Consider the following 52849-nt stretch of genomic DNA (forward strand, 5'->3'; position numbering starts at 1 on the left):
GAGATCAGCATCGATGATCTGCGCACTCAGAAGATCATCGCCTTCAACCGGCAGAACCTGTCGTTCACGGAAAGATACTTCAATGAGAAGTTCGCGGAATACCACCTCACCGCCAACATTGCCTTCAGCTGCGATGACACCTATGCGCTGGTGTCGCTGGTCTCTGCCGGGCTTGGCATCGGCTTTGCCCCGGAGTGGACGCTTGATCTTCCCAATCGCGGCTTCGAGCTGAAGAAGGTAAGCGGGATCGACTTTAGGATCGGGCTTGGCATTGCCTGGAGTAAAGAGGACCCAACCGCTGGCCGCGATGACATCGTCGACATTGCACGGTCGCTGGCAAGGGCAAGGCGGTAGAGTGGGTCGTGGGACATCCCGCCTCGGTGTCCAGTGATCAGCAAGGATGGCGTCCGCGTCGTTGAGGTCCAGCGTTTGAGCCCAGTAACGTGCCTCAGATGGTTCAGGATGAAAATATAGTCAGCGCCCGCATCTGCCGACGTTCATGAGATAGGGCGGGATGTCGCATGACCGTCACCACAAAGGTGATAGGCACAGCGGCTCATCACGTCCCGCAACTATTGCGCTAGCGGTACAATTAGGGAAGTACGTTGCCGTTAGTGCCTAAGCGAGCAGCACGACAGGCAGGTGGAACAGACCGTCGGTCAGCTCCATCAGTCCCATCATCTGGGTTCACTTTTCGCAGAGTCGCCGTTCGCCAGAATAGGGCTGATATGTACAGTCGGACGGGCGGAAAGAACGATAGCTACGGGAGCAGGCCCTGACGTTGCAGGACTGTGGCGTGGCCTGTGTACCGACAAGTGGGTTCGCCCCGGGCTCCGCCAGCGCTTCGCGCATGAAATCCCGCCATATATGCGCCGGAAGATCGCCGCCCGTGACGCCCTTCATCGGCGTATCATCATCATTGCCAACCCATACGCCGGCAACGAGTGGGCCTGTGAAACCCACGAACCAAGCATCGCGATTATTTTGACTCGTGCCGGTCTTGCCGGCTGCGAAAGAGCCAGGGTCGGCATCGTGCCCCGTGCCCCGCTCGACGACCAACTGGAGTAGGCGAAGCAGATCAGGCTGATATTGCGCTAGATCAGTGGCTGGTGTGGCCGGAGGACCAACCCGAAACGACTTTTCCTGTCCCGACGCCTGAAAATCAACGATGCCCCAAGGTTCAACGGGTGCTTTGCCGAGCTGGACGGATGCATAGGCACTGGTGAGGTCAAGAAGGCTGATTTCCGATGTGCCGAGAGCCAGTGATGGCGTGTTGGCGAGCGGCGCGCTAATTCCGAGTTCTCGTGCTGCTGCAATCACCTTGTCGAGCCCAACCTCCTGAGCGAGCGCCACCGCGGGCGCGTTGAGCGACCGCGCGAATGCCTCGGCGAGTGTGACCCAGCCGCGGTAGCGGCCACTGGAATTCTCCGGCGTCCATCCATTGACCTCGATCGGGGCATCCAGGATTTGGTCGGTTAGGCCCAAGCCGGCCTTGAGGGCTGCATAATAGACGAACAGTTTGAAAGTCGAGCCCGGTTGCCGCATCGCCGTGACCGCCCGGTTGAACTGGCTTTGTTTGTAGTCGCGACCCCCGACCATCGCGACGACGGCTCCGTCTGGGATCATCACAACCAATGCCGCTTGCGACGCCCCCCTCGTTTTTCCTTCAGTGTCCAGAGCTCTTTTGACGACCCTTTCAGCGATCTGCTGCAAGTGTGGAACGAGCGTGGTGCGGACAGTGGTCGATCCCGGCGATGTTCCGGCGATTTCGCTCGCCTGGGGCGAGATCCAGTCGGCAAACCAGCTTCCGGCGCGCGGCGGAGGTGCCGTCGGATGCAACTGAGCAAAGCGCGCTCTAACGCTCTCTGCTACCGACGCTGTAATCTTTTTGTTGGCAACCATCGTGTCGAGAACGACCGAGGTCCGTTGCCGGGCGCCTTCGAAATTGTCGATCGGATTCCACTGGCTCGGTGCTCGCAGCAATCCCGCAAGCATTGCCGATTCGGCCAAGTCGAGCGCACCAATGTCCTTGTTGAAATATATCCGCGCGGCCGCAGGCATCCCCGTTGCGCCGGCCCCAAGATAGGCGGTGTTCAGATAACGCGTGAGGATCTCTTTCTTGCCCAGTTTCCACTCCAGCCAAATGGCGATCACGAACTCCTGGATCTTTCGCTTCATCGTTCGGTCGCTGTCGAGGTATTGCAGCTTGATTAGTTGCTGCGTGATCGTGCTGCCACCTTCTACGACCGTACCAGCCGCGAAATTTCGTACCAGCGCCCTTCCGATACCTCGGACATCGATACCGAAATGATCCATGAACCGCCGATCCTCGATCGACAGGACGGCATCGACCAGATGCGGTGGAAACGCTTCGTATTGCGCGTAGGGGCCTTGGTAGGGCCCCTGTCTGACCAACGGCTCGCCATTTGAAGTTTCCAAAACCACGATGGGCTTCAGGGTTCCGGCGCGGATCTCGCTCCAGGGAACATCCTTCAGCGCCCAGACCAACAGGCTGCTTCCAAACAGCACGAAGGCAACAAAAATGGATGCGACCGTGATCTTCAGTCCGCTGGTGTGAAGCCATTCCTGCCGGCTGCGTCTGATCAGCTCCATGAAAAGACTGCGAACACGCGTGAAGGTTTTCGGAAGTGCAATCGCCAACCAGAGACGAATAGCAACCGGTCTGACAGACACTCGCTTCGAAGCCTTAAGTTTCGTCCACAGTTGGGAAGCTCCGGCCTTTGCGGTCACCTTGGTCGAGGTGAAGAATGTATGCAGATCGTGGCGGAGCGCACGGCAAAGATTGAATACTGCCTGCCTGCTCTCGCTAAAAGTTCTGGGAGAGGGGGCCTGATCGGTTTGAGAGAACGACCCGGATTCTTCTCGCTCGTGAGAATTGGGATCGTGTGCGAGGCTTGCCTCAGCTTTCGGTTCTTTGTCGGCGCCACTGGCACGCGCAATAGAGGATTTTGAATGGCGTGGCATAGGTTACCGCTCAACGATTGGTTCATAAGATAGCGCGCCTTGGTCGAGTTGCAACGCGCGGGGCGGCCACTCTCACCTTCCTCTACATGAACGTGATGTTATTGGTTGCGATGACGGCCTCAGTGTCGTTTTCGGAAAGCAAGCCTGACCAAGTGGGCGTGCAACGCTGATCGGGGCGACTTCCGCATCGGGCTCGGGGTTGCGTGGAACCGGGAGGATCCAACTGCCTCACGCGACGACATCGTCGATATCGCACGGTCGCTGGCCAGGCCCCGGAGAGAGGCTCTCAACCGGGCGGTTGACCATGTAACTTGCTCGCGAGCGCCCGCCCGCGACAAGCCGATTGAACGCTAGACTGAATGCCGAACGGCACGGACGGTCAGGATATTGGCTGCATCCGGCTATCGGCCCCAAAGCTCTCATCCGTGGGGACATTCGACCGAACGATTGTTCGATCTAAGTTCGCTGAAAAGCTGGCTGGAGATCCACATTGCGAGCGCAAACCCGCTGAAAGCTGCTCCCAAGGTAGTAATCCCCGACCAGCCATACCGCGCGTAGGTTGCCGTTGCGGCGATCGCGCCCAGAGCGCTGCCAATCGAGTAAAAGATCATGTAGCCTCCAATTAGGCGGCCACTCTTGTGCGGATGCACGCTCACCACGACGCTGAGGTTGGTCACGTGGACGGCTTGGACTGCCAAGTCGAGCGCGAACACGCCAACTAACAACACTGAAATGGAGAGTGGAAGGAAAGCGATCAGACCCCAGGATGCGAGCAGGAGCGCAAGGGAAATTCCGGTCGTCCATCGACCGTAGCCTTTATCTGCAAGTCTTCCAGCGGATGTTGCTCCAATCGCACCTGCCAGTCCAACCAATCCGAACAGCCCAATCAAGGTATGGGAATAGGAAAATGGCGGAGCGCTGAGTGGAAGCACCAGCGAGGTCCAGAACGTGCTGAAGGATGCAAAGATCAGAAGCGCGAGAATGCCTCGAAAGAGAAGAATCGGCTCGCGCAGGAACGTGGATGGAACGGAGACGAGAGCGTCGAGATATGTTTCGGGATGGCGCTCTGCCGCCCGCCGTGGCAGCACCCGCACAAGGATACCGACCATCGCGACCGTGAGCAGCGCAGATGTCAGATAAACCGTCCGCCATCCGCCGAAATCGGCAATCGTGCCGGCAACGGATCGAGCTGCGAGGATGCCGGTTACGACGCCGCTGGTGACCGTGCCTACCACGCCGCCGCGTTGAGCCGGCGTCGCCAGGGCCGCGGCCTGGGCAACGAGTATCTGAACGAGAACAGCTAGCAATCCGACCGCGCTCATGCCAGCGAACAGTATCGTCTTGGCCCCGGCCGTCGCCACCACGATAAGAGCGATCGCCGAAAGCAGCCCTTGGATGATGGTAAGCTTTCGGCGGTCGGTGAGATCGCCGATCGGCACGATGAAGATCAAGCCTAGCCCGTATCCGACTTGCGTCAGCGTGACGACAAGACCGATGCTGGAGGACGAGATGCCGAGGTCATGCGCCATGAGATCGAGCAGGGGCTGAGCGTAGTAGATATTGGCCACACTCATGCCTGCTGCCACCGCGATGATCAGCGTCTGTACTCTCGACAACCCATGTGCTGGAACCCTATTGGCGGCATCTGCTGTGTTCTCGCTCATCGTGGCTGCTCCTCGTGGTTTCAACTCGTTTGACGTTGAAACCACTTGGCTCACCTCAAAGCTAGTTCTAAGATAGAACCAGTTTGGATTGGAGATCGATAGCGATGGTGAAACGGGTTAGTCTTTGGAATGCCGGGTGCCCGGTCGCGCGTTCTCTTGATGCAATCGGCGACTGGTGGTCGCTTTTGATCATTCGCGACGCTTTCGACGGCAAGCGTCGTTTTGGCGAGTTCCAGAACGGGCTGGGCATAAGCAAAGGGGTGTTGTCGACCCGATTGCGCGACCTTGCGAAGCGAGGGATTTTCGAAACCGTGCCAGCCTCGGATGGAACCGCATACCGCGAATACGTCCTCACGGAAAAGGGACGCGGTCTGTTCCCCGTTATTGTTGCACTCCGACAATGGGGTGAAGATTACCTGTTCACTGACGGGGAGGCTCGTTCCTCGCTTGTGGACCGAGAAAAACGCGCGCCAGTCGCTCGCCTTGAGGTCCGATCCGCCGATGGTCGCTCTCTTGTCTGGAGCGACACTCAGGTAACAGGCTGATGTAGCTTAGGAACGAGCGTACGCATGACCGCTGCTTGCTGCCGCAGCGCTTTCTCCGGCCATACCGTGTCGAGAATTCCCGAAATCCCGGCCTAACTAGGGCCTTGAAAAAATGGACATGGGCGGACAGGCCACGCGAGAGTGGATATGCGTACGGGGTTTCGATCACGATGCGGATGAGAGCCCAGTGCCCGAGGTTCAGTCTGGCAGCTGACCTTCCTTATACAGCTTGAATCCAAATGTGATTTGCTCCTTCGACAGGGGTGTGGGATCTCCGATTTCGTGGCCGAACATTCCGAGGGCTAGACTGAGCAACTCCTCGTCAGATCCGATCCTTACCGTTGTGGATCTCGTATAGTTTCTGCCCGAGTGTCTTTTCCACCCGGCTATGTAGCCTCTGACCGCACTTGAATCCTCGTCCTCAACACCAGCATAACGCCTTGCCAATTCACCGAGCCGGATTTGTCCGTCAAAGCCATAGTTGTACCGAATAACAAGAAGATGCAGCCACGCTCCTACACCATGTTCGGGCGTTCGATAGATGGTGGTTCTATTGCCGGCACCATCAGCTTGCGTAATCCCGACATAGCCACGAAACTCTCTCTGCCAAGGTGTTATATTCAAAGCGCCCGGGTTGTTCGTGCGAATTGAACGGCGCACACCCAAATCGTCGGGATCGGCGGAGTAGAACCCTCCTCGATAAAGACTGTTGAAGGTCACCCTGTATTTTTCATTGTACGTCCCGCCATCTTCGTGGGCGGCCGGTGGCCGTGGTTCCGAACCGTCGCTCCCTGAGCTTCCCGGCGCTGTCGGCCATGAGATACCGAGCTTGGAAGCCGTCATCGTTCCTGCGATTAGGTCGACGCCTTGAGCGCCAAAGGTCCGCCTCTGGAAATCCCGCAATGCGGCAAGCGTTGCGAACCCGAAGTCGCCATCCACGCCTGCTGGGCCGAGATCGTACCCTGCACGGACCAATCCCTTCTGAAGCGTGGACACCAGGTCGCCTTTCGAACCATATCGCACAGTCGGCGATCGGTTCGCAGCGCCTATCGACACCGTTCTCTGCGCTTCCCCAAATTCGAATAACGCGTACGAGTAGCGAGCCTGGTCGATCCCGTAACATTTCTCAATGAACTTCTTCCATGGTCCTTGCTCACCATGTGAGCCGCTGCTGATCGAGCCCCCCGGAACGCCGGCGACAACCTGGCACCCGTTCGACGAATATCCCGGAAGCGCAGGATTTGGCTGGCGGGCGCAGTGCATGTTGTCAAATACGGCTGTAAACTGCAGGTCGTCGTCACCATCGTAGTCAGTGTCATCACCAGTACGCCAAACTGGGAGCCTGTTGTCGTTTCGAAAGGCCCTGTGCGGTCCGAAGGGCGAACTTAGGCCGTGGTCGCCTTTGTAGTAGCGCCGGTCCACAGAGTCGGTCTTGGTCAAGAAACATGTTGCGAGTTGATTCACACCACGCCCACCATTGGCCGCCGCATGCTGAACGGCGTTTTTGTTAGGAACAGTGCTTGCCGGGAAAACAGCGAATTCCCCATTCGCAGTGTCCCACTGCATGAGGGTGCAACGCATATGCATATAGTCCGTGCCGAGATCGTTCATATCGTGGCGTGCGGTAAAATCGGTCCCAGCCGTGTCGACTGGCGAGGTGCCGCGCAGACCGACGAACACAATCTGGTTGCTCGGAGCGGCGAAGTTTGCAAGCCGGAACATGTCTTGAAGATTTTCAACGCTCAAAGTGTATGCCATCGGAACCTCCTTGCCCTGATGAGGAGTTCAGCGGCTCGTTGTTAGGCAGATAAACAGGCCGCTTAGATATCCAAATTCTGGAATGCTGGATGTCATGATGCGAAATGCGGAATGCCTGCACTTGTCATTTCCAATGGAGTTATTTGTCGACCGAGAATTCCACCGGGCCACCGTTTGAAACACCGTCGAACAGCACGAGGACACGATACGCCACGTCGGTCTCGCCAAGTAAAAGGAGCGTCTCCGCGCTATCACCAGGAGCTATGCCGGGGAGTATTCCGAGGGGCTTCGCATCGTCGGCATCCTTTCCGCTCCAGAACCAAATCGAAGGTACGGGTTTGGGGGGCGTCCTCTGCTCGCCGCAGGTGAACTGCTGGTCCCCCCGATTGTCGTCGCTTCTCCCGGCCAGTATAAGGATGCCGTTGTTGACTTTTGCCAGATCGCGAACACCGACGTTATCACCGAGACCAAGAGACTTGGTGGTCCCCGTCGGTATGGAGTTACTGAAGAGCTCTTTTGTTGGAACTCTCATTATTAAGGCATGTGCCGACTCACACGGGCTGCGCAGGCCGAAGAGCGTGTCATCACCGGTAAAAGCAATCCCCTCAATTGTAACGCCGTTGCGGTCTAGCCTCTGTTCGGCGTGAGCGGCAAGGTTAGCAATATTTTTGATCGTCGCACGCAAATCTGCGCTTCGCTCGATGTCGGGAGTTGGGTTATCGTCATTGAACGAAAAGGTGGGGCGCCCTGTACTCGCGTCGACAGGAAACCGTATCAGCGAGAAACGAGACAGCTGAAGCTCACCGTTCCTGGAAAGGCCATGTGAACCTATAACGTAAAAATATGATGGCTTGCCGGTCTGTGTCGCTGGAACGTAAGCCGCGCCCTCCGCGTCGATCTCGTCCATTTCGATGCCGCCAACCGTGGCAGACAGTAACCCGATAACCTCTTTCGGCTCGATCGTCCTTCCAACAATGTCAAAGAACTGAGCGTACCTCTTTTCATCGTTGACCGCCAAACAATGACCGGTTTTGTGGGCGCAGGCCGCTCCGCTCAGCGCTTCGCGAGCGTCGGCATTTTTTTCAAAATTGGGAGTTACGGTCCACGGGGCGGGTGACGGCACGATATCGGCCCATACGTCGGCGGTCCATGCAAAGGTCAACAGTATAAGAAAGCCCAGACGCATGGCTTACCTTTCTGCCCGTACCGTGGTTGCAGAACATCAATGCCGTTTGCAATACGTCAGCCTACTAGGTGCTCGCCTTGCCGGTCGAACCACAACCGGTTCAACGGCGCGCGTTCTCAAGCTTAAGCGACGCAATTCCGTGTAGATAGTGGCGGCTAAAGGTGATGCCCTCAGGCTTATAATATGCAATTTAGGTTGCGCTAATGCAAGTAGAAAGTGCGTTGCTTAAGAATTTGGATGTTGGTTGATCGTATCCGGCAACCTTGACAACGCCGCGACGGCGAATGCAATCTGGTCGCACCCTGGTGGGTGGGGAGGCTGGAATGGCCGAACGAGACACGGCTACGGGTACGCTCGCTGCGACGGCCGCCTCCGAAAAGCCGTTCGTGGTCGTTCCACCGTCCGTCGCGTTGCCCAAGGGCGGCGGCGCCATCCGCGGTATCGGTGAGAAGTTCGCGACTAACCCGGTGACGGGCACGGGCACCCTGAGCGTGCCGCTGGCCCTGAGCCCTGGTCGCTCGGGTTTCGGACCTTCGCTGGCCCTGGCGTATGACTCGGGCGCCGGCAATTCCCCGTACGGTTTCGGCTGGGAGCTCAATCTTCCCGCCATCAGGCGCAAGACGGACAAGGGGCTGCCACGCTACGAGGACGCAACCGACAGCGACACCTTCACCCTGTCGGACGTCGAGGATCTTGTTCCCGAGTTTCGGAAAAAACCCGGCGGCGAGCTGGCGCTCGAGGACGGCCACCCCATCGTCCATGAGGATGTGGTTGACGGCTTTGTAGTGCGGCGCTATCGCCCGCGGGTCGGCGCGCAGATCGCGCGGATCGAGCGGTGGACCAGGAACGACACTCCTCGCGATGTGCACTGGCGCTCGATCACCGCCGACAACGTGCTTACGCTCTACGGGCAGACGGACGAGAGCAGGATCGCCGACCCCGAGCCAACCGGGCGCATCTTCGCTTGGCTGGTGGACGAGACCCGAGACGATCGCGGCAACGCCATTCTCTATCGCTACAAGGCCGAGGACAGTGCGGGCGCCGACAAAGGTGCCGCATCAGAGGCAAACCGCTCGGCAAAGTCGCGCACCGCCAACCGCTACCTGAAGCGCATCCATTATGGCAACCGCAAGCCGCTGCTCGACCCCCAGGGCCAGCGTCCGCGCCGACTGGACACCGAGGCCATCGCGGCGAGCATCGCCGCCGGTGAGTGGCTGTTCGAGGTCGTGTTCGACTATGGCGACCACGACGACGAGGCGCCGGTGCCAGCTGAAACCAGGCAGTGGGCGCCGCGCCCCGATCCCTTCTCCACCCGACGACCGGGCTTTGAAGTGCGGACGAGCCGGCTCTGTCGTCGCGTGCTGATGTTTCATCACTTCGACAAGCCGGGCGTAGGCCGCAACACACTGGTTCGGTCAATGACCCTCGAGCATTCAGGCGGCGACGCGGCCGATGGGCCGAGCTACAGTTACCTTCGTGCGATCACGCAGTCCGGCCATCGGCGCAAGGGCGGCGGCTACCTGAAACGGGACCTCCCCAGGCTCGAGTTCGGATACAGCGCAGCAAAGGTCAGCGACACGGTCGGGACGATCGATCCAGAAAGCCTCGAGAACCTGCCGGCTGGCATCGACGGCGGCGTCTATCAATGGGTCGACCTCGACGGCGACGGCGTCGCCGGCATCCTCACCGAACAGGCCGGCCAGTGGTACTACAAGCGCAACCTGAGCCCGTTGTACGACGGCGAAGGGCGATTGGGTCCAGTCGAGCAGGTTGCGGATCGGCCAGGGGCGGGGCTGAGCGAGGGGGTGCTCGTCGATCTTTCCGGTGACGGCCAGCTCGATTTGCTGGTCATGGAGGGGCCGGCGCCCGGAATATATGAACGCGAAAGTGACGGCTGGGGGCCGTACCGGCCATTCGCCGACCGCCTCAATCGCGACCTGACTGACCCAGAGTTGCGCTTCATCGACCTCGATGGCGACGGGCGCTTCGACCTGATGCTAGCCGGCGACGATCGGCTGACATGGCATGCGGCCCTGGGGGGAGGCGAAGCCGGGTTCGGCGAGGGCCGGTCGGTCGGCCTGCCGCTTGACGAAGAAAACGGACCGCGGCTCCTGCGGGCCAGCAACGACGCGGCGATCCATCTCGCCGACATGACCGGCGATGGGCTGGCCGACTTGGTGAAGGTGACGGCGCGCGAGGTCTGCTACTGGCCCAATCTCGGCTACGGCCGCTTTGGACCCAAGGTAACGATGGACCGCGCCCCGGACCTCGGCCGCGAGGGCTCGTTTGATCCTCGCCGGATCGTGCTCGCCGATATCGACGGATCCGGGACCAGCGATATCATCCACCTTTGTCTCGAAGGCCCACGCCTCTACTTCAACCTCTCGGGCAACGGCTGGAGCAAGGAGGGCACGGATGTCCCGGGCCTGCGGGTCGACGACGCCGTGTCGGTCGCGCCGATCGACCTGTTCGGCAACGGCACGGTGTGCCTCGTCTGGTCGTCGCCGCTCCTCGACGAGGCCAGTGGGCCGCTGCGCTACGTCGACCTCATGGGCGGAACCAAGCCGCACCTGCTCACCCGCATCACCAACAACCTCGGCGCCGAGACGACGATCCGGTACGCCTCCTCATCGCGCTTCCATCTCAAGGACCTGGCGGCCGGACGGCCCTGGATCACCAGCCTTCCTTTCCCGGTGAATGTCGTCGATCGGGTCGAGACGCGCGATAAGGTGAGCGATAGCCTGTTCGTTTCCACCTACGCTTACCGGGACGGCTTCTTCGATGGCACCGAGCGCGAGTTTCGCGGTTTTGGAATGGTGGAGCAGTGGGACACCGAGCAATTCGCCACGCTTACTGCAAACGGGGTGCTTCACGCCGCCAACGAGGAAGCGGCATCGCATGTGCCGCCGGTTCACACCAAGACATGGTTCCACACCGGAGCGTGGCTCGAGACCCAGGGCGCACCAGAGCTGTTCACGAGCCTGCTGTCCGCCGTCGACAAGGGGGCGTGGTATGCGGAGCCGGGGCTAGGTCCTGAGGAAACCGCAGACCTGCTGCCGCCGGAACCGGAGTTGCCCGAGGGCCTGGACCTCGCCGAGCGCGCGGAGGCGGCGCGTGCGCTCAAGGGCATGATGCTGCGGCGGGAGGTCTATGCCGACGACGGATCCCAGCGCGAGGGCGTGCCGTACGAGGTGACCACCACCACGTTTGCCGTCCGATGCGTGCAGCCGCGTGGCGCCAATCGCTACGCAGTCTTCATGGTGCATGCCGAGGAGTCTCTGAACCTCCATTACGAGCGTAATGCGTCCGATCCCCGGATGAGCCAGGAACTCACGCTGGAGGTCGACGACTACGGCAACGTGCTCAAATCGTGCACCGTCGCCTACGGTCGGCGCGCCGAAATACGGGCAGCAGGGCCGGGTGGGCAGTTCCAGCGCATCCCGAACCCGGGACGCCAGGCGCTCGAAGCATGGGATTGGGCGAGGCAGGCGACGACGCTGGTTTCCTATGGCGAGGATCGCCTGACTGTGCCGGTCGAGGATGCGGATACCTACCGTGCGCCGGTGGCATACGAAGCGCTCAGCTACGAACTCACGGGCTTTACCGGGACCGGACGCGGTGGCCGCTTCCGCACGGCCGATTTCGTGGAACCCAATGCAGCACCAGGTGCGCCTCGCTTCAGTCGCCTGCCCGTCGCCAGCACCCCGCTCGACTATCTGGAACGACCGTCGGCGGGCCGACAACGCAGGCTGATCGAGCATGTGCGGACGCTCTTTCGGAGCAACGATCTGAGCGGATTCAGCGCGCTCGGCACAATGGGGAGGCAGGGGCTCGTCGCCGAAAGCTACCAGCTTGCCATGACGCCCAAGCTGCTCGCCGCCGCGCTCATTCGAAAGGGCGACGGCCAGCCCGACGAGAACCTTCTGCCCGATCCGACTGCAATCCTCGTCGGAACGGGGAGCGACAGCGGCGGCTACGTGCTGAGCACGACGCTCAAGGCAGACGGCAGGTTTCCGGCAACCGATGCGGACGGTTGCTTCTGGCGACCTTCGGGAAGGAACTTCCTGTCGCCTCTCGGGGAAGCGTCGCCGGCGGCGGAACTGGCCTTCGCGCGATCGCATTTCTTCCTCCCCTACCGGTCAGTGGATCCATTCGGGGCGACTTCGCAGGTCGGTTATGACGAGTTCGACCTGATGTCGGTTCGGTCCGAGGACGCGGTCGGCAATGTCATCGAGGCAGCGTGCGACTACCGCGTCCTGCAGCCGACGCTGCTGAGCGACCCCAACGGCAACCGCAGCGCCGCACGGTTCGACGCACTCGGATTTGTCGTCGGCACCGCGGTGATGGGCAAGGCGGATGCCGTCGATCCCGAGGGCGACAGCTTCGAGGACTTCGCCGACGATCCCGATCCCGAGGATGTCGCCGCTCTCTTCGCCGCGGACGATCCTGCTCCGCTGGCCGCTGTGTTGCTCGGATCGGCAACGACGCGGCTGGTTCACGACTTCACGCAGGTGCCGCCAGCAACGGCGGCGCTGGCGCGCGAGACCCACGTCTCCGACCTTGCGGGCGGCGCACCGTCACGGCTGCGGCTCACTTTCTCCTACTCGGACGGTTTTGGGCGCGAGGTGGGCCACAAGATGCAAGCCGAGCCGGGCGTTGTGCCGCACCGCGATGCCGATGGTCACATCCAGATCGGTCCTGACGGATTGCCCGTCATGGGCGACGAGACGGTGGGCCCGCGCTGGGTGAGCAGCGGTTGGACGATCTTCAACAACAAGGGCTCGGCGGTTCGCAGCTACGAGTCCTGGTTCACCGACACGCACCGCTTCGAGCCCGGCGTGCCAGTCGGGGTCAGCGCGATTGTTCTCTACGACCCGCTGCAGCGAGTGGTGGGCGTGATCAACCCCGACCACAGCTGGACCAAGACCGTATTCGACGCCTGGAGCAGGTACGACTTCGACGCCATCGACACCCTGACGCTGGGAGGGGCCACGGGCCCCGCCGGGGACGCCGATCTTGCCGGATATGTCGCCCACCTGCCGGCAGATGCCTACTTGCCGACCTGGCATGGCCTGCGCACGGCACCCGAGCATGCGGCGGCGTTCGCGGCACGGTATCCGGATGCCGACGAAAGGGTGCGGCAGACGGAAGCGGCGGGCCGGTCGGCAGCGCTGGCGGGAACGCCACTGCGCACCCACAGCGATGTGCTTGGACGAGGTTTTCTGGCCCTTGCCGACAACGGACCCGATCCGGGTGCGCCGAACGGTCCGCACCACCTGCTGCCGGGTCGGGTGGAGCTCGACATCGAAGGCAACGTCATCACCGTGCGGGACGCGCTGACGCGGTTCAAGGACGCCGCCGGCAACGAGGTCGTCCTGCCGCTCGGCCGGGTCATCCAGACGGCCCTCCACGACCTGCTCGGCGACCGGCTGTGCGAAGAGAGCATGGACGCGGGGCGCCGCTTCACGCTGCCCGACGTCAGCGGCATGCCGATTCGCGCGTGGGACGATCGTGGCCATGTGTTTCGCATGGCCTATGATGCGCTGCGCCGGCCGATCCGGAGCCATGTGGCAGGAACAGTCGCCGGCGCTCCACAGCAGGAAGTCCTTGTCGAGCGCGTGGTCTATGGCGAGGGGCATCCTGAGGCGAAGGCACGTAACCTGCGTGGCCGCACATGGCTGCGCCTCGACCAGGCGGGTGCGGCCATCGCCGAGCAGCACGACTTCAAGGGTAACCAGCTTGCCGCCGGCCGCAGCCTGACGAGCGGCACGCAGTATCGGGGCCTCGTGGACTGGTCGGGCCTTCCCGATGCGCCGGCCGCGATCGAGGCGGCCCTTGCGGGGCGGCTTGAGCCCGTGAGGTGGCGGACCCGCAACCGGTTCGACGCCGTCGACCGGCCGATCCAACTGATCCTGCCGCACCGTGACGTCGCGGGCGCCTCGATCAGCATCGTCCAGCCCTCCTACAACGAAGCGAGCCTCGTCGATACGATCCGCGTCTGGCTCGACCGGGCGGCGATCCCCGACGACCTGCTGCCGGTCGCGACGGCCACCCTCGTTCCGGTCAGCGCGGTTGACTACGACGCCAAGGGGCGGAGGGTCAGCGTTGCGTATGGCTGCGGGGCCGGGGCGGGCGCGACGGGCGTCGTCACCAGCTATCGCTACGACCCGCTGACGTTTAGCCTCCACCGGCTGACCACGCGGCGAGACGCCGTCACGTTCCCGGGCGATGCACCCGCCAACCCGCCGGCCGGATGGCCAGGCAAGGACCTGCAGGACCTGAGCTTTGCCTACGATCCCGTCGGCAACATCGCCCAGGTGATCGACCGGGCGCAGCAGACGATCTTTTTCGGCAACCGCCGCGTCGAGCCGAGCGCGCGCTACGAATACGATGCGCTGTACCGGATCGTGTCGGCGACCGGCCGCGAGCATCTGGGGCAGACCGCGGGCGTCGCCAATCCGCCCGCGCCTCACCGCTACGAGGATTCGGGGCGCGTCGTTGTCGGCGCCGGAAGCTTTGCGACCACCGACGGCACCGCGATGGGCGCCTATACCGAGCGCTACACCTACGACGATGCGGGAAACCTGCTCAGCATGCAACATGCGGGCAGCAATCCCGTCCACCCCGGCTGGACGCGGACCTACTCGTACCGGGAGGCGAGCAGGCTCGGGGAGGCAGGAAGTTGGATCCCCTCGAACCGGCTGACCGCCAGTGCCGTTGGGGGTGTGGCCGAGCCGATTACCTACGATCGCCACGGCAACATGCTCTCGATGCCGCAGCTCGGGACCATGTCATGGGACTATATCGATCAACTGGCGATGACGGCCCGGCGGAAGGTCGACGATGACGACGAAGCCGGCGAACTCAGAGCCGGGGAGCGCACGTACTACGTCTACGACGCGTTCGGCGAGCGGGTGCGCAAGGTCACCGAACGGCCGGACGGCAGTCTCAAGGACGAGCGCATATATATGGGCGTGGCAGAGCTGTTCGTTCAGCATGCCGGCGTGCGCGCCGGGCTCGAGCGCGAAACGCTCCATATCGAGGACGACCAGGGCCGGGTCGCATTTATCGAGACGCGCAACGCAATCGACGACGGATCGCCCAAGCGCCTCGTGCGCTACCAGTTCCACAACCACCTGGGATCGGCGAGCCTCGAGCTCGATGAAACCGCGCGGATCATTTCCTACGAAGAGTACACTCCCTATGGCAGCACTTCCTACCAGGCGGTGCGCGGACGTGGCGACGCGCCCAAGCGGTATCGCTTTACCGGCAAGGAGCGCGACGAGGAAAGCGGGCTCTACTACAGCGGCGCCCGCTACTATGCGCCGTGGCTGGCACGTTGGACGAGCTGCGATCCGATAGGCCTTGGCGACGGGCCCAACATCTACATCTACGCTAGATGCCGGCCGATCATTCTCATCGATCCCGACGGGACCGAGTCGGTCGATCCGCGGCAGCAAAAATACAATGCCGCGCTACAGCAGGCGCGGGCGCGAGGATTTGCTGCCACCCACGGCGGCGCCTTCCAGAGCTATCATCTCAAGGGCGGACCGAAGGGCGGTGCGAAAGGGGCGGGCAGCGGCAAGGGTGGCGGCGCCAGCACGCCGGCGCACCAGGGGGTCAAGGGCGGCACTGCTGATAGCGGCGGGGCGGAGGCCAAGGGCACCGACCCGGTCGACCGACCCGGCGATCCCGCCGGCACGGCCGATGTGTCGCAACCGGGCACGACCAAAGGCGGCGAAGGCAAGGCCACCGGCGGATCGGGTTATGTCGAGCTCGGCGGGCCAGGCACAAGCGGTGTCGGCGGCACCGGCAAGGGGCCGCAGGATCCCAATGCCGTGCCGCTGACCGAGATGGACTACACCACGCAGTTTGCCGGCCTGATCTCGGCGCCGCTGCTCGGCCAGGACGAGGCGGCGGAGTCCGTCTCGGGCGGCATCCCCGAGGGCCGTGGCCCGAAATCGGGGGCGAGCGCTGCGGGCCAGGCGCTGTACCTTGCCGTGAATCTCTTCTTCACCTTCGCCAGCGGGCTCGTCGAGTCCGGGATGCGCAAGGCGTGGGCGGCGCTGAAGCCCTACGCGAAATGGGCACTGAAGGCACCGGTGTTCATGTTCATGGGTGCGGGCGGAGCCGGTGGACTGCCCAAGGCACCAAAAACCCCCAAGGCTCCAGCGACTCCAAAAGCAAAAACGCCAAAGGTCCCCAATCCTGATGGCCGTTTGGGCAAGCCGGAAGTCCGGGCACAGAACGAGGCGATCGCCGACGACTTCATCTCCCATGACTACAAGCTGAAGGGGGGAGGCAACCGAATGCCGGAAGTCCGCTTCCCTGGGCCTGACGGGGGAAACACAGGGTCCGTCTTTGCCGACGTTACAGTGCAGTCCGCGACGGACAAAGTTCACATCCAGACAGTCGACACTATTCGTGGAGGCAAGAGCTGGGTTCCTGACAAACGTGAAATGAGCAACGCCGGTCGACTGCTGAAGAATGACCGCAACGCCGGCATAATACTTGTAGGAAAGTCACCTGTCAGACTGAAGTACAAATAAATCCGGGAAATCGGGGGTCTGCTGAAATGTCCGTACCGCTCTTTGCCCTGGCAACGCTGCTCATCGGTTCGATCGGCCTCGCCGTCAGTCGCCTGCACGTCCTCTTGCGCAAGCTCGGGTACTCCGAGATTCCCAACGACGAGGCAGAGGGGCCGAGCTACGGGCCCGGCACCAGGGCAATGGTCAGGCGGCTGCAGGAGGAGCTCAACATTGCCGCCCCTAACCCGGGGGAGGTCGACGCGGCGACCGCCCAGGCGGTCAATCTGCTGCTGTTCGAGCAGCGCATCTTCTATCGGGTCGCGGGGCGGGTCGTCGACCCCGAGGGCCGGCCGATGGCGGGGCTGACCGTTCGGGTCACCGATGGCGACAACCTCGGCGGGATCTGGTGCGCAGAAGCGGTCACCAATGCCGACGGCGCCTATCAGGCCTTCTACGATCCGACCTGGTACACCGGTGGCTGGGACAGGATTGTCATGGCGAAGGATTTCGTCGACCCCGTCGTCTCTGCCCATGCTCGCGATGGCCATGAACTGGCGCGCAGCGATCGCCACGAACATGCGGAAGACCTCCGCGTCGATCTAGAGGTCGAGCGGCCGGTAGTGAGGCCGGACGGCGAGCAGGACGGCTTCCGGGTTCGCGGCACCGTCGTCGACCGGGATGGTCGTCCCCTCGAGGGTATCAGGCTCGAGATCTTCGATCGCGACATTGGCACATTCCGCGATCACCTCGGCACGGTGGAAACCGATCCTGAGGGAGCTTTCGAGCTGCGCTACAGCGCTGAAGCCTTCGCGGCCGAAGACGCCGAGACGCCTGCAGGAAGGAGTGCCGACCTCATCTTTGTGCTGTACCGCGGCGAAGAACCGATCAAAGACCACGAGATCGTAAGGCTGCCGGTGAGCGCGGGTGATTTCATCAGCAGCCCGGTTCCCGTTCCCGAGGACGAGAAGAGCCTCGGCATCGTCGCGCGCCTGGACGAACTGGTGCGGATCCGTGCGTCGGGACTGCGTGCCGGCGGGCAATCGGAGTTCGACCGGCTGATCGCGGCGCTGGCTCCGCTCACGGAGCGGGTTCCGCTCGTCGAATTCGACGAGGCCAAGAGCCGCGACGTCACCTTTGCGGCACGCGAGATCGGCGAAAGCGTCGAGCGGGTTGCCGATCTCGTGCTTGCTCACCGTCTCGTGGGGGACCGCTTCGACAACGTCCCGGCCGCGGCGTTCTATGGCCTTGCACGGCACCTCGGGGCGCGCGATGCGCGGGCCTTCGCGACGCGCTCGGTGGCGGAACTGGCAACGACACTGCAGGCGGCCATCGAAGCCCTGACCATCCCCGGCCTCGATGATCCGGCAGAACTTGCAGCCAGGCTGCATGGCGCCGCGGTCAAGGCCGCGATCCGTGACGTGAACGCCGGGGCGTCGGGATCGATCGACGAGGTGATTGCGGCCGTCATCGAGGATCCCGACAAGCGCGTGACCCTGATCGCCAACGCCCGCAACGCGGCGACGGGCGCCCAGTTCTGGTCTGAGCTCAGCGCGAGCAATCCGGACTTCGATGTCGATGACCTTAAGTACACCCTGCAGCTCGGAACGCTGACCGCGAGCAACAAGGCGCTCGTGGCGGCGCTCAAGGCGGAGGCCCCGACCGCAAGGTCGGTACGCGAGCTGGCGCTCAACGTGGGACGGGAGCGCATCGCCGCGCTTGTTGCGGAGGTCGGAGGCGTGCCGGGCGGAGGGGACAATGCGGAAGCGATCTATGTCAGTGAGATCGCCGGGCTGATGGAGTCGGCACACCCGACCGCCGTTGTTGCGCGGCTTGCGGAAAACTGGTCGGAGCAGGATCGCGCCGCCGTCCCTGCCAGCACGGTTGCCCTGTTAAATGCCACCGTCCGAAAGACCACGTTCGATCTCGTTTCGGACGATTTCGACGAGCTCGTCGCAAGCAATGATGAGGTCCTGTTCGAGGGGATGAACGATGGGGTCGAGAAGGAAGCGGCCATCGAGGGCGTGCGACGCATCGCGCGGCTGTTCAAGGTGAGTGCTGATCCCGGCATCCTCGGTAAGCTGACCCTGGCGCGGTCGAGCAACGGCCTGCCGTTCCGCGGCGCACTCGACATCGCCCGGTACAGCAAGAGCGCCTTCGTCGGCCAGATCCCAGGCGTCACCGAAGGGGACTCGGTGCTGCTCTCCTACGTGCACGACCGGTCGCGGGCGATTGCCGATACGGTCGCCAATCTGGTCGTGGGCGGCTACCAGGACGAGAACGACGTCGTGCCCGCGGGCGCGTTCGATATGCTCTCCCCGATGGAGGCCGAAGGCGATCCACCAGCGGAGGAAGAAGGGGAGGGCGGAGGCGGAGCCGGCGCGGTGGTCACGCCCGTCGTGGACTGGAACCAGATGTTCGGCGGCGCTGAGATGTGTGACTGCGACGACTGCCGCTCGGTGACGGGACCGGCGGCCTATCTCGTCGACCTGTTCGAGTTCCTCGACAAGCGCTGCCTTCCCAACGCCGCAGGGGTCACGCCCCTCGACGTGCTCATCGGCCACCCGAGCAAGTCGCTCACGCTTGGCGGACCTCCCGGCATCGTCGGCCGCAGGCCGGATCTCGCCCACATCAAGCTAACCTGCGAGAACACGAACACCACCATCCCGACGATCGATCTCATCAACGAGATCCTCGAGACCCTGGTGGCAAGCGGCGGCGACGTGCCGCTCAAGCCCTACGAGTCCTCCCCCGGAGTGACAGGTGCAGAACTTTCGGCTGCGCCGGAGAACGTCTCGGCCGACGCCTATGCGGTCCTGGGTGGGGCGGTCTTTCCCATGTCGCTGCCCTATGATCGCCTGCTCGTGACAGCCCGCATCCAGCTCAAGCACGGGGGGACGAGCCGGGCCGAGGTCATCGACCTGTTTGCGACCGCAGACGCCGCGGCAAAGCAGGCGGCGTGGACGGCAGAGTTCCTCGGCCTCTTCCGCCGCGACTACGAGATCCTGACCGGAAAGACCTTTGCCGGCGTCGACGCGCCCGTCGCCACCGCTGACCTCTTCGGTGGCGGCGCCAGCTGGATGGATCGGGTCGCGAACGTCCGTGCCCTGCTCAAGGCATTCGAGATCAGCTTCGTGCAATTGGTCGAACTGGTGCGAACACGCTTCGTCGGCGGCGAGGTGCCGACCGGCAATGCGTCCGAATTGATGTCGCGCATCTTCCTTGACGTCGACCAGCTCAATGCGATCCGGGCGCCCGGCTTCGTGCTGGCGCCAGACAGCGAGGAGGCGAAGGCCCTGGTACTGGGCGGCCTGACGCTGGCCGAGGTCCAGTCCTGGCTCGATGCGCGGGCCGATCGCCTGTCGACGACCATCGTGCTGCAGCCGCCAATCGGGTGCAGTCCCGACGAGATGTGGTTGCGGCACCTCGACGCCAGCCTGTTGGCCGAGGAGGCCGAATGGCTCGCGCTCCACCGTTTCGTCCGGCTCGCCAAGCGGATGCAGGTCAGCTTTTCGGACCTCGACGTCATGTTGAGCGCGGTGGGCGGCAGCGCGCGCCCGACATTCACGGCGGACCTTCTCGATCGCCTCGCCAGGCTGGGCCAGCTCAAGGCGATGCTCGATGTGCCGTGGCCAGTGGCGGCGAGTCTTGTGGCCGACATCGCGACCCACGGCTCGGCATCGCTCTACGACACGCTGTTTCCGCCCCTGGGTCTCGCCCGTATCCATCCGGAGTTCCGCCGCGGACCGGAGGGAGCCCCGCTCACCGTGGATCGACCGGTCGCCGACGGATACGCCGGCCTTGGGGCGGTGCTGTCGATGTCGGTGGACAAGCTCGCCAGCCTCGCGACCGCGCTGGGGGTCGCAAAGCTCACTATTGGCAGCGCGTCCGCGATCCATCGCACAGCGGTCCTCGCAAAGGCGCTCGGCATCGAACCCGTCGAGCTCGCGAAGCTGGTGACGGCGACCGGTGGGGTGAAACTCGCCGATACCGCGGCACTCACTCCGGACGTGCTGCTTTCTCTCGTGGCCCGGGTGAAGCGGTTGCGGACGATCGGGGGGACCTCCGATATCCTCGACCTTCTCGCCAACCGCCCGTCAAAGGCTGGACGGAGCGACGAAGCCATTGCGGCCCTCCGTTCCGGGCTCGATGAACTGCTCGATCCGCTGCACCAGCTCGACGATGCCGACCGCCGGGAGGAGGCGGATCGCGCGACCGCGGGCAGTCCATTCTCGGACGAGGAGATCGCCGCCCGCAAAGCCGCAGGCGAGGCCCGGCGGCGCAGCGCGGTGCTGACCTATGTCAGCGGCGTCTTCGATCTTTCGGCGCAAGTCGTTAGCCGGCTGCTGGTGGATACAACGGTCGATGGCGCGCCGCGGCCGGCATTGCTGCGCGTCGACGAAGCACCGGCCATTTCGCTGCTTGCCGCGCGGCGAGCCGAGGGTGCCGATGTCGGGCCCGTCGTGACGCTGCTGCGCGGCCTTGACCGGATTGCAGTCGTGGTGCTGGCGGCCGATCTCGACGCCGCGGGCTTCCTGCTCGCGGTCGGCGATGCCGCCGTGCTGCCGGTTTCGGCCATTGCTACCATTCCCGGCGGAGCAGCCGAGACCGCAGCGATTGCGGCAGCGCTCGAAGCGTTGCCGGCGCTGGTCAGACTCGCCACCGAAACCCGGCGGCCTGCGGCGTTCGCGGCGGCCGTTCGCGCGCTCGCCAACGGGGGCTGGGTGGACGCGACGTTCGCGGCGGTTGCGAGCTGGCTCGATCGCAGCGCGGAGCTGGTCGCAGCGGTGCCGCGCGCGGGGGTGCCCGCCCTCGACGATGCCCAGGCGCGCAAGGCGCCGGTGGCCGCCCTCGACGCGCTCTGCCAGCGCCTCAGGGTGATGCAGCGGGTGCCGATGCCGGTTGCCGACCTCGTCGCCGTGACAACCGATCCGGTCACACCGCAAGCGCTCAAGAGCCTCACCTCGGGCGTGTCGTCGCGTCACTCGCGTTCGAGCTGGCTCGACCTTTCGCGTCAGCTTTCCGATCCGATCCGCCAGCAGAGCCGCGACGCGCTCGTCGCCTTCCTGCTCCAGCGCGAGGGGTTGGGCAGCGCCGAGGAGCTGTTCGACCTGCTCTATATCGACCCGGGCATCAACCCATTCGTGCTGACCGCACGCATCCGGCAGGCGATGTTTGCGGTCCAGATCTACGTGGTGCGCTGCCTCATGGGTTTCGAGCGCGCCAGCGGCGTCGAGCCGGAGCAGATCGATGTCGAGGAATGGAAGACGATCTCGCGCCAGCCGGTCTGGGCGGCGCGCTGCAAGACCCTTACTAACCCCGAGGACCTGCTCGAACCGTCATGGCGGGACAACAAGTCGCCGGCGTTCAAGACCTTCGAGTCGACGGTGGGGCAGGGTGACGTCACTCCCGTCAACGCCGAGATGGCGTACCGCACCCTGCTCAGCGAATTCAGCATGGTCTCGGCCCTCGAGGTCATGGGCACCTACCTGCAGGAGACCTTCGAAGGCCGCGAGGCGCTCTACTTCAAGTCGGTCCTGCACGTGGTGGGGCGCACGCGCGGCGGGGCCGTCCGCAAGTATTTCTACCGGCGGCTTAACCGCTATCAGCATCACGAGGAGTGGACCAACTGGGAGCCGATAGAAGTCGAGATCGAGGGCATCGATCCGGACCGCCAGGAGGCCCGCGACGGCAACTCGGGGGCACCGCAGGAGGCCGGCGTACATGTCCTGCCGGTGGCATGGAGGGGACAGGTCTATCTGTTCTGGCCCACTTTCCGCCGGAAGGTCGATCAGCCCCCACCGCAACAGGTCGACCTCAAGGTGACGCCCACGCGGTCAAACAAGTACTGGGACGTCAAGCTCAACTGGACGACCCGGCAACCTAGTGGCTGGGCCCCGCCCCAGCAGTCCTCGGTGCTGTTCGAGACCTGGTGGTACAAGTCGGACGAAGTCCCTCTCGAGTGGGACGATGATGGGATCGTCGACTACTGGGGCGCTGCCGTTCCGCACACGCCTCGCAATCCCGACCCCTCGCAGTTCGTCCTCAAGGCGAACCCCAAGGGCGAAACGCTCGATCTCATTCTCGCCACGCGGTCGGGCGCCACCGGTCCCATGGGGCGGGCCTGGTTCACGCTTGCGCGCACCGGTGAAATGACGGTGTTTGGCGGCGATGGCGGCGGGATGGGCGGCGACCATTTCCGCATGCTCGGCAGCTCGAAGGCCAGCGCGTCGTTCATGGGGTTCCGCGCCCGCGGCGACATCAAGGTCGTTGCCACGGCGAAGAAGCCCGACGGCGAGAAGCTCTTCTCGACCAGCGAAGACATGCGGTTCACGACGCTCAACCAGTTCTACCAGGCGCAGTTCAACGCGCCGATGTTCCTCGATCTCGAGGGACGCTCGTATCTGGCGCAGCCGAGCCTGGGCTCCGGCACCATCTACGAGCAGGTCACCGAACCCGAGTTCAAGCCGGACCTGGGAATCCAGACCAAGCCTTGGGATCTCGCCGTGGTCGCGCCGCTGGTGGCCTCCTCCAGCAAGCCGGTGAAGAATCCCTGGGTTGCCGCGATGGTCAGCGACTTCACGCCGCTACACTTCGCAGAGACGGCAGCGGAGCCTGATGCCCCGATCTGGGCGGACACGGTGAGCATCGACAAAATCGGTTACCTCGGACCAACCTTCCGGGCGGTCGACGTGCCGGCGCTGAACCTGTCGGTGACACCGTTCCACCACCCCTTCGCCGACGAGTTCGTCGAAGTGGTGCGGCGCGACGGCCTGCCGGCGCTGCTCACGCCGGGGATGCAGAAGGGCACCGTGCCTGCCAACCGCACCTTCGGCAAGGCGGCGAGCCCCAACAAGGAACGAGTTACGACCCCCGCATCCGAAGGCATGGATTTCGCGCAGTCTACGCCCTACGGCAACTACAACTGGGAACTCTTCTTCCATGCACCCGTGACGCTCGTGACCAAGCTCGCAGAGAACGGCCAGCACGAGGCCGCCATCGAACTGCTGCACCAGTCGGTCTACACGCCCTTCGCAACCGACCCCGAGGGCTGCTGGCGCTTCGAGGGTCTGCGCAACATCGATGCCACGCGCCTCGAGACGATGCTCTCGTACCTGTCGCTGCCCGATGGCGATCCGCGTAAGCAGAACGTGCTGGCTCAGATCGATGCGATGCGGCTGCATCCCTTCCAGGCGCACCGCATCGCCCGGCTCAGGCCGCTTGCCTACCGCAAGTGGGTGGTTGCGCTCGATGTGAAGCTGCATGTCGCGGCCGGCGACAAGCTGCTGTCGGCCTTCACCCCGGAAAGCGTGAACCAGGCGTTCCCGTTCTACCTGATCGCCGCGCGTGAGATGGGCAAGAAGCCCGAGACGATACCGCAACGTGCAACGCTACCGGCGATGAGCTATGCCGAGCTCAGGCCCAACCTCAATGCCATGGGCAACGTCATGTTCGCGCTCGAGAGCAAGCTCAACAGTGCGGTCGGGAGCTCGGCAGGCGGGGGAGATGCTGCTTCAACCGGTGTCCTGCAGCGCGGCGCCATCGGCTATTTCGGCATTCCGCGTAATGACAAGCTGCTCGCCCTCTGGGATCTCGTCGCCGACCGGCTGTACAAGGTTCGCAACGGCATGAACATCGAGGGCGTGCAGATACAGCTGCCGCTCTATTCCCCCCAGGTCGATCCGGCGCTGTTTGCCGAAGCGGTGGCGGCCGGGGTCGACATTTCGTCGGTCTATTCCGCCATCACGCAGCCGCTTCCGCGCCAGCGCTACGCGGTGATGCGGCAACGGGCGGCGGAGCTCACCGCCGCGGTGATCAGGCTGGGCGAGCTGCTGCTTTCGACACGCGAGCGGCGCGATGTCGAGGATCTCGCCCGCAAGCGCGCTACCCACGAAAAGGCAATGAGCGACCTGATGACGGAGATGCGCAAGCGTCAGGTCGAGGAGGCCGAGGCGGAGCGCGACGTGGCGCAGCATGAGGAGGACTCGCTGCGCGAGCGCTGGTATCACTTTGCCGACCTCCTGGGCGAGCGACCGGAACAAGCGCTGTTCTTTGTGCCATTCCAGGTGCGGCCCGCGCGCTCGCTGACTCTCGTCGATGCCGACAAGATCAAGTTCGAGTCCCTTTCGGTGATCCCCGACCTCGCCAAGGTCGGGGCCTTCCTGGGCGCCGGTGCACCGGGGCTGGTCCTCGCCGCAGCCGACGAAAGCGTCTCGGGCATCCGGCAGCTTTCCGCCGGCAAGGTGCTGCAGGAAGAGCAGATGGAGCTCGAGTCGGGGTTCGAGGCGGTGAAGGCGACATTCGATGCGTCGCTGCTCGACACCCTTGCCGCGGTGCTCGGCATCATTCCGAATTTCGAGGCGGCGGCGAAGCCGCTCGGCGCGGGCGTCGGGGTGTCGATCGGCGGCGCGTTCTTTGCTGCTGCCGCCTCTGCCAAGGCCCGTAACAAGAAGGCCGCGGCGGAGATGTACACGTTCCTCGCTGGAGTGCATCGCAAGCAGGCCGAGCTGGTTCTGCGCGAGCGGACCTGGACGCAGGAATTGAACGAGGCGGCCCTGGCGGTGCTGCAGGCGCGCCGGCGGGTCGTGGTACGCGACATCCAGGTTGACCTTGCCCAGAAGGCTCTCAAGGCGCAGGAGGCGGAGGCCGAGCACGCTGCGAACATCGAAACCTATCTCAAGGACAAGTTCTCCTCGACCGAACTCTACGAGTGGGCGGCGAAACGGCTGGGGGCGCTGTACAAGCAGGCGTTCACGCTGGCGCTCGAAACGGCGCAGATGACCGAGGCCAGCTACCGGGCAGAGCGCGACGAACCGCAAACGCCGTTCACGCGGATGGCCCCTCCGGCCGACGCCCGGGAGGAACTGGTCGCCGGCCACGAACTGATGGGGCGGCTCAACGCCATGGATCGCGCCTACAATGCGGCGCCGCGGCTGGCCGAGTTCACGCGGACCTTCTCGCTGCGTCAGATCGATCCCTTTGCGCTCTACGCCCTGCGGCGCGACGGCAAGGCGAGCTTCCGCATCCCGGAACTGCTGTTCGACATCGACCATCCCGGCTACTATGACCGCCGCATCAAGACGATCGAGGTTTCAATCCCGTGCGTCGCGGGGCCATATGCCCCGGTCACCGGCACGCTTGCGCTGACAGGCAGCCGGCGCCGCAGGACGCCCGATCTTGCAGCCGCCGCGCCGGACGAACCGGTGACGGGCGCCTCCATCGCGCTCAGCTCGGGCCGCTCGGATTCCGGCCTGTTCGAGCTTTCGATGCAGGACCCGAATTACCTGCCGTTCGAGGGGCCGGGTTGCGACTCCGAATGGATGCTGACGATGCCGCACGTCGTGCCGACCTTCGAGACCTGGTCGATCACCGACGTTGCCGTGACCATGCGCTATGTCGCCAAGCCCGGCTCCGCCGCGTTCCGCGGCCAGGTCGAGGGCCAGTTGAAGCAAGCGCTGAACGCGCTCGTCACCCATGGCGACGAAGCGGGAGCGTATCAACTGGTCAGCGTTCGCCACGAACTCCCGGACGCCTGGGCCCGCTACAAGGCGGGGCAGGGCCTCGCTGTCGCCCTGAACACCGACCTCCTGCCGTACATGCTCAAGCAGTTCGACCCAACGTTGCTCGACGTCGTAGGCAGCCTGCGCACGAAATCCGGCGAGTCCGTTGATCTCAAGTTCGCCGCGCCGGAAGCAGCGGATGTCGGTTGGACGATCGCGGTCGATGACCCGCCCGACGAGCTCGAGGAGGCGGCCGGCATTCAGGACATCACGCTCTTCGCGCGGTTCAAGGTTTGAACGACCGCTGCCGCAAGCGTCTGAAGGCGGAAAGGTCGGCATGCTCGAGGATCGTCCGGTATTCGTCGCCATTGCCTCCGGCGGCCGATTTTCCGGCGAGCAGGCGCGTCAGCCGGATTTCGTGACGCCCTATCTGACGACCATCCTGGCGACCGTTGGATTGAGCGACCTGACGTTCCTTTCCGTTCAGGGAACTGGTTCCGGGGCGGCTGCCGTCCGGGAGACAAGGGTGAAAACAGCCCATGCGATCAAGGCTCATTTTGCGTCGTTCCGCTCGGAAGGCGCTTCACCCGAGAGTTTCGGGCATCTTTCCTTCGCATGCGCTCAAGGCTAATTGGATCCACGACAAACTGTCTACGGGCCGATACAGAACCATCCGAAGCTCGGTGGGCAGCGGGTGTCGAACGCCAGGGAGTATTGATGTGACCATTCAAATGACTGCGGATTCTATCGGATGCTTCCTGGGCAATCAGCGCCTTGCCGAGCAACTGGCCTTCATTCTGGAAGTCGAAAAGCTGAAGACAGTCTTGCGCAGAACCCCTCTGCTGGATCGCTCGCGCGTCGAAAACGATGCCGAGCACACATGGCAATTGGCGGTGATGGCGATGGTGCTGGCTGAGCATTCCGACGAACCTGTCGATATTCTGCGTGTGCTCAGGATGCTGCTCATCCATGATGTCGTGGTGATCGATGCCGGGGACACCTTCGCCTACGACAGCGTCGGCGCCGCCAGTCAGGCCGAAAGGGAACTGAAGGCTGCCGAGCGGATATTCGCATTGCTGCCCCAGGACCAGGCGGAAGAGTTCCGGGCGCTGTGGGACGAATTCGAGGCGAAGGTTTCTGCGGAATCGCGGTTCGCAAACGCCATCGATCGCTTGCAGCCCTTGTTGCACAACTTCTTCACGGACGGCGGCACCTGGCCCGCCGCGGGTGTCTCGACAACCGACGTGCATCGACGCATGCGGCCGATCGGCGTGGCCTCCGAGACCTTGGGAAGCCTCAGCACAAGGCTCATAGAACTTGCCGTCGAGCGAGGCATTCTTGCCCCAGCGACTGCGTCGAAAGCGGACACTTGATGCCGTGGCCATCCGGCCACAGCCCTTCCGGGGGGTCTGGGACGATTGTCGTTCAGGCACTGCCGGTGGAGAAGACCAGGTCGGCGCTTACGTCGCGCTGTTCCAGCGCAACAGGCGAACAGTCCTCCTTCTCTGATTGCGCTATAAATAGCGACAAATGCTGCCCCAAACAGGGCGGTAAACCAATCTGCCCCGAAACGCTGCATACATTAAGGCACCAGGACATCACAATGAGACATGGAGTCACTAAATTTTCATTCCAGCAGGTTGATGTTTTTTCCTCCAAAGCTTTGCTGGGCAATCCGCTGGCGGTTGTCATTGGAGCAGATTCTTTAACCGCATCTGAGATGGCTGCTTTCGCGCGCTGGACGAACCTTAGCGAAACGACTTTCCTTCTACAGCCGAGGTCGGGAGATGCCGATTACCGCGTTCGCATCTTTACACCTGTTGCTGAGTTGCCCTTCGCGGGCCACCCCACTTTGGGGAGCTGCCACACATGGCTGTCGTCCGGTGGAAGGCCAAAGAGCGGCGAGATTGTCCAGGAGTGCGAGGCGGGACTAATCCACATTCGGCGCAACAATGGACGACTTTCTTTCGAAGCCCCCGAACTGCGCCGATCAGGCCCGGTGGAACTCGACACACTGACGCGAGCCATCAAAGGTCTGCGATTGACCTCTGATGACATCGTCGATGCCAACTGGGTGGACAATGGCCCTGGCTGGCTCGCTGTCCAACTGCGATCCAGGGCTGACGTGCTGGCGCTGCGTCCGGATTTCGCCATTCTGTCTGGATTACGGGTCGGTGTCGTTGCCCCCTGGGATCCAGCAAAGGATGGGCGGGAAGCGGATTTCGAGGTGCGTGCCTTTTCCGCGGCCGGTTTTGAAGACCCAGTAACCGGCAGCTTAAATGCAGGCATCGCTCAATGGTTGATTGGTAACGGCATCGCTTCTTCATCATACATTGCCAGCCAAGGTACCGTCCTTGGACGGGAAGGACGTGTTCATGTGGAGCTGGTCGAAGATCGGATTTGGGTCGGTGGCGACGTTACAACTTGCATAGAGGGCGTCGCAGCCCTTTAAAGTGCTGGTTATAGGCTAGCTGGGCGCCATGATCGCATCGCTACCGATGGTTTTCGCAAAGTCCGATTTGAGATGAGCTATCGTTACATCGAAAATCACACGCGCGGATAGCTGCTCGTAGGCGCCAATCTTCGACTTAGACAACGCCGCACTGTAGACCGGGCCCCGTCTCGAATGACGAGCCGCTGACAGCGGCATCGTCGAGAGTATCGGGCCAGCTCTGCCGCAGACAAATTCCTTTCCGAGGTCGAGCTGCGTTCCGGTAGAGGTGTAATAACCTCTCTGCTGCCGCGTCTCTGTTTCGCCTAATTTTTCTTCGTGCCTAATTTTCACGCTTGACAGCGGGATTGCGAGTGTCATTGTAAAGCGGTTTAGTAAATCGCTTTACAAGCTTAGCTATCTTGTCAGGGAGACATGATGTCCAGCAAGCGTGCTACAAGCCTGAAGGATGTCGCCGACGCTGCTGGCGTATCGGTAGCGACGGTATCACGGCTTCTGAACGGTTCGCTCCAACTTCCCCCTGAAACCAAAGAGCGCATCGACAAGGCAATCCGTGATCTTCGCTACGAGCCGAACCCGCATGCGCGCCGTCTGAGCCGCGGCCGTTCGGAGACAATCGGTCTTGTGGTGCCGGATATTGCCAATCCGTTCTTCGCAACGCTTGTTGCTGCTGTAGAGCACGAGGCGGATAAGCGCGGCCTCGCCCTGTCGCTGCATGCGACGCTCAACCGCCCTGGCCGTGAGATCTCATATGTGACAGGGCTTGCGCGCAACCATGTTGATGGCCTCATCTTCGTTACCAACCATCCAGACGACGGCGAACTGGCAGCAGTGATCAACCAGGCTGGCAAGGTCGTCATCGTCGACGAAGACGTGCCGAATGCGATAGTGCCGAAACTCTTCGCCGATAACGAGGAGGGTGGCTATCTCGCGGGTCGGCATCTAGCAGACCATGGTCATAGGCACATCGTCTATATCGGCGGCCCACAGGAAATGATCAGCACGCGCCGCCGCTTCCTCGGCCTGGAACGCGCCCTTATGGAGCGCGGAGAGCCGTTCCAGGTGACACGCTACGAGGGCAGTTTCACGGTGGAATTCGGCCGGCAGGCGGCGCGCCGTTTCATCGATGAAGGCAAGCAGGCGACGGGCATCTTTGCCAGTTCGGACGAAATAGCGATCGGCTTGATCGAAGTGCTTCTTGCCGAGGGCATCTCGGTTCCCGGCGAGGTTTCGGTGATCGGCTTCGATGACGTCGGACCGCTACATCTTTTTGCGCCGCCGCTGACCGCCATACGCCAGCCCGTCCGGGCGCTTGGCGAACGCGCCTTGGCGCTGCTTCTCGAAACAAACTGGCAGGAGCCCGAGACCTTGCGCTCCGAGGAACTGCTGCCGGTCGAAATCGTCGTGCGGAACTCCGTTGCGCCGCCGTCGAAACAATAAAAAAGCAACGAAGATGAACCTAACCAGAGGAACAAGACATGACTATTCTGACACGCAGGACGTTTACGACTGCACTCGCCACGACGGTCTTTGCCGGCATCTCGTTCGGGAGTGCCTTCGCCGCTGAAAAGACCTTCGCGCTTGTGCAGATCAACCAGCAGGCGCTGTTCTTCAACCAGATGAACGAAGGCGCGCAAAAGGCGGCCGACGCGGCCGGTGCCAAGCTGGTGATCTTCAACGCCAACAACGACCCGGCCGCGCAAAACAGCGCCATCGAAACCTATATCCAGCAGAAGGTCGACGGCCTCGCGGTCGTTGCCATCGACGTTAATGGCATCATGCCGGCCGTGCAGCAGGCCGCCGCCGCGGGCATTCCCGTTGTCGCCATCGATGCGATTCTCCCGGAAGGCCCGCAGAAGGCGCAGATCGGCGTCGACAATGCCAAGGCCGGTGCCGACATGGGCAAGTTCTTTCTCGATTATGTGAAAAGTAACATGGGCGGCAAGGTGAAGTATGGCGTTGTCGGCGCACTGAACTCCTTCATCCAGAATGTCCGCCAGGAAGGCTTCGAAAAGACCGTCAAAAGTGTCGAAGGCGTTACTACCGCCGGCGTCGTCGATGGTCAGAACATCCAGGACAACGCGCTGGCCGCCGCTGAAAACCTCATCACCGGCAACCCCGACATGAACGCAGTTTACGCCACCGGCGAGCCAGCGCTGATGGGCGCCATCGCCGCTGTCGAAAGCCAGGGCAAGCAGTCTGATGTCAAGATCTTCGGCTGGGATCTGACCGCCCAGGCAATCGCCGGCATCGACGCGGGCTACGTCACCGCCGTGATCCAGCAGGATCCGTCCGCCATGGGTGCGGCGGCCGTCGATGCCCTGAAGAAGATCTCGGACGGCGGCAGCGTCGAGAAGACGATCTCGGTGCCAATCACTATCGTCACCAAGGAGAATGTCGAACCTTACCGGGCCGTTTTCAAATGATCTCTGACAGACAGCACCCAACCGCTGTCGCAGGATCCGGGGGCGGAGAAATCCTCCCCCGGCAGTCCGGCGAAGGCGGCAATCGCCAGCCCCGCATATCCTTGAAGGGCATCCGCAAGAACTTCGGCTCGCATCAGGCGCTGCGCGGCGTCGATCTCGACATTTATCCCGGCGAATGCCTGGGATTGGTCGGCGATAACGCAGCCGGCAAGTCGACGCTGACCAAGGTCATCTCCGGTACCTATATCCCCGATGACGGCACGATCGCCGTCGACGGACATGAGGTTCGCTTCAGCGGACCGGCCGACGCCCGCGATCGGAATATCGAAATGGTGTTTCAGGACCTCAGCCTGTGCGACCATGTCGATGTGGTCGGCAATCTGTTTCTGGGCCGCGAACTGACCAAGGGACCGTTCCTCGACCGCGCGCGCATGCTGACCGAGGCCCGCGCCATGCTGGATGCGCTCGAGATCCGCATCCCACGACTTGGTGCTAAGGTGGAGAAACTGTCGGGTGGTCAGCGGCAGGCGATCGCTATCGCGCGCGCCGCCTCCTTCAATCCGAAGGTGCTGATCATGGACGAGCCGACATCGGCGCTTGCCGTGGCGGAGGTCGAGGCCGTGCTCAACCTGATCAACCGTGTCAAGGCCAAAGGGGTCTCGGTCATCCTGATCACCCACCGTCTGCAGGATCTCTTCCGCGTCTGCGACCGTATCGCCGTCATGTACGAAGGCACCAAGGTCGCCGAACGCGATATCGCCAAGACCGACTTGCAGGATCTTGTGCAGCTCATCGTCGGAGGGCAGAAGCATTGAGCGCCTATACCGAACGCGCGGCCGGATCGCCGGTCGCGGACTTCCTTTCCGAACACGCGCAGGTGCTGTCGATCACCGTGTTCTTCCTCGCTTGCCTCGTCTTCTTCTCCGCCACCACGGACACGTTCCTGACCCTGGGCAATATCCTCAACGTCGTGCGCCAGGCGGCTCCCATCCTGGTTGTTGCGGTCGCGATGACGCTTGTCATCATCACTGGCGGCGTCGATCTTTCCGTCGGTTCGCAGGTGGCGCTGGTTAATGCGGTGGCGGCAATCATCATGGCTATGGGCTATCCATGGCCGACTGTAGTGATCGGCATGATCGCCTTTGGCGCGCTGATGGGCATCGCCCAGGGCTGGTTCATTGCCTATCAGGGCATCCCGGCCTTCATCGTCACGCTCGCGGGCCTCTCCATTCTGCGAGGTTTCGCGCTGTGGCTGACGCAGGGATATTCGATCCCGATCAAGGATGCGCCCGGCTTCTTCTGGCTCGGCCGGGGCGAGTTCCTCGGGCTTCCGGTTCCGGCGCTGATAGCCGTGCTTGTAACCGTGGTCGGCTACGTTGTAATCGCCTACACGAAATACGGCCGGCAGGTCGTCGCGGTCGGCTCCAATCTCGAGGCCGCACGCCGTGTCGGCATGCCGGCGAAATGGATCGTTGCCTCGGTCTACATGGTGTCAGGGATTGCCTGCGCATTGGCCGGACTTCTGATCGCTGCCCGTCTCGGCTCCGGCTCGTCCAACGCAGCCGTCGGTTTCGAACTGCAGGTCATCGCGGCCGTGGTGCTCGGCGGCACATCGCTGATGGGCGGACGCGGCAGCATTCTCGGCACGGTGCTCGGGACACTCACCATCGCCGTCATCGGCAACGGGCTGATCCTGATGCACATCTCGCCCTTCTTCACGCAGATCGTGACGGGCGCCATTATCCTCGTGGCAATCTGGCTCAACACCAAGATCTTTACCACTAACTTCCGCTTCGGCGGAAAGAAGAAGTGAGGTCGGCATGAGCGAACTTTCAGAAGCCCATGTGCGATCGGGCAAGGTGATGACGGTAGCGGGGGCAATCCCTGCTTCCGCTCTCGGCATCACGCTGATGCACGAGCATATCCTCAACGACTGCCGCTGCTGGTGGCATGCACCGAAGACGCCGGAGCGCCAGTACCTCTCCGACAGCTTCGTCTGCATAGAGATCCTGAGCGAGCTGCGCCAGGATCCCTTCGTCAACAAGCACAACATCACGCTGGATGATGAGCCGCTGGCCATTACCGAGCTCAAGGATTTCGCCGCACATGGGGGACACACCGTTGTCGAGCCGACCTGCCAGGGCATCGGTCGAAACCCCCGGGCGCTGAAGCGGATATCGCAGGCTTCCGGGCTCAATATTATCATGGGCGCCGGCTACTATCTCGGCTCGTCGCATCCGGCAAAGGTCGCCGGCATGACGATCGACCAGATCGCCGACGAGATCGTTCAGGAAGCAACCGCCGGCGTAGATGGCACCGACATCAAGGTCGGATTGATCGGCGAGATCGGGGTGTCCTCGGATTTCACTGATCAGGAAGAGAAGTCACTGAGGGCGGCGGCGCGAGCGCAGGCGCGCACCGGTCTTCCGCTGATGGTGCATCTGCCCGGCTGGTTCCGGCTCGGCCACAAGGTGCTTGATATCGCGGCGGTGGAGGGAGCGGAGCTTCGCCACACCGTGCTCTGCCACATGAACCCGTCGCATGACGATCTTGCCTATCAGGGCGAGCTCGCCTCGCGCGGCGCCTTCCTGGAATACGACATGATCGGCATGGATTTCTTCTACGCCGACCAGCAGGTGCAGTGCCCGAGCGACGAGGAAGTGGCGCGCGCCATCGTCAAGCTGGTGGAGCAGGGGCATATCGATCGCATCCTCCTTTCCCACGACGTCTTCCTGAAGATGATGCTGACGCGCTACGGAGGCAATGGCTATGCCTACATTCTCAAGCACTTCTTGCCGCGGCTGAAGCGCCACGGGCTGACCGATCAACAGCTCGACATTCTCATGCGCGACAATCCGAGATCGGTATTCGAGGCCAAGGCCTGATCGCAGAACGTTTATAGAAATGGAAAGACCATGACAAAAAAAGTCCTCCTCGTCGGCGAGAGCTGGGTCAGCTCTGCCACCCATTACAAAGGCTTCGACCAGTTCGGAAGCGTCACCTTCCATCTCGGCGCCGAGCCGCTCGTAAAGGCGCTCGAAGGCAGTGAGTACGAGCTGACCTACATGCCGGCCCATGAGGCAGTTGAAAGATTCCCCTTCGATATGGCGGGGCTCGACGTCTATGACGTGATCATCCTGTCGGATATCGGCGCGAACTCGCTGCTGCTGCCGCCCGCTGTCTGGCTGCATTCGAAGACGGTGCCGAACCGGCTGAAGCTCATCAAGGCCTGGGTGGAAAAGGGCGGAGGCCTGTTGATGGTCGGCGGCTATTTTTCCTTCCAAGGTATCGACGGCAAGGCGCGTTGGCGCCGCACGCCGGTCGAGGATGTGCTCCCCGTCACCTGCCTGCCCTATGACGACCGCGTCGAGATTCCAGAAGGCACGGGAGCTATCATCACCAAGGCGGACCACCCGACGATTGCCGGCATGGGCGGTGAATGGCCGCTGCTGCTCGGCGTCAACGAGGTGGAGGTGCGCGACCGCGCCGACGTCGAAGTCGTCGCCCGCCTGCCGGATGATCAGGGCGGCCATCCGCTGCTCGTCACCGGAACGTTCGGAAAGGGGCGCAGCGCGGCGTGGACATCCGATATCGGCCCGCACTGGCTGTCGCCCGCCTTCTGCGAATGGGAAGGCTATGGCCGCCTGTGGAAGAATATCCTCGGCTGGCTGAGCGACAAGCGCTGAGGCGTCGATCGCCCTTGGCGCGCTTCAGCGCGCCAAGATCGCCTGCAGCTCCTCGGTGGTCGGGAAGGCCGAGCGGGTACCGCGGCGGCTGACTGTCAGGGCGGAGGCGGAGGCGGCGTGGCCGATGGCGCGGGGGTCGAGCTCGACGCCGCGCAACGCGGCGGAAGCCAGCGCCACCGCCATGAAGGTGTCACCGGCGCCTGTTGTGTCGATCGCCTTGGTGGACACGGCCGGAATGGTGGCGATAGCGGCCCCACGGCTTGCCAGCAGGGCGCCGTCGCCGCCGAGCGTCAGAACGACGTGGCGCACGCCCGATTGCAGCAGCTTTCCGGTCGCTGCCGTGTCGGATGAACCGGTGAGGCTCTCCGCCTCGCCTCGGTTCAGGAATGCGATGTCGACCAGCGGCCAGAAGTCGCCGAAATAGGGCCTGAGGGGCGAGGGGTTGAAGGCGGTAACGAGTTCGCGGCGGCGGGCTTCCTGGAGCAGGCCAAGCGTGGTTGCCTCGCTGAGATTGCCCTGCAGGACAATGAGGTCGCCTGACACGGCGGTGTCGAGTGCAGCGATGGCCTCTTCCGGCGTCAGCGATCCGGCTGAATCGGTGGTGGTGACGATGGCGTTTTCGCCATCCGGCGTGGTGAAGATGATGGAGAAGTCGCTGGATCGGCCGGCAAGCGCAATCAGCTTGGCCTCGACCGGTTCCGGCGCCAGTTGATCGCGAATGGTCTGGGCGCGGAAATCCTCGCCCACGGCCGCAACGAGGGTGGTGGGGAGGCCTGTGCGGGCCATGACCACGGCCTGGTTCGCACCCTTGCCGCCAAGGTCGCGCGTTTCTTCGCGGCCAAGGATCGAAGCCCCGGCTTCCGGCATGGTCGAAACGGATATGGTTTCGTCGACAGCGACGTTACCGATGACATGAGCACGAACATTGGCAGGCATGGCTGGCCTTCGAAAGGAAATGAAAATGCAGACGATTTCGGATAACAATTCAAGCGCCATAAGGGAAATATTCGGCACTGACAAGGCGCTGATCGGGATGATCCATTGCTCGCCCTTTCCCGGCGCCCCGCGCTACCGCGGCGCGACTGTCGATGCGATCTACGATGTCGCGATGCGCGATGCCGAGGCACTGATCGAGGGTGGCCTGCATGGCCTGATCATCGAAAACCACGGCGATATTCCCTTCTCGAAGCCCGAGGATATCGGCCCCGAGACATCCGCCTTCATGTCCGTCGTCACCGACCGGATCAGACGGGCGACCGGCATCCCGATGGGCATCAACGTGCTTGCAAACGCCCCAATCCCGGCCTTCGCCATCGCCATGGCCGGCGGCGCCAGGTTTATCCGTGTAAACCAGTGGGCCAACGCCTATGTCGCCAACGAGGGCTTTATGGAAGGTCGCGCGGCCGAAGCGATGCGCTACCGCTCGGCTCTGCGCGCCGAACACATCAAGGTCTTCGCCGACAGCCATGTGAAGCATGGCGCGCACGCGATCACCGCCGACCGAACGATCGAAGAACTGACCCGCGATCTCGCCTTCTTCGACGCCGATGTGGTGATTGCCACCGGCCAGCGCACCGGCAATTCGGCGACCGTGGAGGAGATCGAGACGATCGGCGCCGCGACCCATCTGCCGCTGCTCGTCGGCTCTGGCGTTACGAAGGAAAATATCGTCGAGATCCTGAAGCGGACGAACGGCGTCATCGTCGCGTCCTCGCTCAAGGAAGGCGGCGTCTGGTGGAATCCTGTGGAGCTCTCCCGCGTCAAGGCCTTCGTCGAAGCCGCGCGTCCGGGTCTGGAAGGCTGATATGAGCGAGACACTGTCCGAGCAGATCCTGCGTGAAAATGCCGCCGTCTTCGATGCGATGGTAACCCATCGTTTTGTCAAGGACATCAAGGCAGGCAGGCTCTCGAAGGAAGTCTTCGAACGCTACCTCGTTTTCGAGGGCGCCTTCGTCGATACCGCCATCTCGATCTTTGCCTTTGCAGCCGCCAAGGCCGAGACGATCGCCCAGAAGCGCTGGCTGATCGGCGTTCTCGATGCGCTGGCCAACCAGCAGATCGCCTATTTCGAAAAGACCTTCGCCGAGCGCGGTATTGATCCCGCGGCCTACAACACGGCGATCCCCGAAGTGGCGGCGTTCCGCGACGACATGCTGGCGATCTCTCGGGATGGTGGCTACCTCGACACGGTTGCCGCCATGTTTGCCGCCGAGTGGATGTACTGGACCTGGTCGAAGGAGTCCACCCGTTACGAGTTGAGTGATCCGCTGCTCAAGGAGTGGGTGGACCTGCACGCGCATGAGGACTTCGCCGCCCAGGCCTTGTGGCTGAAGGCAGAGCTCGATGACGCCGGCGAGGGCATGAGCCTGGAGGAACGTTCGCGGCTCAGCGGCATCTTCGGCCGCGCGCAGTCGCTGGAGATCGCCTTCCACGACGCTCCTTATCTCTGAGGTGAAACCATGCTCGATATAGACGGCGATCGTCTCAACGCCCGGCTCGAAACCTTCGCCGCCATCGGCGGCACGGCGAAGGGCGGCGTCAATCGCCAGGCGCTGACAGAAGGCGACCGCCGGGCGCGGCGGCTTCTGGCCGAGCTTGCCTGGGCGAGGGGGTTCCTCGTCTTTCAGGACCCGATGGCCAACCTCTTCATCCGACGCAAGGGCCGGGACGATACGCTCGCGCCGGTGATCATCGGCAGTCATCTCGACAGCCAGCCGGCCGGCGGCCGGTTCGACGGCGCGCTTGGCACCCTCTCTGCTTTCGAGGTGCTGGAGAGCCTGGAGGACGCGGGGATCGAGACGGCGCGTCCCGTTGTCGTCGTCTCCTGGACCAACGAGGAGGGGTGCCGCTTTGCACCGGGATGCATGGGATCCATGGCCTTTTCGGCGGGTGAGATTCCAGCCGCCTGGCAGGGCAAGATCGCCACCGATGGCGCAGGCTTTGCCGAGGAACTGGCGCTGACGATTGCGAGCCTGCCGGAGGCCGAGATGCTGCCGCTCGGCTTTCCGGTTCACGCCTATATCGAAGTCCATATCGAGCAGGGGCCCTCTCTCGAGGCGAACGACATTCCGATCGGCGTGGTAAAGGGTATCCAGGGCACGCGTTGGCTGGATGTGTCGGTTACGGGGCAGACGGCCCATGCCGGCACGACGGGACTGTCGTACCGCCGCGACCCACTGCGCGCGCTGACCGCCGCGCTGTCTGGCCTCTACGAGGCGGTGATGCCAGCCGATCCGGACGCGCGGTTTACGGTTGGGCGGATCTCAGCCGAGCCTGGCTCGGTCAATGCGATCCCGGACAAGGTCCACTGCACGGTCGATATGCGTCATCCAGAGCCATCGCGGCTGGATGATATCGAACGGCTCGTGACATCGCGCATAGCGGAGGAAGCGAAGCGGCAGGGATGCACGACCGAGATCGCCCGATCGTTCGACATGGCGCCCTGCGTCTTTTCCGACGCATTGCAGCGGGCAATCGAGCAGGCAGCAGCTGCGCGCGGGGTCAAAAGCTCGGTAATGCTATCAGGGGCCTTTCACGATGCGCTATTCGTTAATCGCGTTGCGCCGGCAGCGATGATCTTCGTTCCGTGCCGCGATGGGCTCAGTCACAACGAGGCCGAGTATGTCGAGCCTGCGCATGCCGTCATCGGCTGTGATGTGTTGGCACAGGCGACGGTTGCAATTGCCTGCGAGAGCGAAAATGGGCGCTCATGAGTCAACAAAACGACAGTCAGAAAGTCGCTTTTGCAGATTTAGAATCAAGAGGCACGATCGAAGCCATGTCGAGGTCCGCAGGAAAATTGAATTGGCGCGGCGTTGAAGATACCACCAAAATCGACGAGTGGCTTCCCCTAGAAACCATTTCGCGGGGTCACGGGGCGACGCCTCAGCACGCGAACACACTCTTCCACCTTGGCGGCAGACAGGGCGTCCAGTTGCTTAGACGTTGTGGAACCGCTTTTTTCTCTTCGGTATTCCAGATTCGCTTGTGCGCATTGTTGCCGCGATAAAACCGCCGGTCTGGAACATGCGTTCGTTATAACCCTCGAAGTCCTTCGAGTAAGTGGCTTCGATTGTGCACAAAAATGTCATTTCGACCCCAGCAGCAATCGAGGAACCACTCCGTGCAGCGAACGTTTATGAATGCCAACAATGGAGGCTTTCATGGACACGGAGCACGTGAGACGCCGGGCGTTCGAGAAGCGGGAATCGGAGGGTCGTCCGGAAGGCCAGCAGGATCGACATTGGTATGAGGCTGAGCGCGAACTGGCCGAAGACGGCGACTTGCCCCAGACGTCTTCGCCTTCGCATCACAGTGCGACAACGATACCTGGAGACGAAAAGCCGAGTTCAGATGCCATTTCGTCAGAAGGCGGGCCTGGTTCGTTCAAGCCGGGTGAACTGGCCCCCGAGAATAAGTAACTAAGGAACAGCCTGTGCTGCAGAAGCCGGAACCTGATTTTCGAACGATGTCCGAAGCTGTACAGGCGTGGCATCGCCATTATGGCATTATCCCCAATGAGCAGTCGACAAGCGTGCTCTGCCTGGCCGCGATAGAACTATACAACGAGGGTTACCGGTCCTTGGACGAGATTGCCGCAATTCTGATATCCACCTATGTTGGCCAAGAGGCCACCAGGGTAAACGCGCCGACGTCGGCTGCTGTTCACTGACGCTGGTGGCTCATAGTATGGCCCTACCAGCGCGGTCTGCGCAAAATCAACGACTTGACGAGTACAATAGCGGCGTCACCGGTTCATATCCCATCAAGACCGGTGACTGCAAAGAGGCTCGATCGAAACCCGCGCGCGAGGTGCGTTCGCGAAGTAGCGGTCGCGTCGGATTGCTTCGGGCTCGTTTCATGGTGGCAACTGCCCACCTGCAGAATGCGGTCAATCTTCCGGCCGCAGCCAATCGCCGACCCGTCCCATGAACTGGCCTGCGAGTGTCGCGGGGCGATGTCTCCCACTTTAAAGCTGAAATAATGGGCGGAAAACCATGGATTCCGTACTTCCGAGGGGTCGGCGCGTGCGTTCGGCCGAGGGCGACCGAACGTCCACCTCGCATCAGATCATGCGCCCGCCAGGCTCAAAGTCTGCTTTCAAAAAGCGGCGCGCGGAAGCCGACCGACGCCTTTCGAAAGCAGTTCGACAACCTGCTGAAAGCGTTGACAGCCTGGGGATTGGAAATTCTTCGCTTTGCGTTGCCGGCGAAAGCTCCCCGCTAAATGTCAACATGCCCCCCAGCATTTCCGCTACAATCAACAGATGCCGCGAGCCAGAACACCAAGCATGCGTATCCACGGAAAATGGGGGGGCCGAACTATGTCGAATGGTCCATCGGGCGCAAGGGCGCAAGCCGAGCCGGCGCAGCCGTCGCGGTCCGTCCTTGTCGCGGAACAACGTCGCCTCGAGGAGGACAGAAAGGCGGGGAGGCCCTGGAAGAAATGGGGCCCCTACCTGAGCGAGAGGCAGTGGGGCACGGTACGCGAGGACTACAGCGAGTCGGGCGACGCCTGGAACTATTTCACCCACGACCAGGCGCGCTCGCGGGCCTATCGCTGGGCGAAGATGGCCTTGGCGGCATCTCGGACGACGGCCAGCGGCTCTGCTTTGCGCTCGCGCTCTGGAACGAGCGCGATCCGATCCTGAAAGAGCGCTTGTTCGGGCTCACGAACAGCGAGTCAAATCACGGCGAGGACGTCAAGGAATACTACTTCTACCTCGACTCGACTCCTACGCACTCCTACATGAAGTACCTCTACAAGTACCCCCACCGGGAGTTCCCCTATCGGGACCTCGTCGAGACCAGCCGGCACCGGTCGAGGGAGGAGTTCGAGTATGAACTGCTCGATACCGCTGTCTTCGACGACGACCGCTACTTCGCCGTGTTCCTCGAATATGCCAAGGAAGGCCCGGAGGACATGCTGATCCAGGCGACGGTGCATAACCGGGGGCCCGAGGCTGCGCGGCTCCACGTGCTGCCGACGCTCTGGTTCCGCAACACGTGGTCGTGGGGGAAAAATGGGGCCAAGCCGCTCCTGCGGGAAGCCTGTGGGACCATCTGCGCCTCGCACCCCGAGGTCCGCGACTACACGCTCGCGTGCGACGGACGTCCTGAATTTCTCTTCACCGAGAACGAGAGCAATGTTTCCCTCCTCTGGGGGCAGCCGAACCCGACGCCGTTCGTCAAGGACGCGTTCCACCGATACGTCGTTTCTGGTGACACCGGGGCCATCAACCCGGAAAAGACCGGCACGAAGGCCGCGGCGCGTTACATCCTCGACGTGCCGGCGGGCGGAGCCTCGATCGTCCGGTTGCGATTGTCAGCAAGGCTGCCGGCGAGGCCGTTCGCGAAGAGCTTCGATGCGACGGTGGCCGCCCGCAAAAAGGATGCCGACGAGTTCTACCAGCGGATTGCCCCCGCGTCGCTGAACGAGGACGAGCGGCGGGTCCACCGCCAGGCGCTTGCGGGGATGCTCTGGTCGAAACAGTACTACTTCTACGACGTGGACACCTGGCTCAAGGAGCACGAGGCGCACCCTCTCGTCGGAACCTCTAGGCGGCGGATGCGCAACGCCGAGTGGTTCCACATGTTCAATGGCGATATCATCTCCATGCCAGACAAGTGGGAATACCCCTGGTACGCCGCATGGGACCTCGCGTTCCACACGCTCGCGCTCGCGCTCGTCGATTTGGACTTCGCAAAAGCGCAACTCCTCCTCATGCTGCGAAGCCTGTATGTCCATCCGAATGGGCAGATCCCTGCCTACGAGTGGAACTTCAGCGACGTCAATCCGCCCGTGCATGCGTGGGCGACGCTTTTTCTCTACAGGACGGAGCAAGCCCTCGGGCGGGAGGATATCGACTTCCTGGAGCGCTCGTTCCAGGGTCTCATGCTCAACTTCAACTGGTGGGTGAACCGCAAGGACCCCGACGGCCGGAACGTTTTCGCCGGCGGGTTCCTCGGCCTCGACAACATCGGTGTCTTCGACCGCAGCGCGCCGCTCCCGACCGGAGGGTCGCTCGAACAGGCCGACGGCACCGCTTGGATGGCGTTCTACTGCCAGAGCATGATCGAGATCGCTCTCATACTCGCCGACCACGATCCCGTCTACGAGGAGGCAGCGTTCAAGTTCATTGAGCACTTCATGTGGATCGCCTACGCAATGGACCGCATCGGTGAGCACAATGACGAGATGTGGGATGAGACGGATGGATTTTTCTACGACGTGCTCCGGCTGCCGGACGGATCCGCGACCCGCCTCAAGGTCCGGTCGATGGTAGGGCTGATCCCGCTTTGCGCCTCCACAATCTTCGGCCCAAACGACTTCGAACGATTTCCAAAGCTTCGCGAACTCGTCAACCTTTTCAGGGAGCGCCATCCCGACGTCGTGGCGCAGGTCGCTCCAACCGAGCACGGCTTCGTCGGCTACGCCGGGCGCCGCCTGCTCTCGCCGCTGTCCAGGAAACGCCTCGAGACGGTGCTCGGCTATATGCTCGACGAGAGGGAGTTCCTGAGCCCGTACGGTATCCGCTCTCTCTACCGCTACCACCAGGACCACCCGTTCGTTCTTCATGTCGGGGGTGACGCCCACCGCGTCTCCTACCTGCCGGCCGAATCGGACACGGGGATGTTCGGCGGGAACTCGAACTGGCGGGGCCCCGTCTGGATGCCGGTCAACGCGCTAATCGTGCGTGGGCTCCTCAATCTCTACGGTTTCTACGGCGACGACTTCACGGTCGAGTGTCCGACCGGCTCCGGACGCCGCATGACGCTCTTCGAGGTGGCTCAGGAGATAAAGCAGCGGCTCACGAGCACTTTCCTGAGAGACGCGAACGGCCGTCGCCCGGTCTATGGAGGGACCGCGAAGTTTCAGGAGGACCCGCACTGGCGCGACCTCATCCTCTTCTACGAATATTTCAACGGGGACAACGGGGCGGGCCTCGGGGCGAGTCACCAGACCGGTTGGACGGGCGTGATCGCGCGCCTGCTCGACCTCTTCGGCCGTACCAGCGCCGCCGACATTCTGGAGGAGAAGGAGAAAAGGCGGTTCGTGGACCGCCTCGTCCGGGAACGGGCGTATGGAGCTGCCTCGCGAGGCAGCGGATAGAGGAGCAGCCATTGCGGAGAGGGAACTGAGATGAACACCTGATTTCATCCCTCGCTCTTTCAGATCAACACGCGCGTCTGGCTTACCGAGCTGTCACAAGGGCTCGGCCGGCCACACTTGATGACATTCCGGACACTGAGCTGGAGCGCCTTGCCGAGATGGGGTTCGACTGGATCTGGTTGCTAAGCGTCTGGCAGACCGGTGAAGCGGCACAAAGTGTATCTCGCACCAACCTAGACTGGCGCCACCAGCTTGAGGAGACATTGCCCGACCTGCGCGAGACAGACATCGCAGGATCGGGTTTCGCCATTGCCGATTACACCGTGCACTCCAGTCTAGGCGGCGACGCTGCGTTGGCGCGCCTGCGCGAACGGCTCAAGCAGCGTGGCCTGCGGTTGCTGCTCGATTTCGTGCCAAATCACATGGCGCCGGATCACCCGTGGGTCGAACAGCATCCCGACTATTCCGTCCACGGCAGCGACGCCGATTTCGCAAAGGCACCGCAGAACTACTGCCGCGTGCGAACCTCCAGAGGGCCGCTGATGCTAGCCTACGGCCGCGACCGACACGCTACAGCTCAACTACGGCAATCCGAACTTGCAGCACGCGATGATCGGCGAGCTGTTGCGCATCGCCAAGCAGTGCGACGGGGTCCGCTGCAACATGGCGATGCTGGTGTTGCCGGAGATATTCGAACGGACGTGGCACATCCACGCCGAGCTGTTCTGGCCGCAAGCGACGCAACGCGTCCGCAAACAATTCCCGGCGTTTATTTTCATGGCCGAGGTGTACTGGGACATGGAATGGACACTGCAGCAGCAGGGCTTCGACTACGCCTACGACAAGCGGCTTTACGATCGCTTGCGCGAGGGGCACGCGCGGCCGGTGCGTGAGCATCTGTATGCGGGGCTCGACTACCAGCAAAAGCTTGCTCGGTTTTTGGAGAACCACGACGAGCCCCGGGTCGCTGCGACCTTCACGCCCGAGATGCACCAAGCCGCGGCGATTGTGACCTTCCTTCCGCCTGGGCTGCGGTTCTTCCATCAGGGTCAGTTCGAGGGGCGGAAGAAGCGCATCTCGCCACACTTGATCCGTGCGCCACTGGAGCCGGTGAGTGAGGCCTGCCAGCAGTTCTACGAAGACCTTCTGGCGGTGCTCCGGGAGCCGATCGTCCGCGACGGCCAGTGGCGTCTGCTCGACTGCGTGCCGGCCTGGGAGGGCAACTGGACGTCGGATTGCTTCATCTCCTGGTCCTGGGAGAAGAATGACGGCCAGCGGCAGATGATCGTCGTCAACTATGCTCCAAACCAGAGCCAGTGTTTTGTCCAGCTCCCGTTCTCCGAACTGGCCGGTCAAGCGGTGCGGCTCAAGGATCTGATGGGTCTCGCCAGCTATGACCGCGACGGGAGCGCCCTCGTCTCAAGGGGGCTCTATCTCGATCTGCCGCCGTGGGGCTACCACGTGTTTCAAATCACCGCGCTGCCCTGAGGCGACAGGCACGGGTGGCGACGGGCAACATGCCAGCGACAGAGCCGCGCCATCAGTCCTCTTCGTCGAGAAGCTGGCTTCGTATCTGCCCCAGTTCCTTCTTTCGCGCTTCACTGACCACAGGCATCTGCAGATCGATCCTCTCGAAGGCCCCGGAGATCACCTCCGAAACCGCCAGCCGGGCAAACCATTTGTTGTCGGCCGGAATGACGAACCAGGGAGCCCACTCCGTGCTGGTGTTTTCCAGCATATCCTCGAACGCCTTTTGGTAGTCGTCCCAGTGTTTTCGCTCTGCGTAATCCGCCGGTGAAAACTTCCAATTCTTTTCTGGCTCGTCTATCCGCGCCAGGAAACGATTCTTCTGCTCCTTCTTGGAGACATTGAGAAAAAACTTCAAAACGATTGTGCCGTTTTGCCGAAGATACTTTTCAAAGTTGTTTATTTCCTTGAACCGGCGTTGCCAGATATCTCCTTTGCGAGCGCGCGCCGGAAGCTTTTGCTTTTCAAGCAGTTCCGGGTGAACCCTGACGACCAGAACATCCTCGTAGTAGGATCGGTTGAAAATACCGATCATGCCGCGCCCTGGCAGCGCCTTTGATGCGCGCCAAAGATAGCCATAGTCTAGATCCTCCGCCGACGGCGCCTTGAAGCTTGTAACCTGGCAGCCCTGCGGATTGATCCCGGACATGACATGGCGGATCGCGCCATCCTTGCCCGCCGCGTCCATGGCCTGAAAAATGATCAACAGGGCGTAGTTATCCTGGGCATAGAGAACTTCCTGCATCGCAGACAGTCGATCGACGTTTGCCGCCACTTTTTCGAGCGCCCCGGCCTTGTCGTCATAGCCGCCGGTGAAATCCGGGTCGAAATCCTTAAGCGAAACCGACTTTCCGGGCTCCACGGCAATGTCGCGGAAACGAAAGCGTACGCGGCCGCTGTCCCCCACAGGGATCTCACGCTTCTGGTCAAAATCCACATCCAGTTTCATCTTGTCCTCTGCCATGACATGCTCCAATGAAAGAACACAAGGGGCAAAACGCCTTCAACTGGCGGCTTTTCCTTGGGCTCGGTTGTGGTTTGACCGGCATTGGCGCCGATCGGCTAAATCTCTTCGTTCCGATGGATGGGTGATTTCCCGCCCCTCGGTTCTTGAACCATTCTCCAATGCGTGACCCGGATACACATGGCTTCGGTCACAGAGTGGCGTTCGGCTCCCGGCTTCCCATTCTCCTAAAGGAGCGCAGCCCAGTCCTGCCGGGCTCGCTAGACGACAATCAGGACAGCCGGGATATCGTCGATGCGCCTTCCATGATGCTGGTGTCGCGCGGCTCATAGGCGCGCTGGTCACGCAGGATCTGGAAGGCGATCGTCAAAAGCTTGCGCGCGATGGCAACCCGCGCCTTGTTGGTTCCTCTGATCTTCAAATGGTTGTACTGGGCACGCAGTTGCGCATCGCTTGCGATGGCGGGCGTCACCGCCTCGACGAAGGCCCAGCGCAGCCACTTGTTGCCCTGCTTGATGATCTTGCCATGAAAGGTCTTGCCGCCATTCGAATAGGTCGACGGCACCGCTCGCTGTCGGCCGAACTGCGCCAGATGGAGCCGGCTCGGTCGATGGCGGCACGCTGAAGATCGCCAGGCGCGAGGATCCGGATCGTCGAGATCGACACGCCGGAGACATTCCGCTGGCGCTGCCAGAACGTATTGGTTCTGGGGCTGAAGGCCAGGGAACGACAGCGCGCGCTCGTTCAACGGCGTCGACATCACCTATGAGCCGGCAGGCACAGACCGCTATGGATGAACTCCGTCGACGGTTTCTTCTAAGACTCTTCATCGTCTTTCCAGTCAATTGCGTATTTATCAAGATAACCGTCCACCGCAGAACCGACGGTCGGGTAAAAGGCTGCCTCGCCCAACTCGGCGAACAGACCAAAGCGTTTTAGCTGATCCTTCACCGGATCCTTGAGTTCGGCGAACCGGAATGTGATTCCCTTGGCCTGGAGATCATCAACAAGCTCGGCCAAACTGTCGGATGACGTAACATCAATGTCCGTTACGGGCTCCGCTGCAACGACTACCCAATTCACTGCCGTCGGTGACGCAGCAACGGCCTCGGAAACCCGTTCCTTGAAAAGTTCAGCGTTGGCGAAGAACAGCGGTGCGTCCCAACGGAAGAGCACGAGACCCGGTATTCGACGGGTATTCGGGTATCGCGTTATATCGTGATAGCCCTTGACGCCTGCCGCGCGTCCAAGCACAGCCGAATGGGGACGCCAGCCGTCCCACAGGAACTCGATAACGGCGACAGCCACCGCGATACCTATCCCGGGAATTGCGCCGAACACGGCCACGCCGACAAAACAGAGGATCGATAGCCAAAATTCCCAACGCTGGATTCGGTAAATCCGTTTCAGATCATGAAACTCGAAGAGTCCAATGGCCGAAGATATGACAACCGCAGCAAGGGCAGCGTTCGGCAAATTCTGCAAAAGGTGGGGCGCAAGGAGCAACAACAAAGCGACGGCAATCGCTCCAACAACGCCGGATAACTGTGTCTTTGCCCCTGCAGCCTCCGCAACTGGGGTGCGGGAGGAGCTGCTGCTAATCGGAAACCCTTGGAACAATCCCGCTGCGAGGTTGGATGCGCCGAGAGCCACCATCTCCTGATTTGGGTCGACGCGATAACCGAGTCGGACGGCATAAACTCGAGATAGTACGCTGGTGTCGGCAAATGAAACCATCGCCACCGCGAATCCGCCCATTAACACCGGTACGACATCCGCGATGTCGATCAAGGGGATTTGGAAGGCCGGCAGTCCTTGCGGAAGTGGTCCCAGTACCGAAACCCCCGCTCGATCTGCCAATTGCAGCATTCCGGCAATAACGGTCGCGGCAAGGACAGCGATTAGGATGCCCGGTACACGCTTGTGGCGTTTGAGCAGAAGAATGCACGCCAGCGCTCCGCCACCAATCGCAAACGCGGCCCAGTTGATGCTGCCGGCCAGGATTCCTTTGCCTATTGCCCATAGGTCGCGCAATGGCCCACTTCGTTCAATTGAAAAACCGAGGAGCTTGGGAAGCTAACCAAGAAGAACCGTCAACGCTATGCCATTCATGTACCCGTATCGAATGGGTTTCGAGAGCAGTTCGGTGATAAACCCGAGGCGCGCGAGGCCCGCGATGATGCAGACGAACCCTGATACTATTGCCATGGCGCCGGCCAACGCGACTGCGCGCGGGGGGTCTCCTCCTGAGAGGGGCAGGACAGTAGCGAGGATGATTGCTGCGAGTGATGAATCAGGACCTAGAACCAAAATCCGGCTTGGCCCAAACACCGCATAGGCTAACAAGGGGACAATCGTCGCGTAGAGCCCGTAAATTCCAGGTACCCCCGACGCTACGGCATAGGCGATGCCGACCGGCACCAGCATGGTGGTCAGCACAATCCCTGCAACAAAATCATGGAAAAGCCAGTCAGCCTTGTACTGACGAAGAACTTGAAACCCCGGCAACCAGCGCGCGAAAGCGTCAGCCACTTACCTTTTTCACCCCCCATCATTGTTGTCGACCTCGCCTCTTCGGCTACGTCTGGCAGGTTCACCTCCTCATGATATAAAAGGGTATATCATATTTTGCCGGCCAACGCATTTGTCCCACCGCTGTCCCAGATGCGGGAAAGCCGCCCACGCTTCTTGCGCGGAGTCATAGCCCCCAGACAGAGAAATCTGATGTCTTGAAAATGATCAGAGCCCTGACTTTCTGGGCCCCGAAGGGGCCAACACTGTCAATGCGGACGGGGCCCTTGCCGGGCGTCTTCGATGATCTGCAGTTTGCAGTCGGTTGTCCACTATCGGCTCCTCAACATTTCGAGCCGACTGCCTAGTATCACGTAAGATACACCTTCATGGCCCAGTTGGCTCCTAACCTTCCGACACGATGGGTAGCTTAGGATGCTCGGAATGTTTCTGCGTCCATGTTTATGTCTAGAAGACTTGCATCGACGCCTCCGATTCCGCTTGGCTCGAAGGAGACGAAGTCCGACGACATCTTCTGGAAGTTGCTGGCTTTAAACGTCAATCCTCGGTAACTCTCCTTTGCCGCGATCCAATTGGAATCCAGTTGTTAGCCGGGCGGGCTCGTCCGCCATGCTTGCAGCAGGACGAAAGCGACAGCAAGCAGCGTCGGTCCAATAAACAGACCAAGGAAGCCAAAGGCGATAAAGCCACCAAAGACGCCCAGGATCGTCAGAGGCATAGGCATTCGAATGCCGCGACCGATCAGCCATGGTTTGAGAACGTTGTCGACCATACTGACCAAAATTCCCCATGCGACCATGAAGCTCCCCCATCCAACCTGGCCCTGTCCGAACAGCCACCACGCCGCACCACCCCAGATCAGCACCAGGAGGGGGGCTCCGATCTGGCTGATGGAGAGCAGTAGACCGACGAAGCCGAGCGTGGTCGCACCAGGCACACCTGCGAGTGCCAGGCCGAGCACCAGTAGCGCTGCCTGCGCGAGAGCTGTGCCGATCACGCCATAGGAGACGCTGCGAACCGCGCCGGCGGCTGCAAGAAGGCTGGCATGCGCCGTTGCCCCGCCCAGCCGGACGACGATGTTATCCAGTTCTTCAACCAGCTTGCTCCCGTTGATACAAAACATGGTTGCCACGATCAGCGCCAGGATCATCTGGACGACGCTGTCGCCAAGCGCACGCGCCGCCGTGATTAGCCACCGCTGCAAAATCTCGGATTGGGGTGCAAGTGCAGTGGCGACGTCACCCTTCGCTTCTAGTAGACCATCCCATGCCGCAGCAAGTTTGCCACCGATCAGGGGGACGTTCTCGATCCAGCCGGGACGTTGTGGTGTTGCCGCGAAGTAGTTTTCGACGCTCTCCGTGAACGCCTTCAGTTCGTCGGTGAGAACCGGAGCCATGATCAGTGCCGGCAACACGATCACCAGGAGCGAAAGCAGGAGAAGCAGCGCTGCAGTCAGGCGAGGCCCGACACCCCGGCCGATCATCCATTGGCGCAAGGGCCAGGCGGCAATCGCCAACGTCGCCCCGAAAAGAATGGCGGCGGCGAAGGGCTTCAATATCGCGAGCACGCCGACAAGCAGGACCACGACCATCAACAAAGTGATGCTGCGCTCAATCAGGCCGGCTGTGCCAAGCCCGAGCTGACGGTGGGTGCCGCCGGCAGGAGTCGTATCATCGGGCATCTTGGTCTCCCGTCAGAGAAACCGTCGAAGGCATGGGATCACCCATCGTTGCGGCTCCCGCTCGGATCCTGTCGATGCACTTGACCAGATCGCGACTGTTCAGGGACGATTCCGCCGGCGCCAGCGCTGAGTCTGCCGACATCGGGGTTGGCAAAGGCGCGTTACGGGATGAGACCGCAGCAACGGGATTTTCCACAGAAGAGCGACCTACTTGGCTCAGGAGGCAAACACTATACCAAGGTTGCCCCGAAGCATCCAGATACGATCGCTGGTGCCGGCGAGCGGCCGAACCTACTCTAGGATCGGCAAACTATAACGCGCGCCAGCAATAGCAGCCGCCCCTCCGGTACGCCCGACCCAAGCCACGCTCTTCGGGCATTGACCGCGTCGCTGATCAGAGACTAGGCTTGGGGCGCGCCGTTCCCGTAAAGGTCAGACCGATGCGGGCCCATCCGACAGATAGCAGCAGTGCGGCATCAGGTTCCACTGCTCTTCGCTTCGATGTCATTGCCGGCCTGACTGCCGCAACCGTGGTGCTGCCCAAGGCGATGGCCTACGCGACGATCGCGGGGTTGCCTGTGGCGGTTGGGCTCTACACCGCGTTAGTCCCCGCTATCGTATATGGCCTGCTCGGGTCGTCGCGAGTTCTGAGCGTTACCTCGACAACAACGCTCGCCATCCTCACCGGCGCCGCCCTCGGTCTGGTCGTGCCGGACGAAGACCCGCAAAGGCTTGTGGCCGCAACCGCCACACTCACTCTTCTTGTCGGTGCAGCGCTGATTGAAGCTAGGCTGGTGCGCCTAGGCTTTATCGCCAACTTCATATCATCGCCGGTGTTAACCGGCTTCAAGGCTGGAATCGGCTTCGTCATTTTGCTGGATCAACTGCCGAAGCTTCTGGGGGTTCATATCCAAAAGCATTCCTTCTTCCTCGATCTCGCAAGCGTCATCTTCCATGTTCCGGACATTCATTTGCCGACACTTCTCGTTGGCGGGGTGACGCTTGTTCTGTTGGTGGCGATGGAAAACCTCAAGCCCCATTCTCCAGCTCCGCTCGTCATTGTAGCGGGAGCCATTGCCGCCTCTTGGCTCTTCCATCTTTCGCAGCTCGGCGTCTCGACGGTCGGACATATTCCTCAGGGCTTACCGTCTCTTGCCTTGCTCGACTTCACCTTGGCACAGAGCCTGTTGCCAGCCGCGTTGGGGCTCGCGCTGATGAGCTTCACAGAGACCATTGCGGCAGGTCGCGCTTTTCAAGCTCCCGGGGACCCGCTCATCGACCCAAGCCGCGAACTCACTGCGACCGGTGCCGCCAATCTCGCGGGCGCCGTCTTAGGGGCGATGCCGGCGGGCGGCGGAACGTCCCAGACGAGTGTCGTTCGCTCGGCGGGCGGTCGCCCGCAAAGGGCCTCGTTCGTTATAGCGGCCGCGGCCTTGGCCACGATGTTGTTGTTCGCGCCGATCCTCGGTCTCCTGCCGAATGCCGTCCTGGCGGCGATCGTCATCGTCTACTCTGTCGGCCTGATAAAGCCGGCAGAGTTTGTGCAAATTCGGCGGATCCGAGCGATGGAGTTCTGGTGGGCATTGGTTGCGGCGGTCGGTGTCCTGACATTCGGCACATTGCAGGGCATCATTGTCGCAATCATCCTGTCGCTTATCACCCTCGCTTACCAGGCGGCGCATCCGCGCGTCTCAGTGATCGGAAAAAAGCGCGGGGCTGACGTGCTTCGCCCCGTCTCTCCCGAGCATCCCGACGACGAAACCTTCGAGGGACTGCTAATCGTGCGTCCGAAAGGTCGTCTTTTCTTTATCAATGCGCAGGACGTGACCGACCAGATCGCGACCTTGGTCAAAGAGCACAAGCCTCGTGTGCTGGCCATCGACATGAGCCGCGTCTCCGACATCGAATATTCAGCTCTCCAGATGATGATCGAAAATGATGAGCGCGCGGTGAGAGAGGGTGTGACGGTTTGGCTCGTGGGATTGAACCCGGGCGTGCTCGAGATAGTTCGCAAGTCCGGATTGGACAAGCAACTTGGCCCACGCCGTCTTTTGTTCAATGCACGTGTTGCGATAGAACAGTACAAAGACATGAACAGTACGGCGCGGCAGAAGGCTGGGCCGGCGTAGTGGTCCCGGACAAGCGTGCGGCCACTCAGGTAAAGATTCAGTGGGCGGTGGAGGCTTCTCTTGATCGATTAGAAACCGAAGCCCGGGCCGCTGGAGCCCGCAATGAAATGGTGGGTCGAAGGTTCTGGTCCCTTCAAGACAAGGTGTCTCGGACTAAAACGGCTTTGCGCCTCAAGGTCGGCCGTAGAGACCCACTTGGCCGCTTCTCGAAAGCGGACGTCGCCAGCGACAGCGACTACGGGTGTAAGGACAATATGTTGGAGCAGGCTGCCAACACTGCCATGACGATCGGGCCGACAGTTCTAGCGCCGCAAGGGCTGCTGTTTCGACGGCCAATCGATGTGGTAAGGGCGCCAGTACTTTCTGTCGATGATAAGCGAACTATCCTCGCGGCATGGGCTTCGGACTTTTACGCGATCGATTCGAAACCGTCTCTCCGTCACGTTCCAGGAACACCGGAGCCAGTTTCGATCGATGAGGTTCAGTCTGCCCTCAGAGAACTCGATCGGCGCTACGATACCTGAGATCAGGCTGTCAGGCCGTCTATCTCGGCGACTTCCGCAGCTGCTTGACGGTGCACCAACAAGCGAGCGTTGTTCGTCGCCGCCAGGCTCTACGGAGTTTAATGACTCCGGCTCGCGAACGGGCGTTAGTCGCGAAGGCTCTACTAGCAGCGGCGATCGCCTCGGTGTCGTGTGTGAGGGCATGGCCATATGGGGCGAGGCAAAAGCGGTGGTTAGGGGAAATTGGTGGCACTTGGTGCGTCGTCTGGCCGACAAAGCGGACGATGATGAGATTGCTCCGCGAGCCAGTTCCATAAAGCGCAGCCTGGCAAACGACCTGGCCGCCCAACGGGCCACACTTGAGTGCACAGATTTCTTCACTCAGAAAACAAAGGGTTACGATCGGTTTAGAGGCCGCCTGAACGAGCGGCGACCCCGAAGAGTGCTCATCCCCGGGGTTGTGCGCCACACTCAGCAGGTAGGAGATGCTACCACTTATGTTCGTATAGGTGGCAGGGGGAAACGGCTGAACGTTTACTTTCGCCCGGCTTGCGGTTCAACTGTGTTTTGGAAACCTGAGTCTTGTCCAACCGTTCCCACGGGCGGTCTCCACTTTCAGCGAGCCCCCCGGCAGCGGGCGCAACAACTCCTCCTCAGGCTTGTCAAGGTCGAGC

General features: G+C 62.0%; 30 protein-coding genes and 3 pseudogenes. 24 read left to right on the forward strand and 9 right to left on the reverse strand.

From position 1 onward, the window contains the following. The coding region (locus RHIBUN_RS0125845; protein WP_025661786.1) for a LysR family transcriptional regulator substrate-binding protein at positions 1 to 354 on the forward strand (354 nt) is incomplete at its 5' end. A 333-nt stretch (positions 355 to 687) separates the two neighbouring features. On the opposite strand, the gene RHIBUN_RS33985 is transcribed toward RHIBUN_RS0125845, so the two are convergent. Then, positions 688 to 2985 (reverse strand): PBP1A family penicillin-binding protein, encoded by a 2298-nt coding sequence (locus RHIBUN_RS33985; RefSeq protein ID WP_025661787.1) that lies wholly within the window; start codon positions 2983 to 2985, stop codon positions 688 to 690. A 165-nt stretch (positions 2986 to 3150) separates the two neighbouring features. On the opposite strand from RHIBUN_RS33985, the pseudogene RHIBUN_RS36955 reads away from it, so the two are divergent. Then, a pseudogene (locus tag RHIBUN_RS36955) lies at positions 3151 to 3339 on the forward strand (hypothetical protein); the annotation flags it as partial. 65 nt (positions 3340 to 3404) lie between these two features. On the opposite strand, the gene RHIBUN_RS0125855 reads toward RHIBUN_RS36955, so the two are convergent. Further along, a complete protein-coding gene (locus RHIBUN_RS0125855) occupies positions 3405 to 4649 on the reverse strand; it encodes an MFS transporter (RefSeq protein ID WP_025661788.1) in 1245 nt (414 codons plus the stop codon). A gap of 104 nt (positions 4650 to 4753) precedes the next feature. On the opposite strand from RHIBUN_RS0125855, the gene RHIBUN_RS0125860 reads away from it, so the two are divergent. Further along, a complete protein-coding gene (locus RHIBUN_RS0125860) occupies positions 4754 to 5194 on the forward strand; it encodes a helix-turn-helix domain-containing protein (RefSeq protein WP_025661789.1) in 441 nt (146 codons plus the stop codon). 198 nt (positions 5195 to 5392) lie between these two features. Here the strand turns inward: RHIBUN_RS0125860 and RHIBUN_RS0125865 are convergent, their stop codons facing one another. Together RHIBUN_RS0125865 and RHIBUN_RS0125870 are read right to left on the reverse strand one after the other, a co-directional pair. After that, entirely contained in the window at positions 5393 to 6952 is a 1560-nt protein-coding gene (locus RHIBUN_RS0125865) for a peptidoglycan-binding protein (protein ID WP_025661790.1), read from the reverse strand. Between the two features lie 139 nt (positions 6953 to 7091). After that, positions 7092 to 8138: a DUF3616 domain-containing protein gene (locus tag RHIBUN_RS0125870; RefSeq protein ID WP_025661791.1), complete on the reverse strand. Its 1047-nt coding sequence runs from the start codon at positions 8136 to 8138 to the stop codon at positions 7092 to 7094. A gap of 323 nt (positions 8139 to 8461) precedes the next feature. Here RHIBUN_RS0125870 and RHIBUN_RS0125875 point away from each other — a divergent pair, with 323 nt between their 5' ends. From RHIBUN_RS0125875 to RHIBUN_RS0125930, 11 genes are all read left to right on the forward strand, one after another. Beyond that, the gene (locus tag RHIBUN_RS0125875) at positions 8462 to 16687 is read left to right on the forward strand and encodes a SpvB/TcaC N-terminal domain-containing protein (protein ID WP_025661792.1); all 8226 of its coding nucleotides are present in this window, start codon (positions 8462 to 8464) and stop codon (positions 16685 to 16687) included. A 26-nt stretch (positions 16688 to 16713) separates the two neighbouring features. Then, entirely contained in the window at positions 16714 to 26460 is a 9747-nt protein-coding gene (locus RHIBUN_RS0125880; RefSeq protein WP_025661793.1) for a neuraminidase-like domain-containing protein, read from the forward strand. Then, positions 26387 to 26794, forward strand: a complete 408-nt coding sequence (locus RHIBUN_RS33995) for an NAD(P)H-dependent oxidoreductase (protein WP_025661794.1) — start codon at positions 26387 to 26389, stop codon at positions 26792 to 26794. The genes RHIBUN_RS0125880 and RHIBUN_RS33995 overlap by 74 nt, the downstream gene beginning before the upstream one ends. Positions 26795 to 26882: 88 nt before the next feature. Further along, on the forward strand, positions 26883 to 27536 hold the full coding sequence (locus tag RHIBUN_RS0125890; protein ID WP_025661795.1) for an HD domain-containing protein: 654 nt from the start codon (positions 26883 to 26885) through the stop codon (positions 27534 to 27536). A gap of 230 nt (positions 27537 to 27766) precedes the next feature. Beyond that, positions 27767 to 28615, forward strand: a complete 849-nt coding sequence (locus RHIBUN_RS0125895; protein ID WP_025661796.1) for a PhzF family phenazine biosynthesis protein — start codon at positions 27767 to 27769, stop codon at positions 28613 to 28615. A gap of 417 nt (positions 28616 to 29032) precedes the next feature. After that, positions 29033 to 30055: a LacI family DNA-binding transcriptional regulator gene (locus tag RHIBUN_RS0125905; protein ID WP_025661798.1), complete on the forward strand. Its 1023-nt coding sequence runs from the start codon at positions 29033 to 29035 to the stop codon at positions 30053 to 30055. A 38-nt stretch (positions 30056 to 30093) separates the two neighbouring features. Further along, complete coding sequence (locus RHIBUN_RS0125910; RefSeq protein ID WP_025661799.1) at positions 30094 to 31041, forward strand: substrate-binding domain-containing protein; 948 nt, start codon at positions 30094 to 30096, stop codon at positions 31039 to 31041. Continuing rightward, the gene (locus tag RHIBUN_RS0125915) at positions 31038 to 31856 is read left to right on the forward strand and encodes an ATP-binding cassette domain-containing protein (protein ID WP_025661800.1); all 819 of its coding nucleotides are present in this window, start codon (positions 31038 to 31040) and stop codon (positions 31854 to 31856) included. Before RHIBUN_RS0125910 ends, RHIBUN_RS0125915 begins: the two co-directional genes overlap by 4 nt. Further along, positions 31853 to 32854 carry an ABC transporter permease gene (locus RHIBUN_RS0125920; RefSeq protein ID WP_025661801.1) on the forward strand — a complete coding sequence of 334 codons (1002 nt, stop codon included), beginning with the start codon at positions 31853 to 31855 and terminating at the stop codon, positions 32852 to 32854. Before RHIBUN_RS0125915 ends, RHIBUN_RS0125920 begins: the two co-directional genes overlap by 4 nt. Before the next feature lie 7 nt (positions 32855 to 32861). Beyond that, entirely contained in the window at positions 32862 to 33926 is a 1065-nt protein-coding gene (locus RHIBUN_RS0125925; RefSeq protein ID WP_025661802.1) for a phosphotriesterase, read from the forward strand. Between the two features lie 30 nt (positions 33927 to 33956). After that, on the forward strand, positions 33957 to 34727 hold the full coding sequence (locus RHIBUN_RS0125930; protein ID WP_025661803.1) for a glutamine amidotransferase: 771 nt from the start codon (positions 33957 to 33959) through the stop codon (positions 34725 to 34727). 24 nt (positions 34728 to 34751) lie between these two features. Here RHIBUN_RS0125930 and RHIBUN_RS0125935 read toward each other — a convergent pair whose 3' ends face one another. Continuing rightward, on the reverse strand, positions 34752 to 35663 hold the full coding sequence (locus RHIBUN_RS0125935) for a ribokinase (protein ID WP_025661804.1): 912 nt from the start codon (positions 35661 to 35663) through the stop codon (positions 34752 to 34754). A gap of 25 nt (positions 35664 to 35688) precedes the next feature. Between RHIBUN_RS0125935 and RHIBUN_RS0125940 the strand changes: the two genes are divergently transcribed. The 8 genes from RHIBUN_RS0125940 to RHIBUN_RS36965 all read left to right on the forward strand — a co-directional run bounded on the left by RHIBUN_RS0125940 (position 35689) and on the right by RHIBUN_RS36965 (position 44327). Continuing rightward, positions 35689 to 36531, forward strand: coding sequence for a BtpA/SgcQ family protein (locus tag RHIBUN_RS0125940; RefSeq protein WP_025661805.1), 843 nt, complete (start codon positions 35689 to 35691; stop codon positions 36529 to 36531). 1 nt (position 36532) lies between these two features. Continuing rightward, the gene (locus RHIBUN_RS0125945; RefSeq protein WP_025661806.1) at positions 36533 to 37177 is read left to right on the forward strand and encodes a TenA family protein; all 645 of its coding nucleotides are present in this window, start codon (positions 36533 to 36535) and stop codon (positions 37175 to 37177) included. 9 nt (positions 37178 to 37186) lie between these two features. After that, positions 37187 to 38440, forward strand: coding sequence for a Zn-dependent hydrolase (locus tag RHIBUN_RS0125950; RefSeq protein ID WP_025661807.1), 1254 nt, complete (start codon positions 37187 to 37189; stop codon positions 38438 to 38440). Between the two features lie 450 nt (positions 38441 to 38890). Then, a complete protein-coding gene (locus RHIBUN_RS0125960) occupies positions 38891 to 39148 on the forward strand; it encodes a DUF2934 domain-containing protein (protein WP_025661808.1) in 258 nt (85 codons plus the stop codon). 47 nt (positions 39149 to 39195) lie between these two features. After that, positions 39196 to 39399 (forward strand): hypothetical protein, encoded by a 204-nt coding sequence (locus RHIBUN_RS37525; RefSeq protein WP_037217639.1) that lies wholly within the window; start codon positions 39196 to 39198, stop codon positions 39397 to 39399. Between the two features lie 651 nt (positions 39400 to 40050). Further along, positions 40051 to 40377, forward strand: coding sequence for a hypothetical protein (locus RHIBUN_RS38060; protein ID WP_348625999.1), 327 nt, complete (start codon positions 40051 to 40053; stop codon positions 40375 to 40377). 8 nt (positions 40378 to 40385) lie between these two features. Further along, positions 40386 to 42839 (forward strand): glucosidase, encoded by a 2454-nt coding sequence (locus RHIBUN_RS34000; RefSeq protein ID WP_348626000.1) that lies wholly within the window; start codon positions 40386 to 40388, stop codon positions 42837 to 42839. 609 nt (positions 42840 to 43448) lie between these two features. After that, positions 43449 to 44327, forward strand: a complete 879-nt coding sequence (locus RHIBUN_RS36965; RefSeq protein ID WP_245271722.1) for a hypothetical protein — start codon at positions 43449 to 43451, stop codon at positions 44325 to 44327. Positions 44328 to 44379: 52 nt separating this feature from the next. Here RHIBUN_RS36965 and RHIBUN_RS0125980 read toward each other — a convergent pair whose 3' ends face one another. The 4 genes and pseudogenes from RHIBUN_RS0125980 to RHIBUN_RS0125995 form a co-directional block, all read right to left on the reverse strand. Further along, a complete protein-coding gene (locus tag RHIBUN_RS0125980; protein ID WP_156932755.1) occupies positions 44380 to 45330 on the reverse strand; it encodes a polyphosphate kinase 2 family protein in 951 nt (316 codons plus the stop codon). Between the two features lie 271 nt (positions 45331 to 45601). Continuing rightward, a pseudogene (locus RHIBUN_RS35740) lies at positions 45602 to 45895 on the reverse strand (transposase); the annotation flags it as partial. A gap of 251 nt (positions 45896 to 46146) precedes the next feature. Beyond that, positions 46147 to 47862 (reverse strand): annotated as a pseudogene (gene sulP / locus RHIBUN_RS34015) (sulfate permease). 586 nt (positions 47863 to 48448) lie between these two features. After that, entirely contained in the window at positions 48449 to 49543 is a 1095-nt protein-coding gene (locus RHIBUN_RS0125995) for an AI-2E family transporter (RefSeq protein WP_025661812.1), read from the reverse strand. Between the two features lie 440 nt (positions 49544 to 49983). Here RHIBUN_RS0125995 and RHIBUN_RS0126000 point away from each other — a divergent pair, with 440 nt between their 5' ends. Continuing rightward, complete coding sequence (locus RHIBUN_RS0126000) at positions 49984 to 51672, forward strand: SulP family inorganic anion transporter (protein ID WP_025661813.1); 1689 nt, start codon at positions 49984 to 49986, stop codon at positions 51670 to 51672. Positions 51673 to 51926: 254 nt separating this feature from the next. Next, entirely contained in the window at positions 51927 to 52196 is a 270-nt protein-coding gene (locus RHIBUN_RS37530; protein ID WP_037217510.1) for a hypothetical protein, read from the forward strand. The last annotated feature ends 653 nt before the right edge of the window (positions 52197 to 52849 follow it).

The organism is Rhizobium sp. IBUN (genome assembly GCF_000510625.1).
Taxonomy (GTDB): domain Bacteria; phylum Pseudomonadota; class Alphaproteobacteria; order Rhizobiales; family Rhizobiaceae; genus Rhizobium; species Rhizobium altiplani.

Coding starts and splice junctions, on each gene's coding strand:
- RHIBUN_RS33985 (WP_025661787.1), bottom strand. CDS start 2,985: ATGCCACGCCATTCAAAATCCTCTATTGCGCGTGCCAGTGGCGCCGAC.
- RHIBUN_RS0125855 (WP_025661788.1), bottom strand. CDS start 4,649: ATGAGCGAGAACACAGCAGATGCCGCCAATAGGGTTCCAGCACATGGG.
- RHIBUN_RS0125860 (WP_025661789.1), top strand. CDS start 4,754: ATGGTGAAACGGGTTAGTCTTTGGAATGCCGGGTGCCCGGTCGCGCGT.
- RHIBUN_RS0125865 (WP_025661790.1), bottom strand. CDS start 6,952: ATGGCATACACTTTGAGCGTTGAAAATCTTCAAGACATGTTCCGGCTT.
- RHIBUN_RS0125870 (WP_025661791.1), bottom strand. CDS start 8,138: ATGCGTCTGGGCTTTCTTATACTGTTGACCTTTGCATGGACCGCCGAC.
- RHIBUN_RS0125875 (WP_025661792.1), top strand. CDS start 8,462: ATGGCCGAACGAGACACGGCTACGGGTACGCTCGCTGCGACGGCCGCC.
- RHIBUN_RS0125880 (WP_025661793.1), top strand. CDS start 16,714: ATGTCCGTACCGCTCTTTGCCCTGGCAACGCTGCTCATCGGTTCGATC.
- RHIBUN_RS33995 (WP_025661794.1), top strand. CDS start 26,387: ATGACCCGCCCGACGAGCTCGAGGAGGCGGCCGGCATTCAGGACATCA.
- RHIBUN_RS0125895 (WP_025661796.1), top strand. CDS start 27,767: ATGAGACATGGAGTCACTAAATTTTCATTCCAGCAGGTTGATGTTTTT.
- RHIBUN_RS0125905 (WP_025661798.1), top strand. CDS start 29,033: ATGTCCAGCAAGCGTGCTACAAGCCTGAAGGATGTCGCCGACGCTGCT.
- RHIBUN_RS0125910 (WP_025661799.1), top strand. CDS start 30,094: ATGACTATTCTGACACGCAGGACGTTTACGACTGCACTCGCCACGACG.
- RHIBUN_RS0125915 (WP_025661800.1), top strand. CDS start 31,038: ATGATCTCTGACAGACAGCACCCAACCGCTGTCGCAGGATCCGGGGGC.
- RHIBUN_RS0125925 (WP_025661802.1), top strand. CDS start 32,862: ATGAGCGAACTTTCAGAAGCCCATGTGCGATCGGGCAAGGTGATGACG.
- RHIBUN_RS0125930 (WP_025661803.1), top strand. CDS start 33,957: ATGACAAAAAAAGTCCTCCTCGTCGGCGAGAGCTGGGTCAGCTCTGCC.
- RHIBUN_RS0125935 (WP_025661804.1), bottom strand. CDS start 35,663: ATGCCTGCCAATGTTCGTGCTCATGTCATCGGTAACGTCGCTGTCGAC.
- RHIBUN_RS0125940 (WP_025661805.1), top strand. CDS start 35,689: ATGCAGACGATTTCGGATAACAATTCAAGCGCCATAAGGGAAATATTC.
- RHIBUN_RS0125945 (WP_025661806.1), top strand. CDS start 36,533: ATGAGCGAGACACTGTCCGAGCAGATCCTGCGTGAAAATGCCGCCGTC.
- RHIBUN_RS0125950 (WP_025661807.1), top strand. CDS start 37,187: ATGCTCGATATAGACGGCGATCGTCTCAACGCCCGGCTCGAAACCTTC.
- RHIBUN_RS0125960 (WP_025661808.1), top strand. CDS start 38,891: ATGGACACGGAGCACGTGAGACGCCGGGCGTTCGAGAAGCGGGAATCG.
- RHIBUN_RS37525 (WP_037217639.1), top strand. CDS start 39,196: ATGTCCGAAGCTGTACAGGCGTGGCATCGCCATTATGGCATTATCCCC.
- RHIBUN_RS38060 (WP_348625999.1), top strand. CDS start 40,051: ATGTCGAATGGTCCATCGGGCGCAAGGGCGCAAGCCGAGCCGGCGCAG.
- RHIBUN_RS36965 (WP_245271722.1), top strand. CDS start 43,449: ATGATCGGCGAGCTGTTGCGCATCGCCAAGCAGTGCGACGGGGTCCGC.
- RHIBUN_RS0125980 (WP_156932755.1), bottom strand. CDS start 45,330: ATGGCAGAGGACAAGATGAAACTGGATGTGGATTTTGACCAGAAGCGT.
- RHIBUN_RS0125995 (WP_025661812.1), bottom strand. CDS start 49,543: ATGCCCGATGATACGACTCCTGCCGGCGGCACCCACCGTCAGCTCGGG.
- RHIBUN_RS0126000 (WP_025661813.1), top strand. CDS start 49,984: ATGCGGGCCCATCCGACAGATAGCAGCAGTGCGGCATCAGGTTCCACT.
- RHIBUN_RS37530 (WP_037217510.1), top strand. CDS start 51,927: ATGTTGGAGCAGGCTGCCAACACTGCCATGACGATCGGGCCGACAGTT.